At 68.8% G+C, this 50,060-nt stretch carries 74 protein-coding genes and 1 tRNA gene (2 of these 75 running past the window's edge); 31 read left to right on the forward strand and 44 right to left on the reverse strand.

The genetic code is table 11. The features are described 5' to 3' along the window. From F0L46_RS08325 to F0L46_RS08340, 4 genes are all read right to left on the reverse strand, one after another. Positions 1 to 213: the 5' portion of an STY1053 family phage-associated protein gene (locus F0L46_RS08325; protein WP_149816626.1), read on the reverse strand. It extends 345 nt beyond the left edge of the window; 213 of the gene's 558 nt are visible here — the first part of the coding sequence; its start codon is at positions 211 to 213; its stop codon lies beyond the left edge, outside the window. 64 nt (positions 214 to 277) lie between these two features. After that, a complete protein-coding gene (locus F0L46_RS08330) occupies positions 278 to 1,462 on the reverse strand; it encodes a DUF2184 domain-containing protein (RefSeq protein WP_210247624.1) in 1,185 nt (394 codons plus the stop codon). A gap of 60 nt (positions 1,463 to 1,522) precedes the next feature. Beyond that, complete coding sequence (locus tag F0L46_RS08335; protein WP_149816627.1) at positions 1,523 to 2,005, reverse strand: structural cement protein Gp24; 483 nt, start codon at positions 2,003 to 2,005, stop codon at positions 1,523 to 1,525. Positions 2,006 to 2,049: 44 nt separating this feature from the next. Continuing rightward, positions 2,050 to 3,363 (reverse strand): DUF2213 domain-containing protein, encoded by a 1,314-nt coding sequence (locus tag F0L46_RS08340; RefSeq protein WP_149816628.1) that lies wholly within the window; start codon positions 3,361 to 3,363, stop codon positions 2,050 to 2,052. Between the two features lie 33 nt (positions 3,364 to 3,396). On the opposite strand from F0L46_RS08340, the gene F0L46_RS08345 reads away from it, so the two are divergent. Beyond that, positions 3,397 to 3,645, forward strand: a complete 249-nt coding sequence (locus F0L46_RS08345) for a hypothetical protein (protein WP_149816629.1) — start codon at positions 3,397 to 3,399, stop codon at positions 3,643 to 3,645. Here the strand turns inward: F0L46_RS08345 and F0L46_RS08350 are convergent. From F0L46_RS08350 to F0L46_RS08380, 7 genes are read right to left on the reverse strand one after another with little or no spacing between them, the layout of a single operon-like run. Continuing rightward, positions 3,629 to 4,393, reverse strand: coding sequence for a phage head morphogenesis protein (locus F0L46_RS08350; protein WP_149816630.1), 765 nt, complete (start codon positions 4,391 to 4,393; stop codon positions 3,629 to 3,631). The genes F0L46_RS08345 and F0L46_RS08350 overlap by 17 nt on opposite strands. After that, positions 4,393 to 4,650: a hypothetical protein gene (locus tag F0L46_RS08355; RefSeq protein WP_149816632.1), complete on the reverse strand. Its 258-nt coding sequence runs from the start codon at positions 4,648 to 4,650 to the stop codon at positions 4,393 to 4,395. The genes F0L46_RS08350 and F0L46_RS08355 overlap by 1 nt, the downstream gene beginning before the upstream one ends. Beyond that, complete coding sequence (locus tag F0L46_RS08360) at positions 4,647 to 6,125, reverse strand: DUF1073 domain-containing protein (RefSeq protein ID WP_149816633.1); 1,479 nt, start codon at positions 6,123 to 6,125, stop codon at positions 4,647 to 4,649. Before F0L46_RS08360 ends, F0L46_RS08355 begins: the two co-directional genes overlap by 4 nt. Beyond that, positions 6,122 to 7,633 (reverse strand): phage terminase large subunit, encoded by a 1,512-nt coding sequence (gene terL / locus F0L46_RS08365; protein ID WP_149816635.1) that lies wholly within the window; start codon positions 7,631 to 7,633, stop codon positions 6,122 to 6,124. The genes F0L46_RS08360 and terL overlap by 4 nt, the downstream gene beginning before the upstream one ends. Further along, a complete protein-coding gene (locus F0L46_RS08370) occupies positions 7,569 to 8,075 on the reverse strand; it encodes a DUF2280 domain-containing protein (protein ID WP_149816636.1) in 507 nt (168 codons plus the stop codon). Before F0L46_RS08370 ends, terL begins: the two co-directional genes overlap by 65 nt. 30 nt (positions 8,076 to 8,105) lie before the next feature. Then, positions 8,106 to 8,738 (reverse strand): putative metallopeptidase, encoded by a 633-nt coding sequence (locus F0L46_RS08375; RefSeq protein ID WP_188311895.1) that lies wholly within the window; start codon positions 8,736 to 8,738, stop codon positions 8,106 to 8,108. Next, entirely contained in the window at positions 8,735 to 9,001 is a 267-nt protein-coding gene (locus F0L46_RS08380; RefSeq protein WP_149816637.1) for a hypothetical protein, read from the reverse strand. Before F0L46_RS08380 ends, F0L46_RS08375 begins: the two co-directional genes overlap by 4 nt. 93 nt (positions 9,002 to 9,094) lie before the next feature. Here F0L46_RS08380 and F0L46_RS08385 point away from each other — a divergent pair, with 93 nt between their 5' ends. Next, positions 9,095 to 9,427: a hypothetical protein gene (locus F0L46_RS08385; RefSeq protein WP_149816638.1), complete on the forward strand. Its 333-nt coding sequence runs from the start codon at positions 9,095 to 9,097 to the stop codon at positions 9,425 to 9,427. Between the two features lie 116 nt (positions 9,428 to 9,543). Here the strand turns inward: F0L46_RS08385 and F0L46_RS08390 are convergent, their stop codons facing one another. From F0L46_RS08390 to F0L46_RS08420, 7 genes are all read right to left on the reverse strand, one after another. Beyond that, positions 9,544 to 9,768 carry a hypothetical protein gene (locus F0L46_RS08390; protein WP_149816639.1) on the reverse strand — a complete coding sequence of 75 codons (225 nt, stop codon included), beginning with the start codon at positions 9,766 to 9,768 and terminating at the stop codon, positions 9,544 to 9,546. Positions 9,769 to 9,776: 8 nt separating this feature from the next. After that, positions 9,777 to 10,019, reverse strand: a complete 243-nt coding sequence (locus F0L46_RS08395; RefSeq protein WP_149816640.1) for a hypothetical protein — start codon at positions 10,017 to 10,019, stop codon at positions 9,777 to 9,779. 9 nt (positions 10,020 to 10,028) lie between these two features. Next, positions 10,029 to 10,235 (reverse strand): hypothetical protein, encoded by a 207-nt coding sequence (locus F0L46_RS08400; RefSeq protein WP_149816641.1) that lies wholly within the window; start codon positions 10,233 to 10,235, stop codon positions 10,029 to 10,031. Further along, positions 10,235 to 11,203 carry a site-specific integrase gene (locus F0L46_RS08405; RefSeq protein WP_149816642.1) on the reverse strand — a complete coding sequence of 323 codons (969 nt, stop codon included), beginning with the start codon at positions 11,201 to 11,203 and terminating at the stop codon, positions 10,235 to 10,237. The genes F0L46_RS08400 and F0L46_RS08405 overlap by 1 nt, the downstream gene beginning before the upstream one ends. Positions 11,204 to 11,319: 116 nt before the next feature. Further along, positions 11,320 to 11,598 (reverse strand): hypothetical protein, encoded by a 279-nt coding sequence (locus tag F0L46_RS08410; protein WP_149816643.1) that lies wholly within the window; start codon positions 11,596 to 11,598, stop codon positions 11,320 to 11,322. Positions 11,599 to 11,844: 246 nt separating this feature from the next. Next, positions 11,845 to 12,921, reverse strand: coding sequence for an SIR2 family protein (locus tag F0L46_RS08415; protein WP_149816644.1), 1,077 nt, complete (start codon positions 12,919 to 12,921; stop codon positions 11,845 to 11,847). 67 nt (positions 12,922 to 12,988) lie between these two features. Then, a complete protein-coding gene (locus F0L46_RS08420) occupies positions 12,989 to 13,861 on the reverse strand; it encodes a hypothetical protein (protein WP_149816645.1) in 873 nt (290 codons plus the stop codon). Between the two features lie 225 nt (positions 13,862 to 14,086). Between F0L46_RS08420 and F0L46_RS08425 the strand changes: the two genes are divergently transcribed. Next, entirely contained in the window at positions 14,087 to 14,323 is a 237-nt protein-coding gene (locus F0L46_RS08425; protein ID WP_149816646.1) for a hypothetical protein, read from the forward strand. Here the strand turns inward: F0L46_RS08425 and F0L46_RS08430 are convergent. The 14 genes from F0L46_RS08430 to F0L46_RS08490 all read right to left on the reverse strand — a co-directional run bounded on the left by F0L46_RS08430 (position 14,320) and on the right by F0L46_RS08490 (position 22,684). Then, on the reverse strand, positions 14,320 to 14,652 hold the full coding sequence (locus F0L46_RS08430) for a hypothetical protein (protein WP_149816647.1): 333 nt from the start codon (positions 14,650 to 14,652) through the stop codon (positions 14,320 to 14,322). The genes F0L46_RS08425 and F0L46_RS08430 overlap by 4 nt on opposite strands. A gap of 14 nt (positions 14,653 to 14,666) precedes the next feature. After that, complete coding sequence (locus F0L46_RS26585; RefSeq protein ID WP_210247625.1) at positions 14,667 to 15,788, reverse strand: DUF1376 domain-containing protein; 1,122 nt, start codon at positions 15,786 to 15,788, stop codon at positions 14,667 to 14,669. Between the two features lie 4 nt (positions 15,789 to 15,792). Further along, complete coding sequence (locus tag F0L46_RS08440; protein ID WP_149816649.1) at positions 15,793 to 16,167, reverse strand: GIY-YIG nuclease family protein; 375 nt, start codon at positions 16,165 to 16,167, stop codon at positions 15,793 to 15,795. Continuing rightward, positions 16,116 to 17,561: a replicative DNA helicase gene (locus tag F0L46_RS08445; protein WP_149816650.1), complete on the reverse strand. Its 1,446-nt coding sequence runs from the start codon at positions 17,559 to 17,561 to the stop codon at positions 16,116 to 16,118. Before F0L46_RS08445 ends, F0L46_RS08440 begins: the two co-directional genes overlap by 52 nt. Continuing rightward, positions 17,558 to 18,997 (reverse strand): DNA primase, encoded by a 1,440-nt coding sequence (dnaG, locus tag F0L46_RS08450; protein WP_149816652.1) that lies wholly within the window; start codon positions 18,995 to 18,997, stop codon positions 17,558 to 17,560. The genes F0L46_RS08445 and dnaG overlap by 4 nt, the downstream gene beginning before the upstream one ends. Next, positions 18,997 to 19,215, reverse strand: a complete 219-nt coding sequence (locus F0L46_RS08455) for a hypothetical protein (protein WP_149816653.1) — start codon at positions 19,213 to 19,215, stop codon at positions 18,997 to 18,999. The genes dnaG and F0L46_RS08455 overlap by 1 nt, the downstream gene beginning before the upstream one ends. Further along, a complete protein-coding gene (locus F0L46_RS08460; RefSeq protein ID WP_149816654.1) occupies positions 19,212 to 19,820 on the reverse strand; it encodes an MT-A70 family methyltransferase in 609 nt (202 codons plus the stop codon). The genes F0L46_RS08455 and F0L46_RS08460 overlap by 4 nt, the downstream gene beginning before the upstream one ends. Continuing rightward, complete coding sequence (locus tag F0L46_RS08465; RefSeq protein WP_149816656.1) at positions 19,817 to 20,209, reverse strand: hypothetical protein; 393 nt, start codon at positions 20,207 to 20,209, stop codon at positions 19,817 to 19,819. The genes F0L46_RS08460 and F0L46_RS08465 overlap by 4 nt, the downstream gene beginning before the upstream one ends. After that, positions 20,206 to 20,715 (reverse strand): RusA family crossover junction endodeoxyribonuclease, encoded by a 510-nt coding sequence (locus tag F0L46_RS08470; RefSeq protein WP_149816657.1) that lies wholly within the window; start codon positions 20,713 to 20,715, stop codon positions 20,206 to 20,208. The genes F0L46_RS08465 and F0L46_RS08470 overlap by 4 nt, the downstream gene beginning before the upstream one ends. Before the next feature lie 2 nt (positions 20,716 to 20,717). After that, complete coding sequence (locus F0L46_RS08475; RefSeq protein ID WP_149816658.1) at positions 20,718 to 21,422, reverse strand: hypothetical protein; 705 nt, start codon at positions 21,420 to 21,422, stop codon at positions 20,718 to 20,720. 144 nt (positions 21,423 to 21,566) lie between these two features. After that, the gene (locus F0L46_RS08480; RefSeq protein ID WP_149816659.1) at positions 21,567 to 21,920 is read right to left on the reverse strand and encodes a hypothetical protein; all 354 of its coding nucleotides are present in this window, start codon (positions 21,918 to 21,920) and stop codon (positions 21,567 to 21,569) included. A 207-nt stretch (positions 21,921 to 22,127) separates the two neighbouring features. Continuing rightward, the gene (locus F0L46_RS26090; RefSeq protein ID WP_188311896.1) at positions 22,128 to 22,271 is read right to left on the reverse strand and encodes a hypothetical protein; all 144 of its coding nucleotides are present in this window, start codon (positions 22,269 to 22,271) and stop codon (positions 22,128 to 22,130) included. Beyond that, entirely contained in the window at positions 22,268 to 22,465 is a 198-nt protein-coding gene (locus F0L46_RS08485; protein ID WP_149816660.1) for a hypothetical protein, read from the reverse strand. The genes F0L46_RS26090 and F0L46_RS08485 overlap by 4 nt, the downstream gene beginning before the upstream one ends. Next, entirely contained in the window at positions 22,466 to 22,684 is a 219-nt protein-coding gene (locus F0L46_RS08490) for a hypothetical protein (protein WP_149816662.1), read from the reverse strand. A 367-nt stretch (positions 22,685 to 23,051) separates the two neighbouring features. Here F0L46_RS08490 and F0L46_RS08495 point away from each other — a divergent pair, with 367 nt between their 5' ends. Next, the gene (locus F0L46_RS08495) at positions 23,052 to 23,771 is read left to right on the forward strand and encodes an XRE family transcriptional regulator (RefSeq protein ID WP_149816663.1); all 720 of its coding nucleotides are present in this window, start codon (positions 23,052 to 23,054) and stop codon (positions 23,769 to 23,771) included. 377 nt (positions 23,772 to 24,148) lie between these two features. Further along, positions 24,149 to 24,538 carry a hypothetical protein gene (locus F0L46_RS08500; protein WP_149816664.1) on the forward strand — a complete coding sequence of 130 codons (390 nt, stop codon included), beginning with the start codon at positions 24,149 to 24,151 and terminating at the stop codon, positions 24,536 to 24,538. 2 nt (positions 24,539 to 24,540) lie between these two features. Here F0L46_RS08500 and F0L46_RS08505 read toward each other — a convergent pair whose 3' ends face one another. After that, positions 24,541 to 24,804 carry a hypothetical protein gene (locus F0L46_RS08505; protein WP_188311897.1) on the reverse strand — a complete coding sequence of 88 codons (264 nt, stop codon included), beginning with the start codon at positions 24,802 to 24,804 and terminating at the stop codon, positions 24,541 to 24,543. Then, positions 24,791 to 25,072 (reverse strand): hypothetical protein, encoded by a 282-nt coding sequence (locus F0L46_RS08510; RefSeq protein WP_149816665.1) that lies wholly within the window; start codon positions 25,070 to 25,072, stop codon positions 24,791 to 24,793. Before F0L46_RS08510 ends, F0L46_RS08505 begins: the two co-directional genes overlap by 14 nt. Positions 25,073 to 25,261: 189 nt before the next feature. Between F0L46_RS08510 and F0L46_RS08515 the strand changes: the two genes are divergently transcribed. The 17 genes from F0L46_RS08515 (at position 25,262) to F0L46_RS08595 (ending at position 34,275) form a co-directional block, all read left to right on the forward strand. Continuing rightward, the gene (locus F0L46_RS08515; protein ID WP_149816666.1) at positions 25,262 to 25,606 is read left to right on the forward strand and encodes a hypothetical protein; all 345 of its coding nucleotides are present in this window, start codon (positions 25,262 to 25,264) and stop codon (positions 25,604 to 25,606) included. Next, a complete protein-coding gene (locus F0L46_RS08520) occupies positions 25,603 to 25,839 on the forward strand; it encodes a hypothetical protein (protein ID WP_149816667.1) in 237 nt (78 codons plus the stop codon). The genes F0L46_RS08515 and F0L46_RS08520 overlap by 4 nt, the downstream gene beginning before the upstream one ends. Continuing rightward, complete coding sequence (locus F0L46_RS08525; RefSeq protein WP_149816668.1) at positions 25,839 to 26,216, forward strand: hypothetical protein; 378 nt, start codon at positions 25,839 to 25,841, stop codon at positions 26,214 to 26,216. Before F0L46_RS08520 ends, F0L46_RS08525 begins: the two co-directional genes overlap by 1 nt. Continuing rightward, positions 26,213 to 26,431 carry a hypothetical protein gene (locus tag F0L46_RS08530; RefSeq protein WP_149816669.1) on the forward strand — a complete coding sequence of 73 codons (219 nt, stop codon included), beginning with the start codon at positions 26,213 to 26,215 and terminating at the stop codon, positions 26,429 to 26,431. Before F0L46_RS08525 ends, F0L46_RS08530 begins: the two co-directional genes overlap by 4 nt. After that, a complete protein-coding gene (locus tag F0L46_RS08535; RefSeq protein WP_149816670.1) occupies positions 26,428 to 26,634 on the forward strand; it encodes a hypothetical protein in 207 nt (68 codons plus the stop codon). Before F0L46_RS08530 ends, F0L46_RS08535 begins: the two co-directional genes overlap by 4 nt. Before the next feature lie 2 nt (positions 26,635 to 26,636). Then, a complete protein-coding gene (locus tag F0L46_RS08540; RefSeq protein WP_149816671.1) occupies positions 26,637 to 27,560 on the forward strand; it encodes a YqaJ viral recombinase family nuclease in 924 nt (307 codons plus the stop codon). Between the two features lie 17 nt (positions 27,561 to 27,577). Then, positions 27,578 to 28,351: a hypothetical protein gene (locus tag F0L46_RS08545; protein WP_149816672.1), complete on the forward strand. Its 774-nt coding sequence runs from the start codon at positions 27,578 to 27,580 to the stop codon at positions 28,349 to 28,351. Between the two features lie 29 nt (positions 28,352 to 28,380). After that, entirely contained in the window at positions 28,381 to 29,334 is a 954-nt protein-coding gene (locus tag F0L46_RS08550; protein ID WP_149816673.1) for a recombinase RecT, read from the forward strand. Positions 29,335 to 29,337: 3 nt separating this feature from the next. Continuing rightward, positions 29,338 to 29,865: a hypothetical protein gene (locus tag F0L46_RS08555; RefSeq protein WP_149816675.1), complete on the forward strand. Its 528-nt coding sequence runs from the start codon at positions 29,338 to 29,340 to the stop codon at positions 29,863 to 29,865. A 3-nt stretch (positions 29,866 to 29,868) separates the two neighbouring features. Further along, positions 29,869 to 30,639 carry an exonuclease domain-containing protein gene (locus F0L46_RS08560; protein WP_149816676.1) on the forward strand — a complete coding sequence of 257 codons (771 nt, stop codon included), beginning with the start codon at positions 29,869 to 29,871 and terminating at the stop codon, positions 30,637 to 30,639. Then, a complete protein-coding gene (locus F0L46_RS08565) occupies positions 30,639 to 30,863 on the forward strand; it encodes a hypothetical protein (RefSeq protein WP_149816678.1) in 225 nt (74 codons plus the stop codon). Before F0L46_RS08560 ends, F0L46_RS08565 begins: the two co-directional genes overlap by 1 nt. Continuing rightward, positions 30,860 to 31,384: a zinc-finger-containing protein gene (locus F0L46_RS08570; protein ID WP_240539919.1), complete on the forward strand. Its 525-nt coding sequence runs from the start codon at positions 30,860 to 30,862 to the stop codon at positions 31,382 to 31,384. The genes F0L46_RS08565 and F0L46_RS08570 overlap by 4 nt, the downstream gene beginning before the upstream one ends. Then, positions 31,381 to 32,226, forward strand: a complete 846-nt coding sequence (locus F0L46_RS08575) for a radical SAM protein (protein ID WP_149816680.1) — start codon at positions 31,381 to 31,383, stop codon at positions 32,224 to 32,226. Before F0L46_RS08570 ends, F0L46_RS08575 begins: the two co-directional genes overlap by 4 nt. After that, entirely contained in the window at positions 32,223 to 32,459 is a 237-nt protein-coding gene (locus F0L46_RS08580; protein WP_149816681.1) for a hypothetical protein, read from the forward strand. The genes F0L46_RS08575 and F0L46_RS08580 overlap by 4 nt, the downstream gene beginning before the upstream one ends. Before the next feature lie 61 nt (positions 32,460 to 32,520). Next, positions 32,521 to 32,976: an ASCH domain-containing protein gene (locus F0L46_RS08585; protein ID WP_149816683.1), complete on the forward strand. Its 456-nt coding sequence runs from the start codon at positions 32,521 to 32,523 to the stop codon at positions 32,974 to 32,976. Further along, the gene (locus F0L46_RS08590) at positions 32,973 to 33,239 is read left to right on the forward strand and encodes a helix-turn-helix transcriptional regulator (protein ID WP_149816685.1); all 267 of its coding nucleotides are present in this window, start codon (positions 32,973 to 32,975) and stop codon (positions 33,237 to 33,239) included. The genes F0L46_RS08585 and F0L46_RS08590 overlap by 4 nt, the downstream gene beginning before the upstream one ends. After that, positions 33,229 to 34,275 carry a tyrosine-type recombinase/integrase gene (locus F0L46_RS08595; protein ID WP_149816687.1) on the forward strand — a complete coding sequence of 349 codons (1,047 nt, stop codon included), beginning with the start codon at positions 33,229 to 33,231 and terminating at the stop codon, positions 34,273 to 34,275. Before F0L46_RS08590 ends, F0L46_RS08595 begins: the two co-directional genes overlap by 11 nt. Before the next feature lie 141 nt (positions 34,276 to 34,416). On the opposite strand, the gene F0L46_RS08600 is transcribed toward F0L46_RS08595, so the two are convergent. From F0L46_RS08600 to F0L46_RS08615, 4 genes are all read right to left on the reverse strand, one after another. After that, entirely contained in the window at positions 34,417 to 36,348 is a 1,932-nt protein-coding gene (locus tag F0L46_RS08600; protein ID WP_149816689.1) for an ATP-dependent nuclease, read from the reverse strand. Between the two features lie 123 nt (positions 36,349 to 36,471). Next, a tRNA-Gln gene (locus F0L46_RS08605) sits at positions 36,472 to 36,545 on the reverse strand. Positions 36,546 to 36,788: 243 nt separating this feature from the next. Further along, positions 36,789 to 37,109: a c-type cytochrome gene (locus tag F0L46_RS08610; RefSeq protein ID WP_149816690.1), complete on the reverse strand. Its 321-nt coding sequence runs from the start codon at positions 37,107 to 37,109 to the stop codon at positions 36,789 to 36,791. 52 nt (positions 37,110 to 37,161) lie between these two features. Continuing rightward, complete coding sequence (locus tag F0L46_RS08615; RefSeq protein WP_149816692.1) at positions 37,162 to 38,424, reverse strand: PQQ-dependent sugar dehydrogenase; 1,263 nt, start codon at positions 38,422 to 38,424, stop codon at positions 37,162 to 37,164. 166 nt (positions 38,425 to 38,590) lie between these two features. On the opposite strand from F0L46_RS08615, the gene F0L46_RS08620 reads away from it, so the two are divergent. After that, positions 38,591 to 38,920 carry a hypothetical protein gene (locus tag F0L46_RS08620; RefSeq protein WP_149816693.1) on the forward strand — a complete coding sequence of 110 codons (330 nt, stop codon included), beginning with the start codon at positions 38,591 to 38,593 and terminating at the stop codon, positions 38,918 to 38,920. Positions 38,921 to 38,987: 67 nt separating this feature from the next. Here the strand turns inward: F0L46_RS08620 and F0L46_RS08625 are convergent, their stop codons facing one another. Together F0L46_RS08625 and F0L46_RS08630 are read right to left on the reverse strand one after the other, a co-directional pair. Then, a complete protein-coding gene (locus F0L46_RS08625) occupies positions 38,988 to 39,227 on the reverse strand; it encodes a hypothetical protein (RefSeq protein WP_149816695.1) in 240 nt (79 codons plus the stop codon). A 91-nt stretch (positions 39,228 to 39,318) separates the two neighbouring features. Continuing rightward, entirely contained in the window at positions 39,319 to 41,010 is a 1,692-nt protein-coding gene (locus F0L46_RS08630; protein WP_149816696.1) for a methyl-accepting chemotaxis protein, read from the reverse strand. Between the two features lie 412 nt (positions 41,011 to 41,422). Between F0L46_RS08630 and F0L46_RS08635 the strand changes: the two genes are divergently transcribed. The 4 genes from F0L46_RS08635 to F0L46_RS08650 all read left to right on the forward strand — a co-directional run bounded on the left by F0L46_RS08635 (position 41,423) and on the right by F0L46_RS08650 (position 43,279). After that, entirely contained in the window at positions 41,423 to 41,650 is a 228-nt protein-coding gene (locus F0L46_RS08635) for a hypothetical protein (RefSeq protein WP_149816697.1), read from the forward strand. A gap of 38 nt (positions 41,651 to 41,688) precedes the next feature. Continuing rightward, a complete protein-coding gene (locus tag F0L46_RS08640) occupies positions 41,689 to 41,973 on the forward strand; it encodes a hypothetical protein (protein ID WP_149816698.1) in 285 nt (94 codons plus the stop codon). A gap of 92 nt (positions 41,974 to 42,065) precedes the next feature. Further along, a complete protein-coding gene (locus tag F0L46_RS08645) occupies positions 42,066 to 42,545 on the forward strand; it encodes a CAP domain-containing protein (RefSeq protein ID WP_149816699.1) in 480 nt (159 codons plus the stop codon). A gap of 344 nt (positions 42,546 to 42,889) precedes the next feature. After that, positions 42,890 to 43,279, forward strand: coding sequence for a response regulator (locus F0L46_RS08650; protein WP_149816701.1), 390 nt, complete (start codon positions 42,890 to 42,892; stop codon positions 43,277 to 43,279). 17 nt (positions 43,280 to 43,296) lie between these two features. Here the strand turns inward: F0L46_RS08650 and F0L46_RS08655 are convergent, their stop codons facing one another. After that, positions 43,297 to 44,625: an Hsp70 family protein gene (locus F0L46_RS08655; protein ID WP_149816702.1), complete on the reverse strand. Its 1,329-nt coding sequence runs from the start codon at positions 44,623 to 44,625 to the stop codon at positions 43,297 to 43,299. A gap of 159 nt (positions 44,626 to 44,784) precedes the next feature. Between F0L46_RS08655 and F0L46_RS08660 the strand changes: the two genes are divergently transcribed. Both F0L46_RS08660 and F0L46_RS08665 read left to right on the forward strand, forming a co-directional pair. After that, positions 44,785 to 45,126 (forward strand): cupin domain-containing protein, encoded by a 342-nt coding sequence (locus F0L46_RS08660; RefSeq protein ID WP_149816703.1) that lies wholly within the window; start codon positions 44,785 to 44,787, stop codon positions 45,124 to 45,126. Positions 45,127 to 45,198: 72 nt separating this feature from the next. After that, positions 45,199 to 45,426, forward strand: coding sequence for a hypothetical protein (locus F0L46_RS08665; protein ID WP_149816704.1), 228 nt, complete (start codon positions 45,199 to 45,201; stop codon positions 45,424 to 45,426). Positions 45,427 to 45,433: 7 nt separating this feature from the next. Here F0L46_RS08665 and F0L46_RS08670 read toward each other — a convergent pair whose 3' ends face one another. The 3 genes from F0L46_RS08670 to F0L46_RS08680 are packed head-to-tail and all read right to left on the reverse strand — an operon-like array spanning position 45,434 to position 48,148. Beyond that, a complete protein-coding gene (locus F0L46_RS08670) occupies positions 45,434 to 45,844 on the reverse strand; it encodes a PaaI family thioesterase (RefSeq protein ID WP_149816705.1) in 411 nt (136 codons plus the stop codon). Beyond that, positions 45,841 to 47,361 (reverse strand): 3-hydroxyacyl-CoA dehydrogenase, encoded by a 1,521-nt coding sequence (locus F0L46_RS08675; RefSeq protein WP_149816706.1) that lies wholly within the window; start codon positions 47,359 to 47,361, stop codon positions 45,841 to 45,843. Before F0L46_RS08675 ends, F0L46_RS08670 begins: the two co-directional genes overlap by 4 nt. Before the next feature lies 1 nt (position 47,362). Further along, positions 47,363 to 48,148: an enoyl-CoA hydratase-related protein gene (locus F0L46_RS08680; RefSeq protein ID WP_438646664.1), complete on the reverse strand. Its 786-nt coding sequence runs from the start codon at positions 48,146 to 48,148 to the stop codon at positions 47,363 to 47,365. 148 nt (positions 48,149 to 48,296) lie between these two features. Here F0L46_RS08680 and F0L46_RS08685 point away from each other — a divergent pair, with 148 nt between their 5' ends. Both F0L46_RS08685 and F0L46_RS08690 read left to right on the forward strand, forming a co-directional pair. After that, a complete protein-coding gene (locus F0L46_RS08685) occupies positions 48,297 to 49,139 on the forward strand; it encodes an IclR family transcriptional regulator (protein WP_149816708.1) in 843 nt (280 codons plus the stop codon). Between the two features lie 8 nt (positions 49,140 to 49,147). Then, positions 49,148 to 50,060, forward strand: partial view of an acyl-CoA dehydrogenase family protein gene (locus tag F0L46_RS08690; protein ID WP_149816710.1) — the 5' portion only. It continues 242 nt past the right edge of the window; 913 of the gene's 1,155 nt are visible here — the first part of the coding sequence; it begins with the start codon at positions 49,148 to 49,150; the stop codon falls past the right edge of the window.

Raw genomic sequence — 50,060 nt, forward strand, 5'->3', positions numbered from 1 at the left:
GTCGGCGCGAAGGATCATGTCATGGGCGGGAGCCGGGGCGCCGCCCTCGCCGGCCGGGGCAGTAGCGTCGCCCTCCGGCGCAAGGTTCTCGCGCACGTACCAGTGAGCGGCATAGGTCTGGTCGACCTCCTGGAGGCCAGGCTTGAAGGCGACCTTCGTCTCGCCGTCGTCGAGGAGCAGCGTGAAGGCGCGGACGATATTGAGCTGGGGCATGTCGTCGTCTCCGATCGGATCGGGCGGTGCCCCGGGCGGGTCAGGCCCGGGGCGGGGCTTCGGATCAGCCGATGCCGTCGCGGTAGCCGATGGTCTCGGGGTAGACCGTCTCGACGACGCCGAGGCGTCCGTAATACGGGACCACGATCCAGATCCCGCGGAACTGCTGCGGAGCGGCCTGCAGGGGGACCAGCGGGTAGCGCACGTAGTCCGGGCGCTGGGTGTACGCGATCATGCGATCGGTCGTGGCGCCCGGGCGCACCGCCTTGTCGAGCCACTTCACCGACTTGATCTCGAGCTTGATGCCCTTCTCGGCGGTGAGGATGTTGTTCGTCTCAAGGAAGGCGAGGACGGTCTGGTTGCCCGCCGCCGAGATCACCCGGGTCGCGATGAGGCCGAACGGCACCGGCGCGATGAGGAGCTTCGTCGGGGGCACAGCGTAGCCCGACGCGGACCAGACCGAGATCAGGAGCTCGTTGACGTCCTTGAGGATCTCGTCCGGGGTCTTGCTGGCCCACGTCGCGGACGCGGAGGCGCCGTTCGCCACGTTCGACACGTTGCTGACCTGGGCCGAGTTGGCGAGCCCGGTCAGGTTGATCGTGGCGTCCCCGACATAGACCATCTGGTCCACGTCCATCTGGTGCTTCAGGTTGAGCACGGAGACCATCTGCGTGTCGATCGGCCGGCCGGTGATGCGGGCACTCTCCAGCTCGGGGATCGTGTAGGCGACCTCGCCGGACCACAGGCCGAGCGGGCTCGGGATCTTCCCGATGTCGACCGAGACGCGGGGGCTCGCGGTCTGCTCGGTCGAGGCCCAGTTGATGCCGCTCGGGGTGACGCCGCCGCCGCCGCCGAACGACGACACCGTGTAGGACGAGGAGGTGTCGCCCATCTGGACGTCGGTGCGCAGATCGATGTCACGGGACCAGGTCGTCGAGACGAGCGGCTCGTGGATCATCGGGTCGAGGCGCTCGAGCTCCCCGACCAGGAAGGCGCCGGCGGAGTCCATCGTGGCCTGGTCGAAGGTCTGGAACGCGTCGCGCAGGTAGCGCGCGGCCTCCAGCGGGCGGGCGATGTAGGGCCGGGCCAGCGCGAAGCCGCCGGCGGCGAGCCCCATGGCGGCAGGCGCGAGAAGGCTGGAGCCCGCGACGGCGAGCCCGGCGTCGGCCAGGGCGGCGGTGGGCTGGAGGACGGCGACGAGGGACGCGGCGAGCACGGAGATCGCCAGCGCGAGGTAGGATCGGGTCATGTCAGGAGTTCCCTGGGATGGGCTTCGGGATGAGGCGGAGCCCGCCTCGCGCAGGCGGGATCAGATGTTGAAGGCGATCTCGGTGATGCCGTTCGCGTCGGCCGGGCCCGTGAAGACGGCGCCCACGACCGCAACGCAGTTGCCGCCGTCGGCCGCGGCCTCGATCGCGCCGACCGCCCGGCCCGAGCCCGCCGTGACACGCACGAAGACCTGGCCGTCCTTGGCCGCGGTGCCGGCGGCGAGCGCCGCATGGAAGTAGCCGCGCTTCAGGCGGTCGATGACGACGCCGGCGGGCGGGGTCGCGGCACCAAGGCCGTTCGTGGTCGACTGGGCCGGATAGGGCCGGGTCGCGACGCCGGTCACGACCGAGGCGGCGTCGCCCGAGGCGACGGCCTGCATCTTGCCGGAGACGGTCTTCACGAACGTGCCGTAGGCCGTGACCGGGTTCACCGTGTCGTTCTGGCCGGGCTCGATGGTCAGGCTGTCGGAGCGCGAAACCGCGCCCACGACGCCCGCCGGGATGCGGGTGACGTAGGAGACCATGGTGGGCTGTCCTCTCTCGTGGGAGCGGGGGTGAACGGGGGCGATCAGCCCGCCTTGCGGCGGGCCTGGATCATTTCCTGGTACTTCGCCGGGGTCATGCCGCCGGCGGTGACAGGGAGCTGCGTGTCGGAATGGCGCCCGCCGTTGTTCGCGGCGCGCGCGATCTCGGACGCGGCGCGAAACGCCACGGGCAGGGCGTCGGCGGTGAGCCGCGCCGGGTCGGCCTTGTCGCCGATCGCCGCCACGACGAAGCCCTTGCGGACCGGGTCGGCGAAGGCGCGGCCCAGCGCGTCGCGCTGAAGGCCGGCGATGGCCGACTGGGTCGCGTCCGCCTTGGCTTTGGCGTCGAACGTCGGGAGGCGGATGCCGGGCGCGAGGATCTCGGCGCGAGCCTTCACGTCGAGGAAGGCGTCGCGCAGCGCGGCGCTGTCCTGGGTCTTGCCCTTGTCGGCGTCCTTGTCGTCCTCGTCGTCGCCATCCTCGGCGGGCTTGCCCTTGCCCTCGTCGTCATCCTCGTCGTCGCCGTCCTCGAGCTTGGCGAGGCGATCGGCGAGGCCCTTCAGGGCGGCGGCATGGGCGGTGGCCTGGTCGGCGAGGATCTTCTCGATGCGACCGAAGCCGTCCTCCAGCCTCTTGTCGTCGTCGTCCTTGCCCTTGTCGTCCTCGTCGTCGCCGTCGGTGGCCTCCTTCTTGGCCTCCTCGAGCTCCTCCTTGAACGCGGCCTCGTCCCGGGCCTGGAACGCGGTGAGCAGGCGGTCGTACCAGTGACGCTTGGACATGGTGGTGGGCTCCTTGGGTGACGCGCCTGGGGCGCCGTCTTGGATGGTGAGCGCGGGGCCGCCGCGGGCACGGTCGACCAGGGCGACGTGATTGCCGACGATCCGCGTTGCTCGGGCGTAGCCGGGCTTCACCAGCACCCGGTCGCAGTCGTAGCCGCAGGAAATCTCGCGCTTGCCCGCCTCGACGTCGGCGATGGTGCCGGCGTCGGTGATCAGGAGGTCGGCGACAAGGAACGAAACCTCGTCGCCCTCGCCGCGCCTGGGGTTCAGCACCACGCCGGCGGCGTCTTCCTTCCACGTTTCGGGTGAGACGAACCGGGGCGGGTGGCCGTTGGTGACCGGCTTGCCCTGGAAGGAGGCGATGGTCTCCGGGGTGAACAGGCACTCCTCGTCCCGGTCGACCACCACCATGCGGTTGTCGCCCGGCTCGAGGTCGGGGACCTCTTTTGGCGCGTAGAGCATCGGGCCGGTGCGCGCGATCCGGACGCCCTCGCAGAACAGGAAGCCCTCGGGCGTGCGGTACCGGGTCCGGCCAATCTGCTCGACGACGAGGACCTCGCGATCGGTCTGCTGGGGCATGGCGGTCTGGGATCCCCGGTGTAAGGTGGTGGCATGACGAGCCGCCCGCCCCGCACGACCTATCCGCCCGACGAGGTGTCGGCCGATCTGCGCGAGGAGGCGGATGTCCGTGCCCTGGAGGGTGAGACCGAGGAGGGTGAGGAGATGCTCACCACCGCGGCCGACGTGATCGATGCCTGGACCGTGGCGCTGCGCCGGATCGCCCGAGGCGAGGCCAACGCGTCGGCCATCGCGCTCGGTGCCCTGATGGCTTGGGGCGCGACGCTCAACGAGCCGGAATAATCGCTTCAGGATAGCAGCGGCAGTTCGGGAAGCTCCCGGCGTGCCCCGTCATGCGGTCGAGCACAGGCGGGCTGTCCCAGCGAACGACCTTGCCCTCCATGGCGCGGTGCGACGGCCGGACGTCGGTGTCCTTCGAGGTCCGCCAGACGTACTCCTCGGACCCGATGTGGAGCGCGCGGGCCTCGGTCAGCGCCGTGGCCGTCCGGCTCACCTCGGTCCGCGCGATCGTGTTCGCTCGGGCCTCGCTCACTTCTCCGAGCCGCATGATCTTGGCTCCGACCGCTTCGGCCCGGATCCCGGAGGTCCGCGCCTCGAGCGCGATCTTCTGGGCGCGGGCCGCGGCGTCACGCGGCAGGGAGGTGATCAGGCCGACCTGCTCGGTGAGCTTCTCCCGCATCACGGCGCCGGTCGGGGCGCGGCGGATCTCCTGGCGCAGGCTCTCGCTCATCTGAGCGGCGGCCCTCATCCAGGCCTGCTCGTTCCGCGCCGCGACCTCGGTCACCATGGAGCGCCCGACAGCGCCGGCCCAAGGCTCGATCAAGGCGGCATACCGGTTCAGCGCGGCCGTGATCAGGACCTCGGCGCCGAGCTCATTGAAGCCGAGGCCTCGCACGATGTCGTCGATCGCCCGCGCGACCTTGCGCAGCTGGCGGGCGTACCCGATCTCGGCGCGCCTCGCCTGCGCGAAGGCCTGTCGTTCGGCCGGGCCGGCCCGGTCCAGGGTCAGGCGCCGGCAGTTCAGGCACATCAGGCCTTGGCCTTCGGCGCCTTGCCCTGCTCGGCGAGCCAGTCCCGTGCCGCGGGCTCGCCGGGGAAGATCAGGGTGGGGCCGTTCTCGACCTCGATCACGTGGGCGATCGAGGGGTCGTAGGGGTGCTCGCGCGGGCCCTGCGCGATGACGCGCGCCGCATCGTCGTGCCGGACCTGGCCGGCGGCGACGGCGCGCCACGCGGCGTCGTCGAACTCGCCGCGGACCACGTAACGGGGAAGGGTCTCGTCGGTCATGCGGCTTGCCTCGTGGTGTCGGTCTCGTCGTCGGGATCGGCGGCGTCGTCCGGCTCGGGGTCGGGCACGGCGTCGTCCTGGTCCGGATCCGGGTCGAGCGCCTCGCCGGCGGCGGGAGGATCGGCCTCCGCGTCGTCGATCTCCTCGTCCGTGATGTTCGACCAGACCCCTGTCGCGTCGCTGGCCTGGCGCAGCTCGCGCAGCGCGGTCTGCCGGCCGATCACCCCGGAGTCGAACGCGCCGACCACCGCCGTGGTGACCGTGTTCGCGTTCGTGGCCCGCTCGGTGTCGGAGAGCTGCCAGAGCGGCCGGAACCGGAACCCGAACCCGCGCTGCGGCTCGGTGCCGAGCACGGAGCGGTGCAGCACGTCGAGCAGGACCGTGAAAGGGCGGCGCAGGACCCGGTTCTGCTGGGCCGCGACGCCGTCGTAATAGGTGCGCAGGTCTGCGTCCCCGCTCGCGTTGAGCCCCGCCGGCGACTGTCCGAAGAGGCGGACCAGCGGGATCTGGAGCGCGCCCGAGATCTGCTGACCGAACTGCAAGATGACGTCGGAGAGACCCGAGAAGGTGTACTGGTGCGTCTCGAACTTGTCCTTCGCATCGACGAGGGTCAGCCCCTCGGCGGTCTGGTACTCCCGGATCGCGGCGACGTTTCGGGCCAGCGCCGCGAGGCCCGGGCCGCCCGCGGCGAGGAGCTCGCGCAGGCCGTCGATCGAGAGCGTGCGCAGGTGCGCCTTGTGGACGAGCTGCGCCGCGCCGAGCGTCGCGCTGTCGAACGCGGTGAGCCGGTCGTAGAGGCGCTCGATCACGGACATGCCCCAGCCCTGGAGCTGCTGGCGCTGGTAGAACGGCAGGTCGAGGCCCTCGACCCGGATCACCCGGCTGTGGTGGATCCGCTTGCCGCGCAGCGCAGGCGCGTTCGCCGCCGTGTCGTAGTAGACCGGCTTGCCGAGATCGGGGCCGAACTCCGTGACGAGATCCGACGAGGTCTGGACGAGCCAGCGATCCATCGCGAGCAGGCCGCGGAACTGGCCCTGCTTGATCGTCTCGACCCGGAGCGGCGTCGAGACGTCCTGGCCGTCGATCAGCATGACGGCGAGGCCGCCGCCGTAGAGCCGGGCCCACTTGATCGCCTCGTTGACCCCCGTCATGACGGCAAGGTCGTCGATCGCGGCGTCGATCTCCTCGATATCGTCGGGCTTCGTCGTGCCCGAGATCTCGACGCCGGCCCGGGTCATGTCGTCGGCGACGATGTCGACCGCGAGGCCGGGCAGCCAGGCGCTTCGGTACATCGCCTCGAGGACGCGAGGCACCGAGCTGAGGCTGTTCGTGACGTAGGTCGCGGCGTCGCCCGCGTTCCCGGCGCCCTGGCCGGTGCGGGTCGCGACATTCCTGAAGCCGTCCTGGAGCGGGGCCGCCGGCGTGGGGCGCGCGGCGGTGGCCGTCACCCGATGGCGCCGGTTCTTGCGGCTCATTGCTCACCCCAGATCTTCAGGTACTGCGCGAGGTCGAACGATCCGCCGACGGCGAGCTCGTTGAACGCGCCCGAGAACGCGTCGACCTGGTCGTCCTTCGCCGCGGACGGGAACGAGGTCAGCTCCTCGAGGAAGGCGCCGATCCACGGTCCCTCGACGAGCCGGATGTTGCCGGCCTCGGCCTGCGCCGCGGCGGGCAACGCCCGGGTCTCCTTCGACCCGGTCTCGCGCATCGCCTTGGCGATGAAGCCCGAGAGCTTGCCGACGAGGTACTGAGCCTGGGCTTTGCCGGCCTGGCCCGGGTCCTCGGGGACGACGATCTGCGTCTCGAATCCGTCCTGGCCCGCGGTCGAGACGATCAGGCGCTCGACGTCACGGGGCGAGAACCGACCCCGCACCACGTCCTCGACGTAGAACACGCCGTCGGTGTCGCGGCTCATCCTCAGGCCGACGGTCCAGTCCGCGTTGTTCCCGGCGGCCTCGTCCGTCGCGGCGAGGTCCCAGCGCCGGACGCGCTTCGCCTTGGCGGGCGCTGCGGGGACGACCGGGAACCAGTGCCGCTTGAACAGGCTGCCCTCGCGGAGCACGGGCTCCTGGAGGTACTGGCCCGAGAAGCTGTAGCCGTGAACCCGTAGGGTCTCGATCCGGGCCTCGTCGTGCTTCTTGGGCCACAGCGGGCCGGCGGGCAGCCCGTGCGGGATCTGGACCCCGTGGGTGTACTCCGGCGGATAGGGCCGGTCGTCGTCGATCAGCACCGGCAGGAGCAGATGGTGCCAGGGCTCGCCCGAGCCGCCCTTGAGCAGGAAGCCCGAGAAGTCGTCGACGTGCAGGCGCTGCATAATGACGATGACGGGCACCGTCTCAACGGCGAGCCTCGACTTGAAGGTTGAGTGCCAGCGGTCGTTGATCTTGGTCCGCTCGATCTCCGAGGCCGCGTCGTCGGGCTTCAGCGGGTCGTCGATGATGAGCGCGCCCGTGAAGCCGGGTTCCATCGTGCCGGCGCGAAAGCCTGTGATCGGACCACCGGCCGCCGCGGCCATGAGGCCCCCGCCGGCTTCCGTCCGCCACAGCCCCTTCGCGTCGGTGTCGTCGCGGATCCTGATCGGCCAGAGGTCGCGAAACCCCTCCAGCCGGATCATGTCGCGGATCTTGTTCGAGTTCTCCAGGGCGAGCTGCCCGTTGAACGACGCGTGGATGAAGCGGGCCCTTGGGTTCAGCGCGAGGCCGCGGGCCACGAAGTAGATCACCGCGAGCTCGGTCTTCGTGTAGCCCGGCGGCACGTTGATGATGAGCCGCTGGATCTCGCCCGAGAGCACCCGGTCGAGGGTCCGGCACATCACCTCGTGGTGCGGCCCGACCAGGAAGGGCGAGCCCTCGCGCTCCTCGAAGAATCGGCACGCGAAGGCGAGATGGCTCGCCTCGCAGTCGAGGCGGTCGAGCTCCCTAAGTCCCGCGAGCGGGTCCGCCAGCGCGGCGCTCAAGGATCGCTCGAAGGGCGTCTCGCTCATCTTGGTCCAAGCCCTTGAGATCCGGCCGGACCTGCGCCTCGATGGGACCACCGCCCTTGCCGGTCAGCTCCCTCCGGTTCGTGAACGCGTCGCCGCATTCCTTCGCGATCTGCTCCAGGAGCTCGGCGACGAGGGGCGCGTTGCCCCGGGCCTCGGCCCGCTCGACGAGCCGCTGCAGGATACGGAGCCGCACCGCCTTGTTGGCCACGGGGATCGCCGCGGTGTCCTCCAGGAAGGCCTTGCGGGTCTCGGCGAAGATCGCGCGCCACTTCTCGGACAGCTTGGCCCCGGCGCGCTTGCCCGGGTCGTAGCCCTCGACCTGCTGGCGGGTCACGACCTGCCCGAACTCGGCCTTGACCGCCTCGACCACCACGGAGGGCTGATCGAAGCAGGCAAGTCCCTGGACGATGAAGGCTTTCACCTCATCGGTGAGCGTGGCCATGGGTCGTGCCTCGTCTTGCCGGGGTCAAGCCTAGAGCCGCCCGCCGCAGGTCCCGCACGCGCCCCGGAGTTCGTCGGCGCCGATCAGGGGCGCCTGGGCCGCGGCCCGGACCAGATCGGCGGTGCGGCCCGCCGCGGCCCCGACCCCGTAGCGGACTACGATGGAAACGAACTCCTCGACGTCGTGGCCGCGCAGCGCGAAGGCGGGCGATCCGTCGCGGCGGAACTTCGGAGCCCCGAACCCGTCGCGCTCCTGGCCGCAATGGAGCAGCTCGTGCTCGACGAGCGAGCAGAACGCGGCGTCGCTGGCCTGATCGGCGTAGCCCGCATCGATCGTGACGAGGAAGTCCGGCAGCTCGCCGAACCACTCGCAGAGCTGCTGGATCTGCCGGCCCTTCGACCAGCGCCCACCTTGGAACGTCGTCATCTCGGCCTGGCCCACGACGGTGTTGCCGTGGCGGGCGTTGCCCGTCGAGGTCCACACGAAGCCGATCGCCGCGTCCCGGAGGTGCTCGTGCTCCTCGTTGAGGAGCGGGGCGTCCTCCGCGATGAACGTCGCGTGAGCCCACGCCGCGAGCTCGGGCGCGGGCCGGAACGGGCGACCGGTGAGCGCGCCTTCGGCGCCGAGGAGGTCCTCGGGCGGGCGCGGCCGGGTGCCGATCACGGGAGCAGCCCGAACCGGCGCAGCACGAAGACGACCCGGCCCGCGATGAAGCGCTGTGCCGGCTCGGTGACGAGCTCGGCGTCGGTCGGCACCTGGTGCATCGCGTCGGCCACGACGTCCTGGACGAGGCGTTCGACGGGTTGCGCCGACATGAGCGCGCGGGCCTCGGCCGGGGTGACCGTCACCCCGAGCGGGATCCCGGCGAGGGCCGGCCGCGCCGCACCGACCGCCTGGCCGGCCTGTGAGCAACGCGTGCAGGACATCGCGGCTTTCACCATAGATTTTACATTCCCTTGCCGGGCTTCTCGCTCCTGCTACGCTCCTGTCTCCCAAGGGAAGAGTACAGGGGTATGCGTATGATCAAGAGGATCGTAATCGCGCTCGTCGCTCTCGCGGCGTGCGCCTTCATGCCGGTCAGGGCTTCCGAGGCGACGAACAAGGCGCTTGCCAACTTCGAACGCAGCTCGGAGGCCGCGGAATACACTCGCCGCGGCGGCTCAAGGAGCTACAGCAGGAGCTATCGTCGGAGCTACTCGCGGAGCTACCGGCGAACCTACACGCGCGGCTATTACCGCCCGCGGACCCGGTACGTCCGGTCCTATTATCGTCCGTCGCGCGCCCGCTACGTGCGGTCCTACTATCGCTCCCGCCCGGTCTACCGCTCGCGGGTCTACTATCGCCGGTACTGATGGCGGATGGGTCCGGCGCGGTGTCGCGCCGGGCTCACCGCTTCACCGGGGTCATGGTCCCCGTGCGGGGATCGACCCAGTAGGTGATGCCGGTCTTCGGGTCGAGGATCGTCATGTCAGATCCCCGCCGTGATGACCGGCTCGCCGGCGCGGAACGCCAGGTGCACGACCCGGCGGCGCGGCGGCAGGAAGAGTTCGCGGCCCCAGCAGCGATAGGCGCGGCTCAGCAGGCCGAGGGCCCGGCCGGCGTCCCCGTAGGCGCCGTTGATCGTGCAGCGCGCCACAGCGTCCTCGAACCGCTCGAAGCGCCGGTCCCACTGTCGGGCGCGCTCCTCTGACATCGTGGTCGTCACAGGCCGCGCACCCCGTTCTCGGAAGGTCCGGTCGCCTCGCCGATGGGGACGAGGGTGTTGCCCTCGACCACGAAGTCGAGCGTCTGGCCGTCACGGCCGAGCGGGTGGACGTAGACCACGGCCTTGCCGGCGAGCGGGGACGGTGACCAGGCCGGGTAGACGTGGAACGTCCGCATCCGGAACTCCAGGTGGGGCGTAGCCGCGTCGTTCGCCTCGCGGATCATCTGCTCGAGGGTCATGACCTCTCCTCAGACCGGACGCGGGCCGTCGCCTCGCAGCGGCACGCCCCAGCGCTGGTCGGCGGTACGGGACAGCTCAGCGCGGCGGGCGCGCAGCACGCGGAGCTTTGCGAAGTCGTGAACGGGAGCGCATAGCGCGGCGGTGATCTCGCGATCGACCTGCACGATATCGGCGGCCACCGGCGGCAGGCGATCAAGCTGCGTTTCGGTCAGCATCACAGGAAGCCCTTCCCGGCATGATTGCGGAACGCCTTGGCCCGGCGGTCGTAGGCTTTGAGCGTCTTCACCTCGCGGTGACGGGTCACGTCCATCACCTTGAGAAGGTCCGCCCCGCTCTCCAGGGCGGAGGTCACGAATCCGGCGCGCAGCGAATGGCCGGCGAACATCGTCGGGTCGAGCCCGGCCGCTGCGGCGTGGCGCTTCACGATGTCAGCGACGGAGCGGTCGGTCAGCGCGTCGAGCGCGACACGTCCGCCCTTGCCGATCGGCCGAAACAATGGACCGTCTGCGATCCCCGCCGCGGCGAGCCAGGCCTCCAGCGCCTGAACCGGGCGAAGCTTTCCGCCACGCGGCACAGCAACGACATGACCCTCTCCGACCTGGTCCGTCTTTGAGCGGCGGATGTGGACGAAGATCCCGTCTGGGGTCCGCTCCAGGTCGGCGACGGTGAGCTCGACGAGCTCGGAACGGCGCAGCGCGGCGGCGAAGCCGATCAGCAGGAGCGCCCTGTCCCGCTTTCCCGTGAGGGTGTCCGGGATGCGCTTCAGCATCGTCGTGACCGTGGCGGCTGTGGCCGGCGCCTTGCGCTCGACCGCAACCCCGATCCGCCGGCGGATCCCGCGCAGCACGGCCTTGACCGGCTCGGCGTTGGTCGGGGGCTCGTGGCCCGCGATCCGGTGGGCGTAGCCGATCGCGGCGGCGCGCCGGGTGATCGTCGAGGCCTTCAGCCCGCGATCGGCGAGCGAGGCGAGGTAGGCGGCGACCGTCTCGATCCCGGCAGGGAAGGCCATGGCGCCCGCGGCGGCGCACCAGATCGAGAAGTCGCGAAAGTCGGAGAGGTACGCCCGGCGGGTCGCGTCCGACTTGTCCGCGCGGGCGTACTCCCCTGCCCGCTCCAGTGCATCCGTGAAAGCGGGTGTCGGGGTCCCCCCGGCCGAGACCGGCACGGGAAGGCGATTGGTCATTTCGGTGCAAGCCCCGCGACGATGGTGAGGCGGGCTCAACCCGTTGCTGTGTAACGATTTGGCCGTTTAGTCGCTGATGCCGTTTCGCTTCCGGGAAGGGCAGTTATCGGAAGCGATCACGCCGCTCGGCGACGGCGCCGCTCGGCCCGGATCGAGCGTCCGGTCCGGTCGGTGATGACGCCAGCCTCGAAGCGCGCCTTCGCCTCGGGCTGGACCGCGGCTGCGGTCCGCGACTGATCGGGCAGACCCTTGCGGATCGACCGGAGCTGGGCCCGGATCTCGTCGAGCCACTCCACCATAGCCTCGCCGTCGCGCAGCACCCGTGACGGGACGCGGCGGAGCCTGTCCTCGACAGCGGCGATCTCGCCGGCGGGTCCTGCGGATGAGGTCGTCATCAAGGCCCGATCATAGGAGATTGCAGCCCGTTGCGCATCCCCACTGGAACGCGAACGTGTGCTTAAGGTTCGGAAGCGCCTCACGTTTCGGCGTGGGCGGGATCGTCCCGCTCAGGGTCACCGGCCGGTCGAGGGCGGCCAGGGCTGCCGGACGGGCACACGCCGAAACGAAAAGCGCCCCGGAGCCGGTGGGCTGGGGCGCAATTCTTCGAACGTGACGTTCGTAGGAGATTTGCCCGTCGGGTGTCAAGCACGCGAGATGCTGCGCCAGAACTCGCTGAAGAGGCCAGCACAGCGGAGGTCGGTCCGGAGCTCGATTGCCAGGTTAGTGAACCTCTGGTCAATGCCGTGCCAGCCGCGACCGAGCAGGTTTTGCCCGATCTCGCTCGTCACTACCCCGGCGTCACTCTTCGACATGCCGCTCGCAGTGCCAAAGACACGTCGAGCAGTCGATTGATAGTCGCTCCGCCTCGGCGTGAGGAGTTGCATGTTCTGATCGGCATAGCCAAAGCCGAGAAACACAATGATCTCGGCCTTCTCAACAGCATTGTGGATTGCAGCGAGGAGGGTCCCCTCCTCGACCCGCTCCGTAAACGTCTTGATGCCCTCGACTAAGGACAGCAGGATTCCGGAGTCCGGGCTCATGCCGAAGGGGATGGCTTGCGGCTTCAACTCCCAAGGCAGGCAGCCGATCCGGCCGTACGGGTGCAGGATCCTGAGCCGTTTCATGCTCACGGCTGCAGCCTCAGGGCTCACGTCGTAATAGCGCTGGATAGCTTCCCAGAGGAAATGCTCGATGCACCTGTCATAGTTGAACGTGATGATGTCGACGTTGTCGAAAAGCGAGTCCACATCGGCAACGGCCACATTCTCCGTCAGGATCTGAAAAAAGGGCAGATACCACGCCCCATTGATAGACGAAGGGTCATAATTTCCGTCGCCCGGGTTAATGTATAGTTTGCTGTTCCGCTCAGCATACAAGATCGCACTCACAATTCCGAGCTTTCCGACGAGCTCGATCGTTCCGTTGCCTCGGTGAGCATCGATGTAATTGTCGATCGAGATAGCCTGCGGCAGGGCGGCTGCAATCAGTCGGCCGGCACCATAGAACGTATTGACGTTGAGGTGAGCCTCCGGCCGAGCGATACAGTACCTCTTCAGTGCGTCGGCAATTTTGTGATCGCCGCGTGTCATGCGGAAACCATCCTCAAACCGAATGTCGACGGCACTGGCGATCTGCTCTTTGAGCGCAGCTCCGGTCGGCAGACCGATTTCTGCGCTCGCACCAGCACCAACGATGAAGAGAGTACGAGACTTGAACATCGTCGGGATCCGTAACCGCTGTCAGGCAATGCGCTCACAGTAGCGCGCTCCTAATGCCCGACAAAGATCAGCGGGACCCAAGGGCCGGTTTGTCCACGGCCTCGCGTTCGAGCTGCTTACGCTTCGCAGCAGGCCGCCAACGGTCGACCGCGCCCGCATCGTTCGCGAGGCGAAACCCCTTCCCCACCGGAACCTGCGTGCCAGCCGCGTCGAACTCCTCACCCTCGCCTGCCAGCTCCTGATGGCCGCGGATCGCCGTCTCTCGCCGGCGATCCGTCCCACGCCCATCCTCGGTCAGGGCGCCCTCCCCGGCCGCGACGCCGCGCGCCGCCCAGGCCTCGGAGAGGTCCTCCAGGAGGAAGCGGAAGTGCCCCGCGACCTGCGACGTGCCGCGATCCCCACCCTTGCCGCGCTGGGCGGCGTACTGGGCGAACGAGACCCGGCCGACGAGGACTTGGCGCAGGAAGCGCGTCCCCACCGTGCCGACGGCGCGCTCGATCCGCTGGACCAGGCCCTGAACCTTCTCGGCGGTGTCGAGGGCGTAGATCACGGTGAGCTCGTGCTTCAACGCCGCGTCGACCTTGTCGCCCGCGTTCCACCCTCCCCCGCCGACCTGCCCCATGGCGCGCTCGAACACGGCCTGGACGAGGCGCCCGGTGCAGTACTCCGCCTCGGTGATGCGTTTGTGGGCGCGCTCGACCTCGAGGAGATCGACCCGGCGGTTGAACGCGACGGGGACGCGCTGGGGCGCGAGGAGCGGGTCGCGCGCCGGATCGGGCCAGGGATCCTCGACGCGGTGCTCGACGACCTCGATCTCGGTGTCGCGCGCCGTCTTGGCGTGCTGCTGGCGGGCGCGCCGTCGCTTGTCGCGGGTCGTGGCGCCGGGTCCCGGGGCGGCGCGAGCGGCGACCTTGGGACGAGAGGAGGAGGTCGCGTTCATGGCCCGCATCATAGGATTGTTATCGTTGGCCTATGCGTCCCGCCGTTCTGGATTCGTTGTCAAGCTACTCTGGTGATCTACTTACCCGCGCACGCCGAGGCCGAGATGACCGCAACGTGAAACGGACGTTTAACCAGGGCCGCCTACCACTTTGCATATCAGCAGCTCGTAGCGTCGTTTGACGGTTGCGATCCCCGTTTTCACTCCGATTCACGAAGATCCTTCATGTCGAACATCATTGCGCTGAACACCGCCCTCACCAAGCAGCCGGCCATCCAGGTCACGAACGATCTCATCCAGTCCGTCGAGCGGATCAGCGATGCCGCCCGCAGGATGGGCGGGCTCGACATGGAAGCGGAGGTGCGCGCTCAAGCCCTGCTCGACCTCTTCGAGGCGGCGCGGCTCATCCAGCAAGCGGCCGCCGCCGTCGAAGCTGCGGTTCTGGCCAGGGCCGCCGTCTAGGGTCGCGCGTGCCGTGACCCGCTTCCGTTCAGTTCACCCGCGATCACCTCGCACGCCCGGTTCTTCCGCCGCATGAACGTTACCCTGGACCAGCCCCGGGCCTTGCACTGCTCCCGGATCGAGAGCCCCCTCGCCTTCCACTTCGCCCACCAGAGCAGCGCGTCGCGTTCGTCGGGAAGCGCAAGGAGGTGCAGCGCGGGCCAGGTCAGGACCTCGGCGGCCCGGGCCCGCTCGTCGAGCCCCAGCGGGTGCTCCCGGAACGCCTCGACCATGCGGGTGCAGACCAGCTCGGGCGTCCAGGTCAGGGGGGCGGAGGCGCGCTGGTCCATCGATCCGGAGGGGGCTAGTGCCTCGCCGCCGAGCCGTTGGAGCCCGAGGCCCGCTCTCGTGCCGCTGCAGCCTCCGCCGCGACCTCGCGATCGGCTTGGGCCCAGAGCTCGTCGGAGACGACGCAGCCCGGCTCGCCCCGCCGCGGCCCCCACGAATCCGACCAGCGCTTGTCGCGGACGAACCCCTTGGCCTGGGCGAGACGGCCGCGGCGCTCCACGGCGGGGTCGACGGGCTTCGGCGGAACCGTCCCGGCCGGCGCAGCGGCGAGCCGATCCTTGGCGGCACGACGGATCCAGCCGTCGAAATCAGCCCAACATCGCGGTTTCTTGTGCGATTTTTCGATCGCTGCAGCGATGCCCGCCTCGATGTCGGACCGGGTCAGGCCTTCGTCGATGAGGGCCAGGATCGGCCCGATGTTCGGGTCGACCAGGACGGGGAGCTGGCCGACGAGGGATCGCAACCAGGGCCCGAGCTCGTCGCTGCCCCTGCCCTCCCCGGCCCGCGCCGCGGCGGCGCGCTCCGGCGCGCGCGTTTCCTTCTCCCTGTCCCTTACTTCTCCCTGTCCCTTACTTCTCCCTTTCGGCATTGCAGACGCATTGCGCTCGCATTGCTCGGGCTCGTCATGAGCATTTGCATCGGCAGACGAAGGCGGTGCCGCTGGCTTTGCAGTTTCCTCCCCTTCGGGCTGCGTCGGCTTTGCGGCGGCCGTGGTCTCGGGATCCTTCTTGCCCCACCGCGCCTCAGCGGCGGCACGGGCCTGCTCGGAGCGTTGGCTCACGCGCTCCTGGTACTCGTGCTTCTTCTCCCAGGCCTCGACCGCCTTCTCGGCGATCACGGGATGGTAGAGCCTGCCGTCGGAGCACCGCACGAAGCCGTACAAGGCGCCGTCCTTCACCTTCAGCCATTCCGAGACGACCCGGCCATAGCCGGCGAACTTCGCGAGCTGGCGATCGTCGTCGGGGAGCGAGCCCGCGGGAAGCTGATGCCAGGACGCGCACCACAGCAGGATGGCCGCCCGGAACTCCTCGCCGGAGACCTGGTCGACGATGGCCGAGTCGCGCAGGCGCGCGACCTCCAAGGGCATGAAGGCGAAGTCGCGCAGGTCGACGTGGGCTGGGACGAGCGGCTCTGTCATGGTCCTAAATCCCCGAGCCTTCGATGAGAGCCTCGACCTCGGAGAGGCCGGCCATAAACCACTCGCCGAGCACCTTGCGGCCCGCGAGCTGCTCCTTGACGTGCCGCTCGATCGCGAATGCTCGATCCGTCCCGACCTCCCAGGCGGCCAGCAGTTCAAGTCTGCGCGGGTTTCCGCTCTGAAGGTCGTGGAGGCGCCAGAGCGGGTGACGCGCCACACCGATCTTGAGCGGCATCGGATGTGCCTGCTCCGCGACCACATAGACGTATCTGCTGGCTGCTTTCGGCAGCTCAGCAAGCTCGACACGTTTGAGCGAACCACTCACCGTCACCCCCTCCAGTCCCAGTTTCGGATCGCGTTGTGCGCCGGGCTGATCCACGCCCGAATGACCTCGTTGCGACCGCCCCGCCGATTCTTGCCGACGATGAGCTCGAGGTCGTGCTTGCACGCGTCGTACTCGTCGAGGGCGACGGTCTCGCCCTTCCGGTACGCCGCGGACTGCTCGACGTAGTAGGCCGGGCGGTAGAGGAAGAGCACCGCGTCGGCGTCCTCCTCCAGCGAGCCCGCGCCGCGCAGATCGGCCGGCGTCGGGCGCTTGTCGTCGCGGCCCTCGACCATGCGGTTGAGCTGGGCGAGCAGCAGCACGGTGCACCCGAGGTGCTTCGCGAGCGCGACGCTTCCGTTCGACACCTCGGTGATCTCCGCGACACGGTTCTCCATGCGCCTCGTGGCGCGGACCAGGTGCGCGTGATCGATCACGACGAGGCCGGGCTTGGCGCCCTTCCGGACGAGCTCGTTCATCCGCCGCTCCGAGGAGGCCGCGATGTCGGCGATCGTGACACCCCCGCCCTCCTCGATGCGGAGCGGGCGCTCCGCGAGGCGCGCCGCGAGATCGGCGACGTGCTCCGCGCCGGTCTGGTCGACGTCGTCGGCGCTCATCAGGTCGCTGTACGGGATGTGGACCCCGCGCCGCTCCAGGCGGCTCGACAGGATGCGCGCCCCGACCTGGACCTGGTCCATCTCCAAGGTGTGGTACACGGTGGCGTAGTCCTGCTCGGAGGCGGCGTCGGCCCATTCGGTGCCGAGCACGGACTTGCCCATGCTGGTCCGGCCCGCGCCGACGATCACGGTCGAGGGGTGGAGCCCGCCCTTCAGCGCGGTGTCGAGCGCGGTGAGGCCCGTCTTGATCACGGGCGGCCGCTCGCCCCGGAGCGCGGCCGCGAGCCCATCGACGATCTGATCCGCCACGGTGCCCAGCGTCGCGGTGCGGCGCTCCCGGCCGATCAGCGAGGCGCGGACCCCGTCGACCCGGTCGAGGAGCTCGCCGAGGAACCGGTGTGGGTCGTAACCGTCGGTGCGCAGCGTCTCGGTGCCGATCGCGCCGATCTGGCGGATCGCCCAGAGCGCCGAGACCGCCCGGGCGTGCTCCACGGGTGAGCCCGGGACCCGGGCGCCGTTCTCGGCCAGCATGCGCACGAAGTCGCGCACCGTGACGCCGGCGCCGAGATCCCGGCCCGCAAGGGCGACGCCGAGGCGCTGGTCGACCGTGCCAGGTGTGAGCGGGACCTGATCGGCGAAGATCCCGGCGAGCGCCTGGTAGACCTCCGCGTTCACGGGCTCCGAGAAGTGCTCCGCCGTGACGAGGGGCGCGACCGCGGCGAAGGCCTCGGGCGCCATGATCACGGCGCCGAGGAGCTCCACCTCGAGCTGCGCGTTCGCGGCCGGGTGCGGCGGGGCGCCGTCGCGCGTGATGGAGACCACGTTGCCCGTCACGCGCAGGCCTCCTCGTCACCGTCGAACGATCCGGGCTCGGCGGCGCTGCGCGCCTTCAGCCCGGCCAGCACGGCAAGCATCGCCGGCGAGGCGAGCGGCCCCGCCCCGGCCCGCGCCGCGCCGCCGCGCCCCCCTCCCCGCTCGGGAGAGGGGTAGACCCGCGCCGGCGGCCGGAACGCGTCGCGAAGCCTGGCGCGCAGCGCCGACCCGTAATGGAACCGCACCGCCCGATCCGAGATGCCGGCGACGAGGTCCTCGACGCGGCGCTCCAGCGCGGCGCGCCGCTCCGGGGTGTCGCTCGGGGCCGAGGCCTCGCGCTCCCAGAGCACGTCGACGAGGGGCCGGGCCGCGCCGAGGACCTGGTCCACAGCGGGGCGCCCGCCCGCACGGGCGAGGTCGTCGGGGTCCTGGCCCGGGGGGAGAACCGCGAAGCGCAGCGACTTGCCCGGCGCGAGGAGCGGGAGCGCGACGTCGATCGCGCGCCACGTGGCGCGCCGCCCCGCGCCGTCCCCATCGAAGCAGAGCACGGGCTCGTCGGCGAGGCGCCAGAGCAGCGCGAGGTGATCCGCGGTGAGCGCCGTGCCGAGCGTCGCGACCGCGTCGCGGATCCCGACCCGGTTGAGCCCGATCACGTCGGTGTAGCCCTCGACGACGTGGACCACGCCGGAGCGGTGCGCCGGCTCGCGGGCTCGGTCCAGGTTGAACAGGAGCGCGCCCTTGGAGAACAACGGCGTCTCCGGCCCGTTGAGGTACTTCGGCTGCACCTCGGGGCGAACCGCCCGCCCGCCGAACGAGACCACCCGGCCCTGCCCGTCGCGGATCGGGAACATGACACGGTCGCGGAACCGGTCGTAGGGCACCGCGATGTCCTCGCCCGTGACGAGGAGCCCCGCCTCGATCATGTCCTCGACCGGCACGCCCTGCGCCGCGAGGTGATCGCGAAGGGCGTATCGCTCCGCCGGCGCGTAGCCCAGCCGGAACCGGGTCAGGACCTCGTGCGAGGCCAGGCCCCGCCGGGTCAGGAACGCCGCCGCCGGTGCGGCCTCGGGGCGCTTCAGGGCGCCCTCGAAGAACGCGGCGGCGAGCGCGAGCACGTCGTGGAGATCCCGGCGCCGGCGGGCCTCGGCGGCAGCCCTGGGGCTTTCCTTGGGCAGGTCGACCCCGGCTTGGGCGGCGAGCCGCTCCACAGCCTCGGGGAAGGTCAGGCCCTCGATCTCCTGGACCCAGGCGAACACGTCGCCGTGGCGCCCTGAGGAGAAGCAGTGGAAGAAGCCCTTCTGGTCGTTCACGAAGAACGACGGCGTCTTCTCGGCCTGGAAGGGCGAGAGCCCCTTCCACTCGCGGCCGGCCTTCTTGAGCCGGACCCGCTTCGCGACGAGCGTCGAGACGGGGAGCCGGGCGCGGATCTCGTCGAGGATCTCAGGGGGGTAGCGCATCACGCATTCCCCTGGGCCGGCGCCTCGGCGAGCGCGTGGAGCGAGATCTTCAGGACCAGCGCCTCGGAGATGATCATCTCGGCGAGTTCCTGCGGCGTCGAATCGAGCTGGCGGGCCAGACGACGGAGCGCTTCGGCCCCGGGGCCGCTCAGCGTCACGACGACCGGGTCGGCACGTTCTCGGGCCGGGCGATCCGGCTTGATCCAGAGATCCGTCATGACGCGACCTCGTCGAACTTGGTGGCTTCATTGCCCCACGTGTCCCAGCCCTCGCGGGATTGACGGGCAAACAGGTCGGCGCGCCGGCGCAGGCCGGGGCAGCACCTCGACACGAGCTCGTAGAAGGCCTCGGGCTTGCGGGAGTGCTCGCGCCGAATTCCGGCGAAGAACCCTGGGAAGGCGCGGTGGCGCGGATCCCCGCGGGTCGCGACGATGACGGGCTCGCACATCGAGCGGACCCGATACCCGGTGCCGATCGCCGGCTTCCCGCTCGGGAACACCTTCTGCCAGACGAAGATGGACTTGAACTCGAAGCCCCAGGCCCGCACGCATGCGAGCTGGCGGTCGATCAGCGGCCACGTCGCCCAGCACAGCAGGAGACATGTCGGCTCGGCGAGGTCCTGCACGGGAAAGCGCGCCGCGATCTCCTCGGCCTCCAGGCACTCGTATTGCGCTCCCGCCCCCTTGGCTTCGCCACGCTCGCTGTAGGCCTCGTACTTCCACGGGGCATCGGCCGCGATGAGGTTGTAGGCGTGCGGGCGCAGCGCCCCGAAAGGCCAGGGCGGGAGCGGAGCGAACAGGTCGACGGAGCGCTGCGGCTTCATTCCGCGGCCTCCCGCGTTCGCTCGGCCTGCTCCGCCTTGAGCCGGCTCGCCTCGACCTGGAGCTCGCTGATGAGGCTGCGCAGCCGCCCGGCGCCGGCATGCGCGCCGAGGTCGGCCAGCGTGGAAAGGAGCTCGCGCGCATCGTTGTCGCCGAGGCGCCTCGCGAGCCGGCCGACGTCCCGGAACACGGGCACCATGTCCTCGAACGCCGCGTCGAGGTCCCACCACGACCACATCGAGATCGCGGTCGGGCTGCTCGCGAAAATGCCTTCCAGGTAGCACCACCATCGCTTCGCGTGCGGGGTCCAGTGCTTCAGGACCTCGTATTGCCGGGTGATCGGCACGGGGCGGGTGAACCGCTTCGGATCGTAGGGCTTGAGCTCGGTCATGACGCCACCGCGAGCTGGAGCTGTTCGGCGGGCGCGACGGCAGCCTGGACGCCAGGAACGGGGAGCCGGGCGGGCTCGACCGTCACGACGAGCTCGGGCGTGTCCGAGAAGAACTTGCGCACGAAGCCGTCGACGATCTGAGCGTCGTCGTCCCATACCACCTTGTTGAGGGCGTCGAGGATCTTCGCGAAGTTGTCCCAGTCGGGCTTCTTCGTGGGCCGCAGCTCGTTGCGGCGCGCCATGTCCTGGCGCTTCCTCGACCAGCTCGCCGGGATCGTCATGAAGGCGAACACGCTAACCTGGAGCGGGCCGGTCAGGAGCGGCCGGCCCTCCATGACGCGCTGCGCGGCGAGCTTCAGGTGGCTCTCGTACATCGCGGTGTCCGGATCGGGATACGTGGAGATGAAGGCGGGCTTCGCCTTCGGCTTGATCAACGTCGAGCGGGCCCGGCCCTTGCCCTTGGGCTCGCCGGCCAGCCGGATCGTGACGGGGCCCAACTCGGACATGCTCAGGCTCCGGCCGGCGGCTGGGGACGGGCGGGCGGATCCGGGAACGCGACGCTGGCGCCGGAGACGTCGTTGCCCTCGACCGCGTCCTGCCCCGGCGCCTTGCGGCCGCACAGATCGCGGATCTTCGCGTCGCCCTTCGCGACCTCGGCCCGGATGTCGGCCGTGGGCGAGCCCTCGGGCAGCTCGTCGAGGACGGGTTGGGTGACGTCGCGCCGACGACGGCGCTGGGCCCGCTCCGCGGTCTGAGCGTCGACCTGCTCCGGGGTCGGAGCCTTGTCGACGTTCTCCTCCAGCCGGCGCTGGAACGTGGCGAGCGCCTCGTCGCCGGTCGGGTCGGGCTCGCCCTCGTCGGTCTCCTCGACGAGCCGGGCGCGGATCCGCTCCGAGATCTTCGAGGCCTCGGAGAACAGGTCGCCCTGGCGCACGATGCCCATCGCCTCGACGCCGAGCAGGAACTGCTCGACGAGGCTCTGGGCCTTGAGCTCGTCGTCGAGCTTGCGCAGCTTCGCGAGCCAGCCGAACACGGTCGTGTCGAAGCCGTGCTTCTTGCAGAACGCGGCCTTTTGCCGGGACGCGAAGCCGCCGTACTCGGACTGCTGGTTCTGCAGGCGCACCGTATCGGCGACCGCGTCGACGAGCTGCTTGGGCGTGAACTTCACAACCCCGGGCTGGTCGGCCTTCTTACCTCTTCCGCGTTTCGGCATCTCGCTCTCCTCTCTCGGGCGGTCGGGCCCGCTCCTCACACCAGTCCGCGAGCCATTCGAGGCCCTTGGAGGCCTGCAGCTCGCCGTCAGAGAGCCGGCGGAACACCGCGGCCCAGAACGCGAAGAAGATTCGCCGGAGCCCGCTCATGGCGCCGCGCTCCCGCGGAGGCGTGCCTCGAGCGCCGCGATCTCGGTGCGCAACCGGCGCTGCTCCTCCTCGCGCGCGGCCCGGTCGAGCCAGGCGGGAGGGTTCGCCATCACGGCGCAGGCGAACTCGGGGCCGTACGCGCCGATCAGCCGGAACGTCGCCCAGGTGCTCGGCGCGGAGCCGCGCTCCAGCCACTTCGCCACCGTGTTGGCCGAGATCCCTGTGTCCGCCGCGACGGCCTCGGCGGTCTTGAGCGGGTAGAGCTGCCGCAGGAACGCGTTGATCCGCTCGGCGACAACTGTGCGCCCGGCGTCGTCCAGTTGCCGTGACGTTAGGTGTGACTGTCCCATGCCGCTCCTCGATGCTGTGTGCATCGAGGACGTGCTGGGAAAGGAGCCCGACGTGACGGAGGGGGTGAGAGCGTTCATCTCAAGCCCCCGTGTGGATCAGGATGGAGCCGCGGGCTGGGCAGCACGGGGGCACCATCGCGGTGTCAGTACGCACGGGATCGGCCCCTGGCAGGGCTGCCCGTGCGCTTGCCATTTGAGCGCGGGTGCTCATAGCCGCACCCCGTGCAGCCGAGCCACGGTATCGCAGTGCTCGCGCACCACGACCCGGACGCGTCGTGTCGACCACAGGCCGCCCGCGACGAAGCCGGCGTTGAACGAACCCCAGACCAGGAGCCAGGCCCACCACGTCATGACGAGGTGCCCTCCCGGTGATCGTCGGAGTCGAGCTCGTGGCGCACGCCGTTGATCCGAACCGCATCGGCGTGAAGCCGAGGCTCGGCCGGCAGGTCGAGGTAGCCGTCGTGGGTCGTGTGCCGGCGCGTGCCGTCGGCCAGGACCTGCTGGAGCGGCGCACGGGGCGGGGGAGCGTCGTCGCAGTCGGGCATCTAGGCGCGCTCCCCGCTGTTGCGCGGCACGAGGCGGTCGGCCGAAAGGTAGGGATCGCTCGTCCCGGTGCGCGCCGCGTCCAGCAGCGCCGCCTTCTCGATCAGCTCGACGCCGATCCGCCGCGCGTCGTCAGCGTCGAGTGCCTCCAGGATCACGCCGGCGCAGCGCAGCTCGATCCGGCCCGACAAGATGTCGACGGTGACGTCGGGGGCCGGCATCACGCGACCGCCTTGCCAGCGGCCTCGCCCTTCGCCCGCGGCTCAGGACGTTCGACCCCTGTCGGCCACTCCACCCGGTCGGGCCAGCGGTCAGAGAACCACTGCCGAGCATCATCGTACGTCCGGATTCGGAATGAGGCCGGCTTTTCGGGATCTCCGATGCGATCGAAGAACCGCCAGTCGCCGCACGCGGCCTGCGCCACGGTGCTCGGAGATGCGCCCGTCGCCCCGCAATACGCGTCGCGGAGCGCAAAGAAGTGGGAACGAAGGGTCTCTTCCATGCCCACTAGTGAGCATCAGATTTTGCTGAACGTCAATCAGCAATTTCCGGCTATCCATCTGATGCCAAGCTTCAGATAATTCCGATATGAATTCCCTTCAGGAACGAGTGAAGCACCTGCTTGCAACACGCGGCCTTACGCAGGCCGAGGCGACCCGGCGTGGCGGCTTCAAAAATCTGGCGTTCATCAACGACATCGTCCGCGGCCATAAGGCCGACGTTCGTGGGGCAAACCTCGACAAGCTGGCACAGGCTCTAGGTACCACTGAGGATTTCCTCCTCGGCCGAACCGCAGAGGCCGATCCCCGTCCAGTGAACCAGACGTCCGGTTCTGGCGCCGACCTCGTCCCCAACATCAGCTTCCCCGCCGAGCAGCCCCCACTTCCGCAGCTGGGCGGCCCTCGCAACGTCCCAGTCCTCGGCACGGCCTACGGCGGCGACGACGGCGATTTCCGGTTCAACGGCAACACCGACGACTACGTGCCCCGGCCCCGGAGCCTCGAGGGCAAGGACAAGGTCTACTCGATCTACGTGCGCGGCCAGAGCATGGAACCCAAGTACGAGGAGGGCGAATCGATCTACGTCGACCCGGTGCGGCCGCCTCAGATCGGCGATTACGTGATCGTCGAGCTCCTAGCGGAGGAGGACGGCGAGCCCGGCGCTGGCTTCCTCAAGCGCCTGGTCAAGCGCACCCCGACGAGGATCGTCGTCAGCCAGTTTAATCCGGCGAAAGAGATCGAGTTCGAACGGGATCGGGTTAAGGCGCTCCATCGGGTGATCCCGTATTCCGAGCTGCTGGGGGTCTGACGCTCGATGAAAACAACGAACGATCTTCTGAATTGGCTTGAAGCGCGCGGCTCCGTCAATCCTTGCCCATTCTGCAACGAGAATGCCTGGACCGCCGAGTTGCAGGCTAATTCCTCAGACGATGTTCAAGTTGTAAATCTCACGTTTCTGCAAAAACAGGAAGGTTCCAGCGGCGTGGAATTAAGACGAGTTGAAGTCTATATGCTTACTTGTGATAATTGTGGCTTTGTACGTCTGCACAATCACAAAATCGTAAGCTCAAAATGAACGATCGTCCAAAGCTGAGTCTTGTTGGTGGGAACACGGCCAGTTCAGGGGTTGGAAGCGGTCAGCTGCCGCCCTTGCCGCCGAGTGGGCCGGGTGGCACATCTGGAGATATGGAACGCATCTGGGCGAAACTCGCAGAGCACGACAAGCGCTTCGATAAGATTGAGGCGGAGGTGTCGGGGTTGCGAGTGTTCATCCTGACGAACACGCTCGTCATCATTGGCACGGTGGCGACCAGCACGATCGGCAGCCTGGCACTCGTCTACGCTGCACGGCAGGACACGACGGCTACGATCAGCACCGCACTTACGGCGATCCAGACCGCCCTCGCCGCTCGGCCTGCTGATGCGCCGAGCGTGCCACCGCAGCCGAACATCATTGTTGTTCCCATCCCCATGCCGCCGGGAGCACAAGGGCAGCCCGCGATCAACGCGCCGGCGCCATCTCAGCGGCCTGCTGACATAGCGCCACCCACCCCAGACGCCCCGGCCCGTCCGTAAAATTAGTCGCCGTAGAAGTCCGCGAGGTGCGGGACGCGCCCGTGGCTCTCCAGGATCACGGCATCCTCGAACTCCCCAAGCTCGAAATCCCCGGTCCGCGAGAACGCGACCACGCCGGCCTTCTCGAAAGCCAGCGCCTTAGCGAGGCTCTTGGCAGCGCCTGCCGACGGTGCCTCGCGCGGCTCCTCGGGGATCGGGTGGTCCACGTCGTCGATCTCCACGAAAGCCTGCACGACGAAGTAGGTCTTACGCTCACTCTTGCCCATGTCCGTTCTCCGGTTTGATACGCCCCCGGCTTCTTAGCTTCGGCTTGATCTGGATATTGCGTCCCTGACTGCGCTCGCGGTTCTTGCAGTAGCTGCAATACAGCCGCTGCCAGACCTGCGGGACGGTTCGGAAGCCGCGATCGTACTCGTGGCGGATCCGCTGGCTGTTCCAGGTGCTCGCCTTCCCGCAGTCCTCGCACGTGATCGCCAGTTCGACGACCTCGGCTAGGCCAACGTCGTAACGGCTGCGCGTTGAAAAGCGTCCCATCGGTCACCCGATTTGTTCTCCATTCGTTCTAGGCTGCCGATTCGAATAGCGTGTGTCGAGAGAAAAATTCTATCCACAGTTATCCACAGGCTTCGGGCGCAACGCTCTAATCAGATTTTGCTGAGACACAGATTGACAATCAGATTTTGCTGACACAATCTGAGGACATCCCGAACACGGATGGCCGACATGCCCCTCCAGAGCCCGCCCACCACCTTCCCCGACGTGTCCGACCTGCCGGTGTTCTTCGAGAGCGCCCGCGATCCCGACACCCGCCAGCTCGCGATCTACCGTGACGCTGCGATCCGCGAGTTCGACTTCGCCCTGGGCGAGGTCGAGCGCGAGATGGCCGCGCTCCGCCGCGCCGTCCAGGCCCGCGCCGCCGGCGACCTGACCGCGGCCCGCTACGCCGAGCAGGACCGCGCCGCCTACGCCCGCAAGGCCAAGGGCAACCAGATGATGGTGGCGTACTGGCGCGAGCAGATCGCGACGAAGCGCGCCGCCATGGCTCTCGCCCGGAGGATCGCGGCGTGACGCGGCTCTCCATCGCCCTTTCCGAGGACCTGCAGCGCCTCTCCACCCTGCTCGCCGGCGCGGAGGCTCGCGCCGATGCGGTTCGCGCGCACCTGCTCGGCCAGTACGGCGAGGGTTCCGAGGCGGCCTACCAGACCTGCCGCGCTCTCTCCGGAGACGTCGCGTTCGCCCGCTCGGAGCTGAACCGCATCCTCGTGGCGGCCGGCGTGGTCCGTGTCGAGGAGGCCGCGTGATGGTCATCCTAACCGCCCACTCCCGCCGGCGCTTCCCAGCCGAGGTGCTCGTTGCGGACCACGGCGCCTGCTCATTTTCACGCTTCGGGGCAACCCTGGTCCTGCCGCAGGACGTGTTCAGGATCGTCGTCGCGCTTGCCGCCGCGGCTCCAGCACTCGTCAGCTACGACGAGATCATCGACGCGGTCTACGCGGACTGCCCCGATGGCGGCCCGCTCGCTCCACGTGCCAACCTGAAGCGGTGGCTCAAGCGCTGGCGCGATCCGCTCGTCATCCTCGGCATCGAGATCGCGACAGTCTTCGGCCGAGGGCTGGTCTGCACCGTGAGCAGCTCCGCGCCGGACAAGGCTTGGACGGACTGGAGGGCGGCAGCATGAGGGCCCGCCCCGCCCGCCGCACGGTCGCCCCGCGCATCGTCGCGACGGTCTACGTCACCCCCGCGCTCCCCGGCTTCGGCCGGCGCCACGTCCCGATGCGCGACGGCTTCGCCCAGCTCTCAGCCGTCCTAGCCGCTGCGCTGATGGCGCGCCAGACCACGCGCCCCGGGTTCCTGGAGCTGATCGACACCCTGCTCTGGGAGGAGATCCGGTGAGCACCGCCCTGCCCCTCGCCGGCCTCGTCGCCTCGCTCCTAATCGGCGCCGTCCTGGTGCTGCACCTGCGCTCGACCCGGGGCCGCCCGGTCCGCCGCTTCGGCGAGGCTGCGAACGACGACGAAGCCGATCCCTGGATCCCGCTCGGCGACGCCGCTCGCCGGGCCGTCCCGCCCTCCCCTCGCCCAGACGCCGCGGAGTAGCCATGCCGTTCGAAGCCCATCCCGTCACCGACCGCGCCTCGTGGCTCGCGATGCGCCAGGCCGACGTCACCGCGAGCGTCGCCGGCGCGCTGCTCGGGGTTCACGAGTACGAGACACCCTACTCGCTGTGGGCCCGCAAGACCGGCCAGCTCGACGAGGACGCCGAGGAGAGCCCGGCGATGCGCCGCGGCCGCCTCCTGGAGCCCGTCGCGCTCCAGCTCCTCGCCGAGGAGCGCCCGGACTGGAGCCTCGAGCCGGGCCGCGCCTACTTCCGCGATCCGGCCGAACGGCTCGGCGCCACGCCCGACGCCTTCGCGGCCTGCCCCAGGCGGGGCCGCGGCATCGTCCAGGTCAAATCGGTCGAGTCGATGATCTTCCGCCAGAAGTGGCGCGACGGCGAGACCGGCATCGTCGAGCCCCCGCTCTGGATCGCGGTGCAGGCCATCGTCGAGGCCTACCTCACCGGGGCGGACTGGGCCTGCGTCGCGGCCCTCGTCGTGGGTCACGGCCTTGACCTCGAGGTTGTCGACGTGCCGGTCCACTCCGGCGTCGTCGAGCGGGTCCGCGACGCGACCCGCGCGTTCTGGGACCTCGTCGAGAGCGGCGAGGCGCCCTCCCCCGACTACGCCCGGGACGGCGCAACGATCGCGCGCATGTTCCAGGCCGACCAAGGCACCGAGGTCGACCTCTCCGACGACAACCACCTGCCCGTGCTCCTGCAGGAGCGCGCCGCGCTCAAGGCCGGGATCAAGGCCTCCGAGGAGCGCTGCTCCGAGATCGAGGCCGAGTTCAAGGCAAAGCTCGGGCTCAACGCCGTCGGCCACCTCGCCGGCGGGACCACCGTCACCTGGAAGACGCAGCACCGGCGCGGCTACTCCGTCGAGCCGACGTCGTTCCGGGTCCTCCGCTTCCCCCGCGCCGCCTGACCTGAGGATCGCCCGCTATGAACGTTGCCGTCGCCGTGGCCACGATTGGCCACAACAATCCCCCGCCGCTCGGCCATGCCGAGATCCTCGCGGAGCGCCATGCCGATGTCCGTCGGGACGTCGAGGCTGTCGCGGCCCGCGCCACCGCAGCCCCGCGCGCCATCAAGACCGAGGCCGACCTCGACGCGATCGGCACGCTGGTCAAGGACATCGGCGCCCTGGTCCGCCGCATCGACACAAGGCGGACCACAGAGAAGGCGCCTCACCTCCAGGCCGGACGCGAGGTCGACGCGTTCTTCGGCGTGTTCACCGATCGCCTGGAGAAGATCCGCGAGACGTTCCAGGCCATCGCCGACGATCACGCCCGCAAGAAGGCGGCAGAGGAGCGCGCCGCCCGCGAGGCCGAGGCGCGCCGGGCCGAGGCGGAGGCCGAACGCCAGCGTGAGATTGCGCGCCGCGCAGAAGAAGCGAACCGCCTCAAGACGGCCGAGAAGCACGACGCCCGGGCCGAGGTCGCCGCCGACCAGGCCGCCCAGGCCACCGCTGCTGCGCAGGCCGGCGCGGCCGACCTGATCCGGACCCGCACCGCCTCGGGCACGCTCGCCACGGGGCGCACCGAGTGGACCTTCGAGATCACCGACTTCGCCGCGATCCCGCTCGAGGTGCTGCGCGCCTACCTGCCCCGCGCCGAGATCGAGAAGGCGATCCGCGCCCACGTGCGGGTCAACAAGGGCGCCATGCCGATCCCAGGCGTCCGCATCTTCGAGGACGTACGCGCCTCGTTCCGTTGATCCCGCCACGCCAGACGATAGGAGCCCCGATGGCCCACGCCCTCACCCTCACCGCGACCGAGCAGCGCATCGCCGAGCGCCTCGATCCCGCCGCATCGAAGCAGATCGCGGTCTCGGACGCCGCCGGCGGCGTCGCCTTCGCCGACGTGTCCCAGGTCATGGAGTTCGCCAAGCTGATGGCGATCTCCCAGATCGCGGTCCCCAAGCACCTCCGGGGCAACCCGGGCGCCTGCGTCGCGGTCTGCGTCCAGGCGCTAGAATGGCGCATGTCGCCCTACGCGGTGGCGAACAAGAGCTACTCGGTCAACGACCGGCTCGCCTACGAGGCGCAGCTCGTCCAGGCCGTGATCCTGCAGCGCGCCCCGATCAAGGGCCGGATCAAGACCGAGTACGATGGCCTCGGCGAGAAGCGGACCTGCCGGGTCTGGGCCGAGCTCGCGGACAGCCCGGGCGAGGTCGTGGCGTACCTCTCGCCCGCGTTCGGCACGATCCAGCCGAAGAACTCGCCGCTGTGGAAGAACGATCCGGATCAGCAGCTCCACTACTACAGCGTCCGGGCCTGGTGCCGGCGCCACTTCCCCGACGTGCTGCTCGGGGTCTACGCGAAGGACGAGATCGACGACACCCGCCGGCCCGGCCCCGAGGGCGCCCGCGACGTCACCCCGCGCGGGCTCTCCGGCAAGCTCGACGCCCTGGGCGGGACCGCGCCCGTTCCGGACGACGACCCCGACGACGAGACCGGGACCGACGACGTGTTCGGCGCGACCGGGGATGCCGGCGACGCCTCCCAGGTCGGCGATGCCGGTGGCGGCGCTGGCGAGGACTCCGAGCCCACGATCGACCCGAAGAGCCCCGACTTCGCGAAGGGCGTGGCCGACCGGCGCGCCGGGATCAAGAAGTGTCTCAAGCCCGAGATCAAGGACGACCCGCAGCGCTTCGCGACGTGGCGGGCGGGCTTCGACTCCGTCGAGCAGGAGGGCTGAGCCATGGGTCGCAAGGTTCGCCGCGTACCTGCCGATTGGCGGCACCCAATGGCGTTCAACGAGTACCGCCAGTCCATGACTTACGTCCCGCTTCTCGACGGCGACTGCGTCCGGGATGCCGCCGAGTGGGACGAGGGCTTCGCGAACTGGCGAGCAGGGCTCGTCCGCTCATACGAGGACGGCCCGGCCTGGGTCGCGAGGGATCCCGAGAGGCACGCCGGCCGGTACTCGGACTGGGCGGGCACACGCCCCTCACCAGACGACTACATGCCGGACTGGCCGGCCGAGCAGCGCACGCACCTCATGATGTACGAGGACACGACGGAGGGCACGCCGATCTCGCCCGCCTTCGCGACAGCGGAAGAGCTGGCGCGCTGGCTCGCCGACAACGACGCGAGCGCCTTCGGCGGCTTCACCGCGACCTACGAGGAATGGCTGCACGTCGCCCGCCAGGGCTCAGCGCCGAGCATGGTCGTCACCCCCAGCGGAATCACGAGCGGCGTCGCGTTCGTCGCCCAGACGGAGGGCTGAGCCATGCTGATCAGGATCGTGGATCTGGAGACCACCGGGTTCACCCCGCCCGAGGCCGCCGTCGTCGAGGTGGGGTGGTGCGACCTCGTCGCGACCGGCACGAACCTCCTCGACGAGCCCGCCGGCTGGGAGATCGGGCGCCCCGACGGTGTGCTGGTCAATCCCGGCCGGCCGATCCCGCCGGAGACCTCGGCGATCCACCACATCATCGACGAGGACGTGCGCGACGCGGCGTCCTGGTCGGAGGCGGTCAGCCTCCTCCGGCAGCCGCCCTCGGCCGTGCCCATCGCCGTCTTCGCGGCCCACAACGCGAAGTTCGAGCGGCAATGGCTCACCGACGACGTGATGGGTGGACTGCCCTTCATCTGCACCTATAAGGCCGCGCTCCGGCTCTGGCCCGACGCGCCGGTCCATTCGAACCAGGGCCTCCGGTACTGGCGCAACCCCGCCGGCATCGACCGTCTCCAGGCCATGGTGACCCATCGCGCCGGGCCCGACGCCTACGTCACCGCCTTCCTGCTGCGCGAGCTCCTCGCCGAGGCCTCGATCGAGCAGCTCGTCACTTGGAGCACCGAGCCGGCGCTCCTCGCGAAGTGCCACATCGGCTCGTGGCGCGGCCGGCGCTGGTCCGAGATCGACGAGGTCAGCTTCCTGAACTGGATCCTGAACCGCGACTTCGACGAGGACGTCATGCACACCGCCCGGTTCTACCGCGACAAGCTGCGGGAGCAGGCGCGTCAGACCGTCCTCGCCGACGACGATGGGGATTTCTGATGCCCGGCACCAACGACATCGGCCTGCGCATGGCCCGGGGACGGGGCCAGCCCTCCCCGGCGCCTGAGCCCCGCGACGAGCCGCCCGCGCGGCCCGTCCACATTCCGCCGGCGCGGATCTCGCTCGCGCCCTGCCCGTTCGGGCGCGGCCCGATGAGCTACGACCCGGTGAAGGGCGAGACCTTCGCCGCCGGCGAGGTGGTCAGCACGAGGGCACGGTCGTGACCATCGCCCCGATCTGCCGAACCTGTAACCAAGCCGCCCGTCTCACCACGAAAGCCGAGATCTACCCGAACCGGCCCGACCTCGCCGAGAAGGCGATCTGGATCTGCGAGGGGTGCGGCGCTCGCGTGGGCTGTCACCCCGGGACCACGACCGCGCTCGGCTTTCCGGCCGGGCCCGAGTTGCGCGCAGCGCGGGGGCTTCTCCACGACCAGCTCATCGATCCGCTGTGGCGCAACGCTTGGCGCGAGCCCTGCTACGCCGCCGCGCCCCGGAGCGCCGGCGAGGCCGACCGCGCGAAGGGGAAGCACCGGCGCGTCTGCATCAATCGCGCCGCCCGGAGCCGAGTCTATGCCTTCCTGGCGGATCGCCTCGGGATCCCTGGCGCCGAGTGCCACACGGGCATGTTCGACCTGGAGCGCTGCCGCGCGGCGTGGCGAGCGCTGCGGGGCGTAACGTACCGGGAAATCCGCGTTTGGGCGCAGGAACGAGAGGCGGCCGAGCGCGAGAGGAGGGCCGCATGACGGGGCAACGGATCATCCGTGTGTTCCCGCGCAAGACCAAGGCGTCCCCTGACGACGCTCTGGCCTATTTCGGGCCGCCCGACCTGTTCGCCGAGGCCGACGAGGTGCACGTCAGCGTCACGTTCACGGCGGACAAGGCAATTGCCGAGCGCCTCGCCGAGCAGTGGCGCTACGTCGCCCCGGTGAAAGTCGGCGGCGTGGCCTATGGCGACACCAGCCTGGAGTTCGTCCCGGGCCGCTACATCAAGCCCGGCTACACGATCACGTCTCGGGGCTGCCCGCGGCGGTGCTGGTTCTGCGGCGTGTGGAAGAAGTGGCCCACGCCGAACCTGCTGCCGATCCACGAAGGCTGGAACGTCCTCGACGACAACCTCCTCGCCTGCCCGCGCCCGCACGTCGAGGCCGTGTTCGACATGCTGCACCGGCAGAACCGTCGCATCGAGTTCACGGGCGGGCTCGAAGCGCTCGCGCTCCAGGACTACCAGGTCGACCTGCTCGCAAGCCTGCGGCCGCGCCCCAATATGTTCTTCGCCTACGACCCGGGCGACGCCTTCGAGACCTTGGAGAGCGCGGCGCGGCGCCTGCTCGACGCCGGTTTCACCGAGGCGTCCCACCGGATGCGGGTCTACGTCCTGATCGGCTATCCGAAGGACTCCTTTGATCTCGCAGAGGCGCGGCTGCGGCAGATGCAGTCCATCGGCTTCACGCCCATGGCGATGCTCTGGCAGCCCGAGACGCCGTCCCAGGAGAAGCATCGTCCGGAGCCCGCCTGGAGGACGTTCCAGCGCCGCTGGGCCCGGCCCGCGATCATCCACGCTCGTGATCAGAGGAGCGCAGCATGACCTCCCGTCCCCGCGCCTTCACCGATGCCGAGTGGGCCGAGATCCGGAAGCTCGCCCCCACCCACACCTCGGAGCAGGTGCACAAGAAAATGCCGGGCCTCGGGGTGTCGCTGCGCGTGTTCCGCTCGCGCTGCTCCAACCAGATCCCCGCCGTCCGGTTCTTCCGCGCAAGCGCGCACGCCGGCACGTCGGGCCTCTCGGTGCCGAGGAAGAAGCGGGGAGCAAAGCCGTGAACCACCCGATCCTAGACGCCGCTCTCGAGGCCGACATTGCTATCCTCGGGAAGAAGGGGACGTGTGTGACGTGCCAGTCGTGCGGCAGCAATGCGGGGTGCGGGTGATGGTCGCCTACTCGTTCCAGCGCCGGTTCATCGACCCGATCCTCACCGGCACCAAACGCCAGACCATCCGGGCGGATCGCAAGCGCCACGCCCACCCGGGCGAGGAGCTCCAGCTCTACGCCGGGATGCGGACCAGGTCGTGCCAGCTGATCACGCGGGCGCGATGCATCGAGGTCGTACGGGTCAACCTCTGCTTCTCGGCGCACGGGGCGGCCGAGCTTTTCCAGGTCGATGGTCACCTGCTCCCGCCCACCGCGATGGAGCACTTCGCCAAGGCAGACGGATTCGCGTCGGTCCGCGAGATGGCGGGCTTTTGGTTCGAGCACCACGCCCAGGCCGGGCAATCGATCGTCGATTTCGACGGCGTGATGATCCGGTGGGTGCCGCTCGCTGAAGAGCTCGCGCCATGAGGGCCGAGCGCGCCGCCGCCGCGTCTCTCGCGCCCCGCGGGCTTACCCGGGAGCAGGCCGCCGCGTACTGCAACCTGAGCCCGAGCGGCTTCGACCTTTGGGTCTCAAAGGGGCGCCTGCCTAAGCCGATCGCCGGCACGCGTCGCTGGGATCGGGCCGCGCTCGATCGCGCCTGGGATAAGCTCTCGGGCTTGACCCCGGAATCCTCTGAGGGCGACGATGACTTCGCGAGGTGGCGGCGCGAGAACGGATATGCGGATTGACCTGAAGGGGCTGCACCAGGTCCGGGCCAAGCTCGCCGACGGGTCGCGCCGGACGTACTGGTACGCGTGGCGCGGCGGGCCCCGACTCTCCGGCGAACCCGGAACCCCAGAGTTCATCGCTTCGTACAACGCCGCGGTCGAGTCCCGGAAAACCGTGCCGAAAGGCCGGTTCCACTCGGTGATCGCAGGCTACAAGGCCTCGGCCGAGTTCGGGAAGCTCGCCGATCGCACCAAGGCGGACTACCTCAAGATCATCGCCGGGATCGAGGTGAAGTTCGGCTCCATGCCGCTCTCCGCGTTCAGCGAGACGAACAAGCGAGTCACCCGGGGCATCTTCAAGAAATGGCGCGACGAGCGCGCCGCGAAGTCGGAGCGCCAGGCCGACTATGGGTGGTCGGTGCTCGGCCGAATCATATCCTGGGGGGTCGACCGCGGCGAGCTCGACACGAACCCGGCCGAGCGCGGCGGCCGCCTCTATCAGGCCGACCGGACGGACAAGGTCTGGACCGCTGCCGACGAGGCCGCGTTCCTCGCGCTGGCGCCGCGCCATCTCCACCTGGCGCTCCTGCTCGCGCTCTGGACCGGGCAGCGCCAGGGCGACCTCCTCAAGCTCACCTGGAACCAGTACGACGGCCGCTACATCCGGCTGCGCCAGGGCAAGACCGGCAAGCGGGTCACGATCCCCGTCGGCGAGCCTTTGAAGGTCGCGCTCGACGTCGCGAGAGCCGAGCGCCGCGGCGCCCTCGTCCTGCTCACTATGGAGGGCACGCGCTGGACCGAGGACGGGTTCCGCTCATCATGGGGCAAGGCCTGCGACAAGGCGGGAATCGCGGAGGTCAGCTTCCACGACACCCGGGGCTCAGCGATCACGCGGCTCGCGCTTGCCGGCGCCTCCGTCCCGGAGATCGCAGCCATCACCGGGCACAGCCTGCGGGACGTGCAGGAGATCCTCGACGCGCATTACCTGAGCCGGGATCTCGGGCTTGCCGAGAGCGCGATGGCGAAGCTCGAGGCGCATCAGGGAAGCAGCAGCTAACGTCAGAGCTTGGCGTTTTCGGTTGCATCACTTAATATACGCTCGCCCTTTGGGGCCACTCGAGCCAAGTTTTGATGAGGATGAAATATAGCACTCAGTCACCATAGAAAGACAGGCAGATAGCGCGCTGCGAGTCAGCGATCATGGCAGCTTCTCACGAAGCACTTCATTCTGATTATCATCTTCCGAAATTTCGAATGGGAACGTATCTCTACTGAAAAGATTGGATACAAATGATACCTCAATTCGCCGGACCGAACCTTTCGATCGATTCGAAAATCGAAAGACACCGCCTTCCGATGCGATGATTGCTCGCATCTGTCCGTTAAGAGCCTCGTCTGGAGTATCCGTCTTCATACTTTGGAACACTGCCCCAAGCTGCGCGCCTAATCGTATCCGCAGCATCGCATTCTCATCAACTGTATGGACCGGAGCGGCGAAACGGATTGAACGCAGCAAAGTTGCGTAGCGTGCCTCCAGTGCTGATTCATCAATGGATTGAAACAATTCCGCTTCCTGAGCAGCTGCGTCGGGTTTTGACAAAGCGGCAGCTTGGATTTGAAAGTAGTCCTCGATTGTACCACGGCGCAGTATGAAACATCCGGCCGCCTCAAGAATGTCGAACAATGCACCATATCTTGCTTCGAAGGAAACGAAAGTTGACCCTCCGACTGCAGCGTCGAAAACAGTACCGCCGCCTGTCATGATCGTCGCCACCGTAGCCCGTCGCTTCTCTTTTTCACCTCTCTTGTCGACTGAACATGTTCTCCAATATGCATGGGAGACAACAAGCGACTCTATTTTCGACCAGTGCTTGTCAACAGCGGCCGCAAGGTCACTTCTCAACGATTTATCGAACTCCATCAAGCTTGCGTGACCAGCAGCTGTAGCTAGTTTTGAAATTTCGGACTTCTGCCCAAACGACGAAGAAAGAGTATTGTTATCTACAAGAGCATCCAGGTCAGCGAGCACGGCCACACGCTTTCCCATAAGCTCAAACAGTTTTACCGCTTCGGTGAATTCACCTTTACCAGTTACAGGGATCACCTGAGTGTTACTCGCCAAGAGAGGATGACGCATCGCCCGGGCGAGTTGGAGGACAATCGTTTCGTCGCTTGGGCCTTCAACAAGAAGAACGTTTCTGGCAAAGAAGGCTAGTCGATGGGTCGCGGTAAGCCGTGCGATAAGGGCTGCTAGCTTGCTGCTTTTCAGTTCGGGCGCTGACTCGATGATCTGGATTGGATGCTTCGTGTGATCATTGAAGAAAACTAATCTGGACAGATCCGAAATACGATATAACGGAAGCATACTCGGCGAGTGAGTTGCAATGACAACGATCTTTTTCGCCGGATCCAAGCGAGGATCACCTGCAACCGATAGTAATTCATCAAGGATGAACGCTTGATATTGCGGGTGTTGCGAGATTTCTGGCTCGTCAATAATAAGTACACTGATGCGGTCGTTGTAAATTGCTGCCAAAATCGCGACAAGCTGAACGACTCCGCTCGCCTCTGACCCGGCCGAATATGGTTCAGCACCCTCGAGCGGCGAGAAGTGAACCTCAAGGCCGCTCTGCCCCCATCGTAGTTGAACAGCTCGAGACAGAAACGCTTGTAGCCTCGCCTGCACCTTCAGACGAAGATCAGGACGCTCCTCCAGCGTGAGATAGTCTCCTGTGAGGCTTTCTATTTTATGCCAGAGTTCACGAAAAGCCGCGTTGCCGATGTGGGCTGTAGATTGCGAGTAGTCGTTATGTGGGTTATCCGCCCGCGATCGGAAATGCTCAAACGGGCTTGCTCGGCCGGCAGCAAGGAAGCGCACGACCCCCGGACCGATCCGCATAGCTTCAAAGGCCGATTGAACTTGCCGAAGAGCTCGTGTCTTCCCGGTCCCATTCGGACCGACGAAAGCCGTTATGCCTGGATGGATCGCGAGCAGGAGACCGGGATCCCGAACCCGCTTTTGCCACGTGGAAATCTGCACGAGGATCGGAGACGGAAAACCAGCGGCAGCCGACGCTTCGTCGATCATAGCGGACGCGGCGATAACCGCTGGAGGATTGGTATCGGACATTTGCAAGTCGCCCCTGGCTGACCGCGGCCGCACCGCCCAAAGCGTGAACCGCCCCTGTAAAACGCATGTAAAACGGCCCAACCGGTCCGAGGCGCCTGTTCCAAATTGTTGAGTGAAAACAGTTGGCTGGGGGACCTGGATTCGAACCAGGACTAGCGGAGTCAGAGTCCGCGGTTCTACCGTTAAACTATCCCCCAATCCCGGGCCGTCGATCCGCCGGCGAAAAGCGATGCCCTAAGGCAGGCCTTCGTCACGTCGTGGGTGGCCCCGGAAGGTGAGCGGGACATAAGGCGTTTGCCGGAGCCGGTCAAGCCCTCGATCGGCCGCGCGCCGCCCGCGGGAGCGTCCCCTCTGCACTTGGTCACGGGCCCGTCCGCCCCCGGCGAACCGGCCCGTGACCATGCAAACTCCTGTCGCGCCCGAACCCAGCCGGAGCGGACCTATGGCGGGATCACCTCGATCTGGATGCCGGCATAATAGGCCGCGATATTGGCGATGTCGGCGTCGGTCAGCTCCTTCGCCACGATGTTCATCGATTCGTTCTTGCGCTCGCCCCCCCGGTATTCCGTGAGGGCCTTTGCCAGATAGGGCTCGATCTGGCCGGCAAGATTCGGCGCCTCAGGGTTCTTCGAGAGCCCATCCATCCCGTGGCAGGCCTGGCACACGCCCGCCACCTTCTGACGCCCGGCCTTGGCGTCCGCTGCGAGAGCTGGCCCGGCAAGGCCCGAGGCGAGCAGGATCCCGATCGTCAGAGCGCGCATCGTCACGATCTCCTGAGAGGCGAGCGCGCCACCCGGCGCGCTCGCACGTGGGTCACTGGCCGTAGGAGATGCGGTAGATCGCACCCGCCGCGTCGTCCGAGACGAGCAGCGACCCGTCGGGCAGCTGCGCGACGTCGACGGGGCGGCCGATATATTCGCCGTTCTCCGTGAGCCAGCCCTCCGCGAAGACCTGCGCCTTGTCGGCGGTGCCGTCGGGCTTGAGCGGGGTGAACATGATGCGGGCGCCGACAGGCTTGGTGCGGTTCCAGGAGCCGTGCTGGGCCGAGAAGATCCCGCCCCGGTACGGCTGCGGGAACTGGTTGCCCGTGTAGATCATCAGCCCGAGATCGGCCGCGTGGGCCTCCATCTCGACCTGAGGATTCACGACGCCGGTAGGCACCTGGTCGTCCTTGTATTCCGTCGTGCGGGTGGTCCCGCCGCCGTACCAGGGGAAGCCGAAATTCTGCCCAAGCTGCGTGGCCCGGTTGAGCTCACCCGGCGGAATATCGTCCCCCATCCCGTCCACCTGGTTGTCGGTGAACCAGAGGCTCTTGTCGCCGGGGTTGAACTCGATGCCGACGGAGTTGCGGATGCCGGTGGCGAAAACCTCCCGCTTCGTCCCGTCCTGCTCCATGCGGACGATGCCGCCGATCCCCGTCTTGCCGTAGAGCTCCAGCTTCTCCTTCGCCGGAACGTTGAACGGCTGCCCGAGCGCGATGTAGAGCTTGTTGTCGGGCCCCACGCGGCAGACGCGAGCCGTGTGGTTGTAGCTCTCCTCCGAGGCGGGGATGAGCTCGCCCTGCTTGACCGCCTCGAAGGCGGCCACGTCCGGTCCCTCGTAGAAGAACTCGGCCGCGGGGAACTGCAGCACGCGGTTCTGCTCCGCCACGTAGAGCACCCCGTCGCGGGAGAAGCAGACGCCGTTCGGGATCTTGAACGCGATCGAGGGCGCGAACACCTTCACCTCGTCGGCGACGCGGTCCTTGTCGCGATCCGTCACCGCGTAGACGTTGTTCTTGCGCGTCCCCACGAAGAGAACGCCCGCGTTCGGGCCGACCGCCATGTGCCGAGCGTCCGGCACCACGGCGTAGAGATCGATCTTGAAGCCCTGGGGCAGCTTGATCTTCTGGAGGTTGCGGCGAAGCGCGTCGGCCCTGCGGCCTTCCTGCGGGATGGGCTTGGGCTCCTCGGTGCCGGTGGCCTTGAACGAGGAAAGGCGCTCGAGATTGCCGGTCGGTGACTGCGTGGGAGCCTGCGCCAGGACGGGGGACGCAAGAACGACGGCCGAAACGGCCGCAAGCAAGGTACGCCTCATGGGGTATCCTCCTAAAGACGCCCGGTTCTAGGCCGGGTCGCCAGGGGAACGGTACAGCACGGCCGACGCGGCCCACAAGGCGCTTTGGAAGGCACGCCCGAACCGGGGGAACAGGCGCAAGGCGGCCCGGTTGACCAGCCGGGGGCTCCGACGGCAGGAGGTTCATATGGCTATGCGTGCGTTGCTCGCCCTCACGGGCGCCGTTCTCATGTCGGGCCAGGCATTGGCCGGACCGTGTACGCAGAAAATCACGGAACTCGGGCAGGCCGTCACCGCGCGGCACGAGGGCGCCGGGCCCGCGATCGCCGACAACCCGACGACGGGCTCCACGAATCAGGCCGCGCCGGCGACGCCGAAGAGGGCCGACGCGCCGCGCGAGAACGAGGCGATGGCGATGCTTCAGAGGGCGCGCGATCTCGACGCCCGGGGCCAGGAGGACGAGTGCATGTCGGTCGTGCGCCGGGTCGAGGCGATGGCTCCCGCGACCGCGAAGTGATCGTCCTCGGAAACGCAACAGGCCCGGCCGTGGGGCCGGGCCTGCCGCAGACGTCAAAGGTTGAGGCTCAGCAATCGGTCTTCTTGGTCGTGGTGTCGCCGAGCGCGTCGGACTTGCGCTCCGTCGTCGTCGAGCAGCCGACCGAGCCGGTGGTCTCCACGGACCGCTTCTCGACGACCGTGGGCGTATCGCGCTTCTCGATGACCGTGGTCGACGAGGGCGCCGAGTCCCGCTTGATGATCGTCGTGTCCTGAGCGAAAGCGGCCGTGCCGATCACGGACGCGGCAAGAATGAGAGCCAGACGCATCTTCCATCTCCTAAGCTGATCCACTGGACGGATAAGCTCGAAATGCAGGCGAGGTTCCCGCTCCGGTCCCGGGTTGCGCCGCGCTCCGGCGTCAGGCGGCCTTCACGCCCGACAGGAAGCTGTTCACCTCCCGGCCGAGGCTGTCGGCGTGGCGGGCCAGCTCCTGGGCGGCGGAGAGCACCTGCGAGGCGGCCGCTCCGGTCTCGCCGGCGCCGTGGCGCACGTCGCCGATGTTTCCCGTCACCATCTGGGTGCCGTGCGCGGCCTGCTGGACGTTGCGCGCGATCTCCTGGGTCGCGGCGCCCTGCTCCTCCATGGCAGCCGCGATGGCGGTCGAGATCTGGCTCATCTCACCGATGGTCCGCCCGATGCCCTGGATGGCGTCCACCGCCTGGCGCGTGGCGGTCTGCACCTCCGCGATCTGGGCGCCGATCTCCTCGGTGGCCCGCGTGGTCTGCCCGGCGAGCTCCTTCACCTCGGTGGCGACCACGGCGAAGCCCCGCCCCGCCTCGCCGGCGCGCGCCGCCTCGATCGTGGCGTTGAGCGCCAGAAGGTTGGTCTGGCCCGCGATGTTGTTGATAAGTGCGATTACCCCGCCGATCTTCTCGGCGGTGACCGCAAGGGTCTGCACCATGGAGTTGGTGCGGCGCGCATCGTCGACGGCGGCCTGGGCGATCCGGGTGGACTGGTTGACCTGCGTGGCGATCTCGGAGATCGACGAGGAGAGCTCCTCCGTCGCGACCGCGACGGTCTGGACGTTGGCGGAGGTCTGCTCGGCGGCCGACGCCACGTTCACCGACTGGCTCGTGGTTTGCTGCGCGATGGAGGTCATGCTCTGGGCGGTCGCCTCCATCTCGGTGGCGGCGCTCGTCAGCCCCTGCGTCAGGGCCGAGACGTTCATCTCGAAGCGCTTCGTGAGGTCGTCGAGCATCTGGGCGCGGCGCATCTTGGCCTCGTCGTCCGCCTTCTGGGCCGCCGCCAGGCGACGCGCCTCGATCGCATTGTCCTTGAAGGTCTGGAGCGCGCGGGCCAGCACGCCGATCTCGTCGCGCCGGTTCACGCCCTCCACCGTAACGTCGAGGTCGCCGCCCGCGAGGCGCTCCGTGGCGTTCGTCGTGCGGGCCAGCGGCCGCGCCATGCCGTAGACGGCGACAGCGGCGAGAAGGCTGATGGAGATGGCAAGCCCGATCACGGCCGTGATGATGAGGGTATTGGACGCGCTCGCTGCGGTTGCCGCGGCCTCCGCCTTGACGGACGCCATGGTGGCTGCGTTCGCCACGATCCGGTCCTCGATGAGCTGGCGCGCCTTGATCCGCGCCTGACGCCCCTCGCCGGACGACAGCTTGAAGGCCGCCTCGTTCTCGTTCTTGAGCCCGTGCGCGACGCTGCGGGTCATGATCTCGAAGAACGCCGTCACGCCGGCCTTGACCGACTCGTTAGCGACCCGCCGCTCGGGCGTCGGCGACAGGGCGATCAGGCGTTCGAGGTCGGCGAGCGTCGACGAGGTGGCCTCGTTGAAGCGCTTCTCGTAGGCCGCCATCTCCTTGGGATCGCTCTCGATGATCAGGTTTTTCTCCTGGATCGTGGCTTCGTTGACGCTCGCCCGGATGTTCAGAAGGAGCGCTTGGCGCGCCGCGGCGCCTTCGATGATCCCCTGCGTCTGCATGGCCAGGGTATCGATGTTGGACTTCGCCATCGCAACGAGCCCGATGGTCACGGCGACCAGCAGGGATGCCGGGATGATGAGCTTGACGATCAGCTTGAGGTTGTCGAGAGCACGCATGATCTGCACCAGGTCGCCCCTTAGGGCCATGGAGATGGCTCGTCACTGATCCGAGCCGCCGAGTAGATCACTGAGACTTCTGCTCTCGGTCTTACCAGATTATTTCCTGACGCAACGGAACCGCATCATAAACACGTACAATTCAGATATCGTACTTATGACGGTGCGTCATGTGTTACGTTCCGGTTTATTGAAGCTTCGCACGTCTCTTATTATCAAGTCATTAGCCTGTCCGGCGAACCATCGCATGTCGACTTCTCGACAGCCCACCTCTGAGCCTTGCAATAGCTGATGGCGGCTCCCGAGCGTTCGATGCGGCCTTCCCTTCGGGGAACACCGGATCGGGAGGATACGGCTGCCGACGCAGCGTTCGCTGTGGCACCAAACGGCACCCCTGGAACGGATGCTCCCAATGTCGAACCCCCAGCTCGACCCCTTCAACTTCCTCCCGGCGATCACCGATGCCGCGGCCGCCCTCAAGGACGAGGTCGATCCTTATTTGCTCCTGAAGGCCGCTGCGCGGATCCACACGAGCGCTCCGAACCTGTCGCTCATGCTGCAAAGCAAGGCGCGCCGCGCTTTCATCGTCCGCTGGATGCTCTGCCAGGCGGTCGGCGGCGATCTGACCACCGAGGTCTGACGCCGCCCCCTCGGATATCCGCCCTCACGCGAGCGCCCATGACCTCGACCAGCACCTGGCTTTCGGACCTGCGGCGCGCGGTGCATGGCAGCGAGGATGCCGACCTCAGGGCGCTCGACATCCTCGAGGCGACCCGTAACCTGTCGGAACTCCCGGCGACGGCGCACGAGACGGGGGCGCTCAATCGGCTGCAGAGGGTGGCTCTGGCCATGGCCGGCGTCCGGCCCGACGACCTGCGCCGCGCCGACATCCTGAACGATCTGTCCGAAGCTTGGACGAAAGTGGAGGCGGCCTGGTCCGGTGCGCGGGACGAGCGCGCCTGATCGACGTGGCGCGTGACCGGCGGTGGCCAAAAGCCCGGCACCCGGTGTAGATCACCCCTGCCCTCGAACCAGAACTCTCCGGCAGGACCCGTATGCGCCTCCCCGCCCTCCTCTTCCTCGGCCTTGCGCTGTCGCTCGGCGGCTGCGGCCTCCTCGGCTCGCCGACGGCCCGCTACCCGGTCGTGACATCCGCAGACGAGGCCGCGTCGGCCGCCGCGATGATCTCGGCTTATCGGCGCTCGCGCGGCCTGCCCGCGGTGCGGGTCGATCCGGCTCTGACGAAGGTGGCCGAGCATCAGGCCCGCGCGATGGCGAGCACGGGCGTGTTCGACCATGAGGTCGGCGGGAGCTTCTACACCCGGATCCGGCAGTACAACGTCAATCATCGCGCGGCCGCCGAGAACCTGAGCATGGGTGCCCGCACCGTGAGCGAAGCCATGGCGGATTGGAAAGCGTCCGCCGGCCACAACGCCAACCTGCTCCTGCCCGAGGCGACGCGGATCGGCCTCGTGCGCGCCGATGCGGCCGTCGCGCGCGGCCAGCGCTACTGGGCGCTCGTGCTCGCCGATTGATGTGCCCGACCGAAAAAACCCCGCGGCCGGGACGCCGCGGGGGGAGTTCGGGAGACCTTGGGAGGTCGAGGGAAGCCTAGCGCCACGGTGAGGCCGGCCCATCCCCCAAATGGGGGATGAGGGGAGGAACATCGGCTCGCCTTGCCTGGACGGCCGCCGCCGTCGACCCCTGCCTCGGCTTCGCCTCCTGTGGCGGCCGTGGCGCGAACGAGCGGAACGCGGTCGGATACGTGCTTTGTCCCAAGTATTTGGGCGCATTCCGCCACCCGCGCGCTTCGCCTATGTAAGAGGCGACCTCTTCCGCCGGCTCGCGACCTCGCTGATTGCCGCCTTGAAAGCTCGTGATGGCCCATCCGTTTCGTGTCCTCGTCGTCGAGGATGAATACCTCATCCGCGAGGTGATCTGCTGCGAGCTGCGCGAGGAAGGTTTCGACGTCGTCGAGGCCGCGAGCGGGGCCGAGGCCGTGGAGCTGATCCGGGGCACCGCGCCCTTCGACGTCCTGTTCACCGACATCCGTCTCGGCGGTTCTCCCGACGGGTGGGACGTCGCGCATGCGTTTCGTGCCCGTTTTCCCGGCGCGCCCGTCGCCTATGCCAGCGCCTATGCGCCCGGCGAGCGGCGTCCCGTTCCCGACAGCGTGTTCTTCCCCAAGCCCTATCGCCCGACGGCCGTTTGCCGCGCCCTGTACGGGATGCTCGGCGGAGCCCATGAGCCGGAACGCGTGGCCGGCTGACTCCTGCCGTTGGCGGATCAGCGCTCGCGGGCGGCCCAGCGAAGCGGGTCCGGCGCGCGGCCGATGAGGGCAAGGCCGTAGGCGATCGACTCGAACTGGTCGGCCGAGGTGAGCCGGCTCTCGCCGAAGCGCTCGACGAAGAGACGACGGATCGCCGGCACGAAGGACGTGCCGCCCGTGAGGAACACGCGGTCGATCGCGGCCGCCTCCACTCCGGCATCGGCCAGCGCCTCGTCCACGGTTGCCGCGATTCGCGCGACGTCGGGCGCGATCCAACCCTCGAAATCCTCGCGCGTGACGGCGGCCTCGATGAGGATGTCCGCCGCCTGGAAGCGGAACCGCGCCTCGTCCCTGCCCGAGAGCGCGAGCTTCAGCTCCGACACCGCCCGGTAGAGCCCGAAACCGAGATCGTATTCGACGAGGTCGCCGAAGGCGTCGAGAGGTCCGGGATCGAGGGCAGCGCGGGCGAGCTCCCGCAACTCTTTGAGGTCGCCGGAGCCCTTCATGAGCGCGAGGTGGTTCCACCGGGCGAGGTTCGCGAAATAGTGGTTCGGCACCGTCAGGATCTTGTCGCCCATCGAGCGATAAAGCCCGCCCTTGCCGAGCCGCGGCGCCACGACCTTGTCGACGATCCGGGCGTCGAAGGCGTCGCCCGCGATGCCCACGCCCGCCTGGCCCAGGGGCTCTGCCCGCAGCTCGCCCCCGGCGTCGCGGGCAAAGCGCATCACCGAGAAGTCGCTCGTCCCGCCGCCGAAATCGGCCACCAGTACGGTCGCGTCGTGCCGGAGCGTGTTGGCGTAGAAGAACGCCGCTCCGACGGGCTCGTAGACATAGGCCGCCCCCGGCGCGCCGAGCCGCTCGAAGGCGGTGCGGTAGCGGCGCATGGCGAGCGCGTCGTCGGGATGCGTGCCGGCGAAGCGGACGGGGCGCCCGACGACGACGCGGGGAGCGGCGGCGAGATCGAGGCCCTCGGCGTGGCGCAGCAGGGTGCGCAGGAAGGTCGCGAGGAGGTCCTCGAAGCGGTAGCGGTCCCGGAAGATCCGCGTCTCCTGGAACGAAGCGCTCGCCGCGAAGGTCTTGAACGACTGAAGGAAGCGGTGCGCCTGCAAGCCCTCCAGGAACTGCTCGATCGCGAACGGCCCGCCCTCGACCCGCGTCTCCCGGCCGGCGCCTCGCACCTCGTCCCAGAAGCAGAGCGCCGTGGCATAGACCTTCAGCCGCTCGCCACGATGATCGAAGGTGATGGCCTGCGCCTTCCCGTCCGGCCCGGCCAGGGCGACGACGGTGTTGCTGGTGCCGAAATCGATGCCGATCGAAAGGGGCGGCGCGTCGCTCGCGTGCGGCAAGGGGCTCTCCTGGCGCTCCGGACGGCGGGCCCGTCTAGCCCATCGGCGGCGCGCTGGCGAGCCGTCATGGCGAGGTCCCCTGCCCTGCCCTGCGACAAGCCGGCCCGGGAACGCCGACCCCGAGCGGTCGTTGTGGCGGTTACGATTGGGAGACGCGCCATGACCGACACGACGTTGATGAAGGTGAGCAGCGAGGCCTCGCCGAAGGGCCACATGGGCCAGATCTATCTCGCCACCGGCAAGAAAGTCTCGATGCGGATGTGGCGGGACGAGCAGCCCCAGGACGGCAAGGAGACCGCCGCCCGCGACTACGAGACGGTCGGCTTCGTGATCTCGGGACGCGCCGAGCTCACCATCGAGGGCCAGACGATCCGCCTCGAGCCCGGCGATTCGTGGCTCGTACCCCCGGGCGCCCGGCACACCTACAAAATTCTGGAAGCCTTCACCGCGGTCGAGGCGACGGCGCCGCCGGCGCAGGTCCACGGCCGCGACGAGGGCTGACGCGCGGGTTGCCGGCTCCGCGACCTACGGCTAAGCCCAGCGCGGCAGCACAGCGCCGAGCCGGAGCGCCCCATGGCCCTTGTCGCCAAACGCATCATGACGGAGACCTGGCGCGAGGCCCTGCGCCGGGTCGGCGCGCGGGCCGGGCGGGAGGCGGACTGCCTCGCCGCCTACGATGCCGCCCGCCGGGAGGGCACGCCCGAGCACGAGGCGGCCTACCGGACCCTCAAGGAGCGAGGGCTTCTGGAGCATGTCGACCTGCCGGGCGATCCGTCAGGGGCGCTTCCCGTGCCGACCTGACGGGCCGTTAGAGCGACACGTAGCGGAACGTGCCCGTCCCATGGGCGATCAGGCGGCCGTCCCCGTCGTGGAGCTCGGCATTGGCGTAGAAAATCGAGCGGCCGCCCCCGATCCGCCGGCCCGTCGCGACGAGGCGACCGGCCTTGACGCTCGCGACGTAGCTCGTCGTGAACGAGAGCGTCAGGGTGCGCCGGACCTCGCCCGGGGTCGCGCAATAGACCCCCGCATAGCCGGCCGCCGTGTCGAGCACCGTGGTGATGATCCCGCCGTGGAGCAGGCCCGCGCGGTTGAGATGTTCGGGGCGGATCTCGTAGGCGAGGCGCGCGCCGTCCGGCTCCCACGCCTCCAGACGATAGCCGAGGAGACGCTGGAGCGGGCTGCCGTCCACCTGCTCGCGCTCCAGGTTCGGATCGCTCATCGGCGCGGCTCCGGCGTCCGCAGGGACAGCCCGAGATCGGCCCGGCGGCGCAGCCACGGGCTCAGCCGGTAGCGCGGATCGCCGGAGAGCTCGTGGAGGGCGCGCAGGATCGCGGCGATCCGGTCGGGCCCGACCGCGTCGCCAAGCGCAAGCGGTCCCTGGGGGTAGCCGAGCCCTAAGCGGACCGCGTCGTCGATGTCCTCGACCGCGGCGATGCCCGCCTGCGCCATGTCACAGGCGATGTTGACGATGGTCGCCACGGCGCGCTGGGCGATGAAGCCCGCGCAGTCGCGGATGCGGGTGACGGGCGTGCCGTCGGCGGCAAGGAGCGCGTGGGCTGCGTCGAGGGCGTCCGGCTCCGTGGCGGGCGTTCCCATGATGACACGGCGCTTGGCAAAGCCGAACAGCCCGTCGATCGCGACCACCCGGGCCGGCCCGATACCGAGGAGGCGGGCCGTCTGCGTCGCGTCGTAGCCGAGCGGCGCCACGAGGCAGACGGCGTCGGGCGGGGGTTCCGGGCCCTCGGCGACCGGCCAGCCCGCGGCGCCGGCGATGGCCACGAGGTCCGCACGCCAGGCCCGCTCTGCGGTGGCGATCCAGATCGGACGCGGCGCGGCGGACGGGGCGGGCCCCTCCGGCACGGGCTCCTGCCCGGCGCCGCCATGGCGATAGAATCCCTCCCCCGCCTTGCGCCCGAGGAGGCCCGCGTCGAGCCGTTGCCGCAGGAGCCAGGACGGGCGGAAGCGTGGCTCGCCGTGGAACTGACGGTGCATCGATTCCATGACGGGCTGCGACACGTCGAGGCCCGTGAGGTCCATGAGCTCGAACGGTCCCAGGCGGAAGCCGACCTGGTCGCGCAGGGCCCGATCCACGTCGGCGAACGTGGCGGCGCCCTCGGCGGCCACGATCTGCAGGGCCTCCGTGCCAAAACCCCGTCCGGCATGGTTGACGATGAAACCAGGCGAGTCGCCGCAGCGCACGGCCCGGTGCCCCATCTCGGCGGCAAATGCCGCGAGCCGGTCGCAGACGGCCGGGTCCGTCCGGGCGCCGGCGATTACCTCGACGACGCGCATCAGGGGCACGGGATTGAAGAAGTGGTAGCCCGCCACCCGAGCGGGCTTCTCGCACGCCGCCGCGATCGTGGTGACCGACAGGGACGAGGTGTTCGTGGCGAGGACGCAATCGGGGCTCACGGCGGCTTCGATCTCCCGGAACACCCGCCGCTTCACGTCGAGATCCTCGACGATCGCCTCCACGACGAGATCGCAATCGCGCAGATCCGCGGTCGACGCGGCCGTGGCGACCCTCTCGCCGGCGGTCCGCGCCGCCTCGGGGGTGAGCTTGCCCTTCTCGGCGAGCTTGCCCCAGGTCTCGACGAGGCGCGCCTTCGCGGCGTCCGCGGCCCCCTCCCTCGCGTCGAAGAGGAGCACGGCAGCGCCTGCCTGCGCCGCGATCTGGGCGATGCCAGCCCCCATGGCGCCCGTGCCGACGATGCCCACCCGCGCAAAGGACGGCATCTCAGCGGCCCTCGAACTTGGGCTGGCGCTTGTCGAGGAAGGCCCGCATGCCCTCTTTCTGGTCCTGCGTCGCGAAGAGGAGCTGGAACGCCTTGCGTTCCAGCGCCAGCGCCGAGGCGAGCGGGATGTCCTCGCCGAGCAGCGCCACCTCCTTGATCTGCTCGGCGGCGAGCGGCGGCAGCGCGGCGATCTCAAGCGCGAGCGCGGTGGCGCGGGCCATGAGGTCGGAATCGGGTACCACCTCGCTCACGAGGCCGATGCGCTCGGCCTCGGCGGCGTCGATGATGGCACCCGTGAGGAGGAGCTTCATCGTCTTGAACTTGCCGAGCGCGCGGAGCATGCGCTGGGTCCCGCCCGCGCCGGGCATGATGCCGACCTTGATCTCCGGCTGCCCGAACCGGGCGCTCTCGCCGGCGATGATGATGTCGGCATGCATGGCAAGCTCGCAGCCGCCGCCGAGGGCGAACCCGTTCACCGCCGCGATCACCGGCTTCGGGCAGGCCTGGATCGCCTGCCATTGCAGGTGCGAGCGCCGCAGCATCATCTCGGCGGCGCTGCGTTCGGCCATGTCCTTGAGATCGGCCCCGGCGGCGAAGGCCTTGCCGGTCCCGGTGAGCACGATGGCGCGAACGGCATCATCCTGGCCGAGCTCGGTGAAAGCCGCGGCGAGCGCGACGCGGGTCGGGATGTCGAGGGCGTTGCGGGCCTCCCGCCGGTCGATCCGGACCAGGACCACGCCCGGTCCGAGGTCCTCGAGGCTCACCGTCGATCGCGCTTCGTCCGTCACCCGCACCTCCCTCGTTCCGCGCTGCGGAATTGCATTCCGCATGATTGACAGAAGGCTTAACCCAAGCCTAGCGTGAGTCCAACGAAAACAGACCGGTTCGCGAAGAAGACCGGATGACACCCGGGAGGACGACTGGATGAGCGCGCGGATGCGCCTTGAACGCCGGGGCGAGACCCCGTCGCCAACGGATGCGTCCGTGCGCTCCATCGTCTCCGAGGACGACCCCGGCGACCGCAACTTCGTCACCGCCCTCGCACGGGGCCTAGAAGTGCTGCGCGCCTTCGACTCGGCAAAGCTCCTCGGCAATCGCGAGATCGCCGAGCGCACGGGCTTGCCCAAGGCCACCGTCTCGCGCCTGACCTACACGCTCACCCGGCTCGGCTATCTCCAGCACGACGAGCAGCGTCAGGCCTACCGCCTCGACCCACGGGTGCTCGGCTTCGGCTTCGCCGCGCTCACCGATCTCGGCGTCCGCGACATCGCCCATCCCCTGATGGAGCGCCTTGCCCGCGATTCGGGACTCTCCTGCGGCCTCGGCATTCGCGACCGTCTTAGCGTCATGTACATCGACATGGTCGACGGCGGGCAGGCGATCACGCTGCGCGTCACGGTAGGCTCGCGCCTGCCCCTCGGCACGAGCGCTATGGGCCGCGCCCTCCTGTGCGGCCTGCCCCTCCCCGAACGCGACCACTTGGTCGGCATGATCCTCGACCGAGAGCCGGACTCCGCCCGCCGCGAGAGCATCGTGTTGGGGATCCGCCGCTCCGCCGACGAGATCGGCCGGACGGGGTTCTGCGCCGCGATCGGCGAATGGCAGGTGGATGTCGCCGGCATCGGTGTGCCCCTCGTCACCCCGGCCGGCGCCTTCGCCCTTAATCTCGGCGGCCCGATCTACCGCGTCGACCGCGACCGGCTTCTCTCCGAATTTGCCCCCCGCCTCGTCGAGATCGCCCGCCATGTGCGCGACCGGCTCGGCGCCCTTCGCCCCTGAGACCCCCGATGATCCGCGATCCCGACACCCTCCAGGCCTTCGTCTCGCAGCTCCGCCGCTTCGTCGAGGAGCGCCTCATTCCACGCGAGGCGGAGGTGGCGGAGACCGACCGGATCCCGCCAGACATCGTCTCCGAGATGCGGGAGATGGGCCTGTTCGGCATGTCGATTCCCGAGGATTTCGGCGGGCTCGGCCTCACCATGGAGGAGGAGGTCACGGTCGCCTTCGAGTTCGGCCGCACCTCGCCCGCCTTCCGCTCGCTCGTGGGCACCAATAACGGCATCGGCTCGCAGGGCATCGTCATCGACGGCACGCCGGAGCAGAAGGCCTATTACCTGCCCCGCCTCGCCTCCGGCGAGATCGTTGGCTCCTTCGCGCTCACCGAGCCGGATGTCGGCTCCGACGCGGGCTCTTTGCGCACGAACGCGCGACGGGTCGACGGCGGCTACGTGATCAACGGCACGAAGCGCTACATCACCAACGCGCCCCATGCGGGCCTCTTCACGGTCTTCGCCCGCACCGATCCCGACTCGAAGCACGCGGGCGGCGTGTCGGCCTTCCTCGTCGACGGCGGCACGCCGGGCCTGAAGATCGGCAAGATCGACAAGAAGATGGGCCAGAAGGGCGCCCACACCGCGGACGTGATCTTCGAGGATTGCTTCGTGCCGGAAAGCGCCCTGCTCGGCGGGCGCGAGAACGTCGGGTTCAAGACGGCCATGAAGGTTCTCGACCGCGGGCGCCTCCACATCGGCGCGGTCTGCGTCGGCGTCGCCTACCGGCTCATCGAGGAGTCGCTGCGCTACGCCATGGACCGCAAGCAGTTCGGGCAGCCGATCTCCGAGTTCCAGCTCGTCCAGGCGATGCTGGCCGACAGCCGGACGGAGGCCTATGCCGGCAAGGCGATGGTGCTGGAAACGGCGC

This window comes from Salinarimonas soli (genome assembly GCF_008386575.1).
GTDB classification, from domain to species: domain Bacteria; phylum Pseudomonadota; class Alphaproteobacteria; order Rhizobiales; family Beijerinckiaceae; genus Salinarimonas_A; species Salinarimonas_A soli.

Excerpts from the sequence above, each read along its gene's own strand:
- dnaG (WP_149816652.1), bottom strand. The coding sequence starts at position 18,997 with ATGCGCTACCCCCCTGAGATCCTCGACGAGATCCGCGCCCGGCTCCCC.
- F0L46_RS08385 (WP_149816638.1), top strand. The coding sequence starts at position 9,095 with ATGATCAAGAGGATCGTAATCGCGCTCGTCGCTCTCGCGGCGTGCGCC.
- F0L46_RS08460 (WP_149816654.1), bottom strand. The coding sequence starts at position 19,820 with ATGAAGCCGCAGCGCTCCGTCGACCTGTTCGCTCCGCTCCCGCCCTGG.
- F0L46_RS08465 (WP_149816656.1), bottom strand. The coding sequence starts at position 20,209 with ATGACCGAGCTCAAGCCCTACGATCCGAAGCGGTTCACCCGCCCCGTG.
- F0L46_RS08395 (WP_149816640.1), bottom strand. The coding sequence starts at position 10,019 with ATGACCCTCGAGCAGATGATCCGCGAGGCGAACGACGCGGCTACGCCC.
- F0L46_RS08675 (WP_149816706.1), bottom strand. The coding sequence starts at position 47,361 with ATGCCGTCCTTTGCGCGGGTGGGCATCGTCGGCACGGGCGCCATGGGG.
- F0L46_RS08355 (WP_149816632.1), bottom strand. The coding sequence starts at position 4,650 with ATGACCGACGAGACCCTTCCCCGTTACGTGGTCCGCGGCGAGTTCGAC.
- F0L46_RS08330 (WP_210247624.1), bottom strand. The coding sequence starts at position 1,462 with ATGACCCGATCCTACCTCGCGCTGGCGATCTCCGTGCTCGCCGCGTCC.
- F0L46_RS08490 (WP_149816662.1), bottom strand. The coding sequence starts at position 22,684 with ATGCCGGCCCCCGACGTCACCGTCGACATCTTGTCGGGCCGGATCGAG.
- F0L46_RS08555 (WP_149816675.1), top strand. The coding sequence starts at position 29,338 with ATGGGTCGCAAGGTTCGCCGCGTACCTGCCGATTGGCGGCACCCAATG.
- F0L46_RS08565 (WP_149816678.1), top strand. The coding sequence starts at position 30,639 with ATGCCCGGCACCAACGACATCGGCCTGCGCATGGCCCGGGGACGGGGC.
- F0L46_RS08380 (WP_149816637.1), bottom strand. The coding sequence starts at position 9,001 with ATGTCCTGCACGCGTTGCTCACAGGCCGGCCAGGCGGTCGGTGCGGCG.
- F0L46_RS08525 (WP_149816668.1), top strand. The coding sequence starts at position 25,839 with ATGGTCATCCTAACCGCCCACTCCCGCCGGCGCTTCCCAGCCGAGGTG.
- F0L46_RS08360 (WP_149816633.1), bottom strand. The coding sequence starts at position 6,125 with ATGAGCCGCAAGAACCGGCGCCATCGGGTGACGGCCACCGCCGCGCGC.
- F0L46_RS08545 (WP_149816672.1), top strand. The coding sequence starts at position 27,578 with ATGAACGTTGCCGTCGCCGTGGCCACGATTGGCCACAACAATCCCCCG.
- F0L46_RS08340 (WP_149816628.1), bottom strand. The coding sequence starts at position 3,363 with ATGCCCCAGCAGACCGATCGCGAGGTCCTCGTCGTCGAGCAGATTGGC.
- F0L46_RS08495 (WP_149816663.1), top strand. The coding sequence starts at position 23,052 with ATGAATTCCCTTCAGGAACGAGTGAAGCACCTGCTTGCAACACGCGGC.
- F0L46_RS26090 (WP_188311896.1), bottom strand. The coding sequence starts at position 22,271 with ATGACGTGGTGGGCCTGGCTCCTGGTCTGGGGTTCGTTCAACGCCGGC.
- F0L46_RS08505 (WP_188311897.1), bottom strand. The coding sequence starts at position 24,804 with ATGGGCAAGAGTGAGCGTAAGACCTACTTCGTCGTGCAGGCTTTCGTG.
- F0L46_RS08665 (WP_149816704.1), top strand. The coding sequence starts at position 45,199 with ATGGCCCTTGTCGCCAAACGCATCATGACGGAGACCTGGCGCGAGGCC.
- F0L46_RS08685 (WP_149816708.1), top strand. The coding sequence starts at position 48,297 with ATGCGCCTTGAACGCCGGGGCGAGACCCCGTCGCCAACGGATGCGTCC.
- F0L46_RS08575 (WP_149816680.1), top strand. The coding sequence starts at position 31,381 with ATGACGGGGCAACGGATCATCCGTGTGTTCCCGCGCAAGACCAAGGCG.
- F0L46_RS08485 (WP_149816660.1), bottom strand. The coding sequence starts at position 22,465 with ATGCCCGACTGCGACGACGCTCCCCCGCCCCGTGCGCCGCTCCAGCAG.
- F0L46_RS08645 (WP_149816699.1), top strand. The coding sequence starts at position 42,066 with ATGCGCCTCCCCGCCCTCCTCTTCCTCGGCCTTGCGCTGTCGCTCGGC.
- F0L46_RS08615 (WP_149816692.1), bottom strand. The coding sequence starts at position 38,424 with ATGAGGCGTACCTTGCTTGCGGCCGTTTCGGCCGTCGTTCTTGCGTCC.
- F0L46_RS08390 (WP_149816639.1), bottom strand. The coding sequence starts at position 9,768 with ATGTCAGAGGAGCGCGCCCGACAGTGGGACCGGCGCTTCGAGCGGTTC.
- F0L46_RS08550 (WP_149816673.1), top strand. The coding sequence starts at position 28,381 with ATGGCCCACGCCCTCACCCTCACCGCGACCGAGCAGCGCATCGCCGAG.
- F0L46_RS08660 (WP_149816703.1), top strand. The coding sequence starts at position 44,785 with ATGACCGACACGACGTTGATGAAGGTGAGCAGCGAGGCCTCGCCGAAG.
- F0L46_RS08400 (WP_149816641.1), bottom strand. The coding sequence starts at position 10,235 with ATGCTGACCGAAACGCAGCTTGATCGCCTGCCGCCGGTGGCCGCCGAT.
- F0L46_RS08650 (WP_149816701.1), top strand. The coding sequence starts at position 42,890 with ATGGCCCATCCGTTTCGTGTCCTCGTCGTCGAGGATGAATACCTCATC.
- F0L46_RS08500 (WP_149816664.1), top strand. The coding sequence starts at position 24,149 with ATGGAACGCATCTGGGCGAAACTCGCAGAGCACGACAAGCGCTTCGAT.
- F0L46_RS08635 (WP_149816697.1), top strand. The coding sequence starts at position 41,423 with ATGTCGAACCCCCAGCTCGACCCCTTCAACTTCCTCCCGGCGATCACC.
- F0L46_RS08430 (WP_149816647.1), bottom strand. The coding sequence starts at position 14,652 with ATGGACCAGCGCGCCTCCGCCCCCCTGACCTGGACGCCCGAGCTGGTC.
- F0L46_RS08595 (WP_149816687.1), top strand. The coding sequence starts at position 33,229 with ATGCGGATTGACCTGAAGGGGCTGCACCAGGTCCGGGCCAAGCTCGCC.
- F0L46_RS08530 (WP_149816669.1), top strand. The coding sequence starts at position 26,213 with ATGAGGGCCCGCCCCGCCCGCCGCACGGTCGCCCCGCGCATCGTCGCG.
- F0L46_RS08600 (WP_149816689.1), bottom strand. The coding sequence starts at position 36,348 with ATGTCCGATACCAATCCTCCAGCGGTTATCGCCGCGTCCGCTATGATC.
- F0L46_RS08515 (WP_149816666.1), top strand. The coding sequence starts at position 25,262 with ATGCCCCTCCAGAGCCCGCCCACCACCTTCCCCGACGTGTCCGACCTG.
- F0L46_RS08335 (WP_149816627.1), bottom strand. The coding sequence starts at position 2,005 with ATGGTCTCCTACGTCACCCGCATCCCGGCGGGCGTCGTGGGCGCGGTT.
- F0L46_RS08670 (WP_149816705.1), bottom strand. The coding sequence starts at position 45,844 with ATGAGCGATCCGAACCTGGAGCGCGAGCAGGTGGACGGCAGCCCGCTC.
- F0L46_RS08610 (WP_149816690.1), bottom strand. The coding sequence starts at position 37,109 with ATGCGCGCTCTGACGATCGGGATCCTGCTCGCCTCGGGCCTTGCCGGG.
- F0L46_RS08475 (WP_149816658.1), bottom strand. The coding sequence starts at position 21,422 with ATGCCGAAACGCGGAAGAGGTAAGAAGGCCGACCAGCCCGGGGTTGTG.
- F0L46_RS08345 (WP_149816629.1), top strand. The coding sequence starts at position 3,397 with ATGACGAGCCGCCCGCCCCGCACGACCTATCCGCCCGACGAGGTGTCG.
- F0L46_RS08630 (WP_149816696.1), bottom strand. The coding sequence starts at position 41,010 with ATGCGTGCTCTCGACAACCTCAAGCTGATCGTCAAGCTCATCATCCCG.
- F0L46_RS08580 (WP_149816681.1), top strand. The coding sequence starts at position 32,223 with ATGACCTCCCGTCCCCGCGCCTTCACCGATGCCGAGTGGGCCGAGATC.
- F0L46_RS08480 (WP_149816659.1), bottom strand. The coding sequence starts at position 21,920 with ATGGGACAGTCACACCTAACGTCACGGCAACTGGACGACGCCGGGCGC.
- F0L46_RS08415 (WP_149816644.1), bottom strand. The coding sequence starts at position 12,921 with ATGTTCAAGTCTCGTACTCTCTTCATCGTTGGTGCTGGTGCGAGCGCA.
- F0L46_RS08625 (WP_149816695.1), bottom strand. The coding sequence starts at position 39,227 with ATGCGTCTGGCTCTCATTCTTGCCGCGTCCGTGATCGGCACGGCCGCT.
- F0L46_RS08350 (WP_149816630.1), bottom strand. The coding sequence starts at position 4,393 with ATGTGCCTGAACTGCCGGCGCCTGACCCTGGACCGGGCCGGCCCGGCC.
- F0L46_RS26585 (WP_210247625.1), bottom strand. The coding sequence starts at position 15,788 with ATGACAGAGCCGCTCGTCCCAGCCCACGTCGACCTGCGCGACTTCGCC.
- F0L46_RS08620 (WP_149816693.1), top strand. The coding sequence starts at position 38,591 with ATGGCTATGCGTGCGTTGCTCGCCCTCACGGGCGCCGTTCTCATGTCG.
- F0L46_RS08370 (WP_149816636.1), bottom strand. The coding sequence starts at position 8,075 with ATGGCCACGCTCACCGATGAGGTGAAAGCCTTCATCGTCCAGGGACTT.
- F0L46_RS08455 (WP_149816653.1), bottom strand. The coding sequence starts at position 19,215 with ATGACGGATCTCTGGATCAAGCCGGATCGCCCGGCCCGAGAACGTGCC.
- F0L46_RS08410 (WP_149816643.1), bottom strand. The coding sequence starts at position 11,598 with ATGACGACCTCATCCGCAGGACCCGCCGGCGAGATCGCCGCTGTCGAG.
- F0L46_RS08470 (WP_149816657.1), bottom strand. The coding sequence starts at position 20,715 with ATGTCCGAGTTGGGCCCCGTCACGATCCGGCTGGCCGGCGAGCCCAAG.
- F0L46_RS08425 (WP_149816646.1), top strand. The coding sequence starts at position 14,087 with ATGTCGAACATCATTGCGCTGAACACCGCCCTCACCAAGCAGCCGGCC.
- F0L46_RS08510 (WP_149816665.1), bottom strand. The coding sequence starts at position 25,072 with ATGGGACGCTTTTCAACGCGCAGCCGTTACGACGTTGGCCTAGCCGAG.
- F0L46_RS08640 (WP_149816698.1), top strand. The coding sequence starts at position 41,689 with ATGACCTCGACCAGCACCTGGCTTTCGGACCTGCGGCGCGCGGTGCAT.
- terL (WP_149816635.1), bottom strand. The coding sequence starts at position 7,633 with ATGAGCGAGACGCCCTTCGAGCGATCCTTGAGCGCCGCGCTGGCGGAC.
- F0L46_RS08420 (WP_149816645.1), bottom strand. The coding sequence starts at position 13,861 with ATGAACGCGACCTCCTCCTCTCGTCCCAAGGTCGCCGCTCGCGCCGCC.
- F0L46_RS08560 (WP_149816676.1), top strand. The coding sequence starts at position 29,869 with ATGCTGATCAGGATCGTGGATCTGGAGACCACCGGGTTCACCCCGCCC.
- F0L46_RS08405 (WP_149816642.1), bottom strand. The coding sequence starts at position 11,203 with ATGACCAATCGCCTTCCCGTGCCGGTCTCGGCCGGGGGGACCCCGACA.
- F0L46_RS08540 (WP_149816671.1), top strand. The coding sequence starts at position 26,637 with ATGCCGTTCGAAGCCCATCCCGTCACCGACCGCGCCTCGTGGCTCGCG.
- F0L46_RS08590 (WP_149816685.1), top strand. The coding sequence starts at position 32,973 with ATGAGGGCCGAGCGCGCCGCCGCCGCGTCTCTCGCGCCCCGCGGGCTT.